Below are 57,435 nucleotides of genomic sequence, written 5' to 3'. Positions count from 1 at the left end.
CCGGCCGTGGCGGTTGCCGAGGTGGTCGTCGGTGCTGAAGCGGTAGCTCGGGCTGCCGAAAGCATCACCGGCGAATTCGCTGCGTTCGAGGGTGCGCGCGAACGCTTCCGGCGTCAAGTCGCGTCCGGTGGCCTCGGCAGTGCGCACGAACATGTCGGCCAGGGTGTAGCCCATCACGCTCCAGACGTTGGGCATGGCACCGAAGCGCGCACGATAGCGCGCGATCCAACTCTCCAGCCAGAGATTGGCACCTTCGGCATAAGGATGCGGCAGCACACTGACGCCGTACAGGCCTTCGACCGTGTCGCCGCCCAGTTCGTGGGTCTGGGCCGAATAGCCCGAGGCCGTCACCAGCATGTCGACCTGCCAGCCGATGCGGCGCGCCTCGGCCATCGCCGCGACCGTCTCGCGCACCACCGTCGCCAGCACCACCAGGTCGCAGTCGGCCGCGCGCAGGCGCGCGACCTGGCTCGACAAGTCGGTGGCGCCGCGCTTGTAGCCGGTGCGCTCGACCAGCGGCCGCCCCAGCTTGCCCAGCCCGGCCTCGACGCCGCGCATCACTTCCTGGCCGTAGTCGTCGTCCTGGTACAGCAGGCAGCTGCGGCGGTAGTCGCCGCGCTCGACCATGTGCCGCGTCGCCGCTTCCATGTAGTCCTGGTAGGGGGCGAAATTCTGGAACTTGAGCGGATGCAGCGGCTCGTAGGTGGCCTTGTGCGGCGAGAACGGGAACAGGTGCAGGCGGCCGGCGTCGAGCACCACCGGCATCGTCGCCATCACCACCGGCGTGCCCATGGTGGCGATGAAGGCGAAAGCCTTGTCGCGCTGCACCAGCTTGCGCGCCGCCAGCACGCCGCGCTTGGGATCGTAGCCGGCATCCTCCACCACCAGCCGCAGCATGCGGCCATGCACGCCGCCCGCGGCATTGGCCTCGTCGAAGCGCATCAGCATGCCGTCGCGCACCGGCGTGCCGAGCATCGCGATCGGTCCCGACAGGTCGGAAACATGGCCGACGACGATCTCGCGCGCGCTGACGCCGGCCGCTTCGGCGGCATGGGCAGGTGCGCCCGCCATCACGGCGGACAGGGCAAGGGCGAGACTGCGGAGACGTTTCATCACGGCGTGTTTCCTGAGTGGCGCGGCACAGGCGGAGCCTGCCTCGAGGCGCGGATTCTCCGACGATCCATTTCCGCGGACAAGAGGCGCGGCTTCAGCGCCCGCTGCCGCCTGCCAGCCCCTGCGGCCGCAGCAGCACCACGCCGACCACCACGGCGCCGAACAGCATCAGTTCCAGCCCGGCGGAGCGCGCCCAGTCACCGGGCAGGGTATCGCGCAGCACCGCGATCAGTTGCGGGATCGCCACCACCACCAGCGCGCCCCATGCCGCCCCCGCCAGGCGGCGGGTGCCGCCGATGAAAGCCAGCATCAGCAGTTCGAAAGAAAACACCAGGCCGAACTGCTCGGGGCTGATGAAGCCGATCCAGTGCGCATACAAGCCGCCCGCCAGCCCCGACAGCGCGCCGCCGACGGCGAAGGCGCGCAGCTTCGCCGCAGCCGGGGCGATGCCGCAGGCGGCAGCGGCGGCTTCATCCTCGCGCACCGCGCGCCATGCGCGGCCGAGGCGCGAGGCCAGCAGGCGCGCGCACACGGCCAGCACCGCCAGCAGCACGGCAAGGCTGATCGCGGCCTGCGCCGCCGGCGTGCCGGCGGTCCAGCCGGCAAGGCCGAAAGCCGGCACGACCAGGCCGGCCGCGCCATGCGTCAGCGATTCCCAGCGCACCAGCAGCTCTTCGACGATCAGTGCGAAAGCCAGCGTGCTCATGCCGAAGTACAGGCCGCCGAGCCGCCCGGCCGGCAGGCTCGCCAGCGCACCGCCCAGCGCGCCGGCCGCGGCGGCAAGCGGCAAGGCCGCCGGCGGCGCCACGCCCGCCTGCACCAACAGCGCCTGGGCGTAGGCGCCGAGCGCGACGAAGGCGCCCTGGCCGAGCACGATCTGCCCCGCCTGGCCGATGACGACGACGGCACCGAGGCCGGCGATCGCGTAGGTCGCCACCAGCGTCGCCTGGCCGAAGGCGAAATCGGCGCCCAGCCAAGCCACCGCAAGCGCCAGCAGCAGCGCCCAGGCCAGCACGGGGCGCAGCACTGCCGTCCGCCTCATCGCCCGTCTCCGCCGCCACACCCGCCGGCGAGGCCGGTCGGGAACAGCAGCAGTGCCGCCATCAGCAGCACGTAGGGCACGACGTCCTTGGCGCCCTCGGGCAGCACCAGGCCCGCCAGCGCCTCGGCCACGCCGAGGAACACGCCGCCGGCCAGCGCGCCCGGCAGGCTGGTGAGGCCGCCCAGCACCGCGGCAGGGAAAGCCTTCAGCGCGATGAAGCCCATGTTCAGATGCACGAAGGTAATCGGCGCCAGCAGCAGCCCGGCCACCGCCGCCAGGCCGGCGCCCAGCGCCCAGGCCAGCGTGTGCATGCGCGCCACCGGCACACCCATCAGCGCCGCGCTGCGCGCATCCTCGGCGCAGGCGCGCAGCGCGGTCCCGGCACGGGTGTGGCGGAAGAAGGCGGCGAGCAGCAGCGCCAGCACCACGGTGGCGCCGATCACCCAGAGATGGCTGGCAGCCAGCACCAGCGGGCCGAGGACGAGCGTGTCGGCGGCGAACGGCAGGCGGTACATGTCCTGCGCAGCCGCCGGCACCGAGGCCATGCCGCCGCGCATCATCATGCCGAGACCGAAGGTCAGCAGCACCGCGACGAGGTGCGGCTGGCCGATGGTCCGGCGCAGCACGGCACGCTCGAGCCCGGCACCGAGCAGCGCGACCGCGAGCACCGCCGCGAGTGCCGCCAGCGCCAATGGCCAGCCGGCCGCCAGATGCAGCGCCAGTCCGGCGAAACCGCCCAGCATCAGCAGGTCGCCCTGCATGAAGCTGACCGTCTGCGTCGCCTTGAAGATCAGCACGAAGGACAGCGCCACCAGGCCATATACGCAGCCGATGGCGATTCCGCTGGACAGGACCTGGAGAAAGGCGAGCATGGGGGCAGAGCATAGCCGATCCGCCCCGTGCGCCGGTGCCGGCACCAGCACCGACACCCGGTAGTCACCATGCCTGGCGGCGCACGGCGCCGACGGCAACCGTGTGTCCGCCGCAGGAGCGGAACTCAGGCCAACGCCAGTGTGGCGCTCGGCGGCAGGGCGCAGGCGGCGCGATATTCGGCGGCGAGCCGCGCCACCAGTTCGGCGGTCGCCGGCACGTCGTCGATGGTGGCGACGCCGTGGCCTGCGCTCCAGACGTCGCGCCAGGCCTTGGCCTCTTCGGACAGGTCGTGCAGCTTGCCCTTGCCGAAACCTGCGGCCAGTTCCTCGCGGCGGTAGCCGGCGCGCTCCAGGCTGGGCCACATGAAGTTGGCGTTGGCGCCGGAGATGGCGTCGGTGTAGACGATGTCGGCCGGCGTGGATTCGACCACCATCTGCTTGTATTCCGGCTGCGCCATGGATTCGCGCGTGGCGATGAAGCGCGTGCCCATGTAGGCCAGGTCGGCGCCCAGCACCTCGACCGCACGGATCGCCGCGCCGTCAGAGATCGACCCGGCGGCCACCAGCAGGCCGTCCCAGAATTCGCGGATCTCGCGCACCAGGCTGATCGTGCTCTGGACACCGGCATGGCCGCCGGCGCCGCCCGCCACCGCGATGATGCCGTCCACGCCGGCCGCGATCGCCTTGCGCGCATGATAGGCATGCACCACGTCCGACAACACCAGGCCGCCGTAGCCGTGCACCACCTCGGCCACTTCGGCGGGGTTGCCCAGGCTGGTGATGACGATCGGCACGCGATGGCGCACCAGGGTGGCGAGGTCTTCCTTCAGGCGCGCGTTCGACGCATGCAGGATCAGATTGACGCCGTGCGGCGCGCAGGGCGCGGCGGGATTGGCGGCGCGGAAGGCGGCCAGTTCGGTATCGATGCGGGTGAGCCATTCGTCGAGCTGCGCCGCAGGGCGTGCGTTCAGCGCCGGGAAGGTGCCGGCGACGCCGGCCTTGCAGGTCTCGATGACCAGTTCGGGGCCGGACACCAGGAACATCGGCGCGGCGATCGCCGGCACGCTGAAACGGCCATGAAGGCTGGCGGGAAGGCTCATCTGCGGTTCTCCTGTGCGTGTTCTCGCAAGTCGTGCGAGGATGGAAAAACCGACTGTAGCATCACGGAGACCGAATTCAAACGGTCGTTTTAATTCGGTCGGCGAGCCTTCATGCCGCGGCGGACGCGCACCACTGCTCCGCGCTGCGGCCGATGCTATGCTCTCGCCGCATGCAAGGCATCGAATCCATCCTCTACGGCATCGGCATCGCCGGCGTCGCCGCCCAGGCGGCTGCCGGCGTGCTCGACGCCGGGCGCAAGCCTTTCGACATGTTCGGCATCGTCGTCGTGGCGCTGGCGGCCTCGCTCGGCGGCGGCTCGCTGCGCGACGTGCTGCTCGACCGCACGGTGTTCTGGATCGCCGACCAGAGCTACCTGATCGCGGCGATGATCGCCGGACTGGCGACTTTCGTGCTGGTGCGCCGCGTGCGGCTGCCGGCACGGCTGTTCCTGCTGCCCGACGCGATCGGACTGGCGCTATTCACCGTGTCCGGCACCCAGGCCGCGCTGGCGATGGGCGCGCCATGGCTGGTGGCGAGCCTGATGGGCGTGATCACCGGCGTGTTCGGCGGCATCGTGCGCGACGTGTTGTGCAACGAAGTGCCGCTGGTGTTTTCCGGCGAACTGTATGCGACCGCTTCCTGGGTGGGTGCCTTGCTGCTGCTGGGACTGGCTGCCCAGGGCGTCGGCCCCGGCTGGGCGGCACTGGCCGGCGGGTTGACCACGCTGCTGCTGCGACTTTGCGCGATACGCTTCCGCTGGCGTCTGCCGATGTTCCGCGCGCGGGTCTGAGAAATCCGCTCCATGACGCTGCTGTGAAAGCGGCGTCGCAACCTCGTTCGCAGTTCGGCGCCTCCGACGAGCGTCGCAACAGTCGTTCTGATCGCGCAGGTAGAACCAGAGACGAAACCCATCGACACCGATGGAACTGATGAATCGACGGGCTTCGCCTTCGCCCCGGTGCGATGGGTTTCGCTTGCGCTCTACCTGCGCGGCCCGACCCATCCTAGCCGGGCTTGGCCTCCCCTCTTTATTCTCCTTCGGCCGGCGGTGCGGCAGGTGCTTCCGGAGCCGGCTCGGCAGCGCTTTCCTCCGCCACCGGCGCCTCGGCTTCGGGCTGGGAGAAGAAGCTGTCGTACACGCCCTGGCGCCACAGCACCAGCGCCGTGATCACCACGGCGAGCAGGAACAGCCAGGTGCCCCACGGCGTTTCCTTTTCCGCGTAGGGGTCGGCCATCGTGCGCGAGGCGCCGGCCGGCAGCTTCGCCACGCCGGTCAGCGCGCCGCCGAACGGGATGTTGATGCGCGCGCGGGTGTTGACCGCCCAGCCGTTGGCATCGAGCAGCGGACCGAGGTTGCGCTGGCGCAGCTTGAGCCAGGCCAGCAGCATCGACGGCCCGGAAATCAGCAGCATGATGCCGACGACGACGAGCGGCATCTGCCAGGCCGGCAGCGACAGGAAACCGGTGACCACCGCCGCCAGCGCGGTGCCCAGCGCGCCCAGCGCGAGGCCGATGGCGGCGAAGATGCCGGCGAACTTGGCGATGTCGAAGGCCGGCGCGGCAGCGGGTGCCGGCGCCTCGGCCTTCGCGCCGGCATCGGCGACGCGCGCGGCGGCCTTGTCCTCGACCGCCTTGTCGCGCGATGCGGCGAACTTCTGGATCTGGTCGCCGATCATGCGGGCGATGCGCTTGTAGGGCGACCAGAAGGCCTGGCGCACGCTGATCGGCGCCTCGACCACCTGCACCACACTGGCATGCCAGTCGCGCCCCTGGCGGTCGTAGAACACGCCGTTGCGGCCGGGCACCATCATTTCGTCGGCATCGCCGCCGGTCATCGCCGCGACGATGTTCATCGGCGCCTCGCCCTGGCGCACGCATTCGCAATAGACGAGGTAGGTGCCGGAAAGAGGGGCGAGCGCGGCATGGCGCGCCAGGTCCGGCACGCGCAGGCAAAGCTCGCAACTGCGCTGGTCCAGATACAGCGTGCCGGCCTGGAAGATGGCCTTGTCGCCAGCGCCGTAGAAATCGCTGAGGGTGACGAAGTTGCGCAGCAGGGTAACGAAGTCGCGCTTGTAGCGCACCAAGCGTTCGAGCGCATCGACCTGGGCGGCGGCGGTTTCGGCAGCCAGGTCGCGCTCGATCAGCGCCGTCAGCTCGGCTTGCGCCGTGCCGGCGAGCAGTTCACGCAGCTGCCCGGCGTCCAGCGCCGCGACCGGCGTCGCCGGCCGCGCGGCGAGCCAGGCACGGTAGGCATCGAAGCGGGCGGCGATGTCCTGCCATTCGGCATGGGACAGTTCGCTGCGCTCGCCCAGGATGGGCTTCACGACCGTATCGCGCAGCGCCACGATGCGCGCCTGCCAGGCGGGGTTGAGCCCGTCTGCCAGCGGCAGCGCACGGTCGGCGCGGACCTGGGCCAGCGGCAGCGCGGCCACGCCTTCGGCGTCGGTGGCCAGCGCCTGCGGGCTCAGTTCGGCATAGGCCTCGTCGGCGGGGTTCAGCGCATCGGCGGCACGGCCGTCGAAAGCAGCGAGGCGGCAACGGGTGAAGAAGTCCTCGATCTTCGCGCGCACCGCATCGAACACCGCGGCGGCATCGGCCGTTCCCTCGCCCAGCGGCAGTACCGTATCCGGGCTGGCTGCGGCCTGGTCGTGCCAGGCGACGGCGTCCTGCACCGCGGCGAAGAAGACCGACACCTTGTCCAGATCGACGCCGGGCTGGCCGCTGCGGTCCTCGGCGGCGCCGAAATGCTCGATGATCAGGCCGATCAGGGCGGCCTGGGCTTCGTTCGCGGCGAACTCGGCGGGCACGATGCCGTCGCCGTTGGCGTGCCCGGGCGCAAAGAGGCGCGAGGGTTCGGCGAAATCGGCCACCTCGATCGAATCGGCCTCCGGCTTGTCCATGTAGGCGAGCACTTTCCGGGCAGTCGCCAGCAGCCTGGCGCCCTCGGGATGTTCGTCGGCGATCGCTTCCAGCGGCAGGCCGTCGCCGGCGCGGAACAGCACCTCCGGTGTCTTGAGCACGGCGCAGAGCCAGTCCGCCGCCGCGATCACCTCCGGCGCGCGGATGCTGCCGTCGCCGTCGCTGTCGAGCAGTTGCAGCGTACGGGTGTCGAATTCCAGGCCGGACGTCGGGCAGGCCAGAACCGACCACAGCTTTTGGTCGAGTTCGCCGAGGTGGCGCAGATCATCCACGTTCTCGATCAGGACCTGGTCGAATCCGCCCGAGCGGAAGAAACGCCACTGGTGATTCTTGTTGTTTTCCTGCTTGCTCATCTGACATACCTCTGCTGTGGTTATCTGCGCCCTGCCCGGGGCGCCGGGCCGCGAAATACTGCGCTGGATCAGCGGGGCGGGCAAGCGTCCGGTTGCCCGCAGCGGTCAGCCGCACCCGGCCGGTCGCCCTGGCCGGTCACCCGCGTCGGCCGCAGCTCGTCGGCCTCAGCCATAAGCGCCGACGAAAGGATTGCTCTCGCGCTCCTCGCCGAAAGTCGAGGTGGGACCGTGGCCCGGGATGAAGGTGATGTCGTCGCCCAGCGGGAACAGCTTGTCGCGGATCGAGCGGATCAGGGTCTGGTGGTCGCCGCGCGGGAAGTCGGTGCGGCCGATGGAGCCGGCGAACAGCACGTCGCCGACGACGGCCAGACGCGCCCCCGGGTGTACGAACACGACGTGGCCGGGCGTATGGCCGGGCGCGTGGATGACGTCGAAGCGCTCGTCGCCGATGCTGACGGTGTCGCCGTCGTGCAGCCAGCGGTCGGGCTCGAAGGTCTCGACGTCCGGAAAGCCGAACATCCTGCTCTGCTGCGCCATGCCTTCGATCCAGAAGCGGTCTTCCTTCTGCGGGCCTTCGATCGGCACCCCGAGTTCGCGCGCCAGCTTTGCCGCGCCGCCGGCGTGGTCGATATGGCCATGGGTGATCAGGATCTTGTCGACCGTCACACCCAGCTCCTGCACCGCGGCGAGGATGCGCTCGATGTCGCCGCCGGGGTCCACGACGGCCGCCTTTTTCGTGCGCTCGCACCACAGGATGCTGCAATTCTGCTGGAAGGGGGTGACCGGGACGATGCTGGCCTGAATCATGGATGGCACTCCTGAAAGCCTGGAATCGGCGGCAGTTTAACCGATCGGCCCGAACGGGCCGGTGAACGGAAAAACCCGCTGGCCGGCACCGGGCGCGGCGAGCGGGTTTGCAGGTGCATGGGGCGGGCTGGCCCCCTGCGGCTCAGGCGATCAGATCACGCCCTGGGCCTGCATCGCCTCGGCCACCTTGACGAAGCCGGCGACGTTGGCGCCGTCGGCATAGCTGACGCTGCCGTCCTCGCGCTTGCCGTACTTGAGGCAGGCGGCGTGGATGCCGAGCATGATCTCCTTCAGGCGGGCGTCGACTTCCTCGCGGGTCCACGAGATGCGCATCGCGTTCTGGCTCATTTCCAGGCCGGACGTCGCCACGCCGCCGGCATTCGAGGCCTTGCCCGGCGCGTACAGCACGCCGTTGCTCTCGAAGATCTTCACCGCTTCGGCGGTGCTCGGCATGTTGGCGCCTTCGGCGACTGCGACCACGCCGTTCTTGACCAGCGTGGCGGCGTCGTTGGCATCGAGTTCGTTCTGGGTGGCGCAGGGCAGCGCGACCTCGACCGGCACGTGCCACGGGCGCACCTTGGGCTCGAAGCGGGCGCCGACGCGCTCGGCGTAGTCGGACACGCGGCCGTAGAGGTGATTCTTGACTTCCATCAGCACCGCGAGCTTCTCGGCAGTGAAGCCTTCCTCGTCGATCACGGTGCCGCTCGAATCCGAGCAGGTGATCGGCTTGGCGCCGAGTTCGAGCAGCTTCTCGATCGCGTACTGGGCGACGTTGCCCGAACCGGACACCGCCACGCGCATGCCCCTGATGTCGCGGCCGGCGTGCTCGAGCATCGCGTTGGCGAAATAGACGGTGCCGTAGCCGGTCGATTCCGGACGGATCAGCGAGCCGCCGAAAGTCAGGCCCTTGCCGGTGAACACGCAGGCGGCGTTGTTCGACAGCTTCTTCATCATGCCGGCCATGAAGCCGACTTCGCGGCCGCCGACGCCGATGTCGCCGGCCGGCACGTCGGTGTCGGGCCCGACGTGGCGATACAGCTCGCTCATGAAGGCCTGGCAGAAGCGCATGACTTCGCCCGGGCTGCGGCCCTTCGGATCGAAGTCGGAGCCGCCCTTGCCGCCGCCCATCGGCAGCGTGGTCAGCGCATTCTTGAAGGTCTGCTCGAAGGCGAGGAACTTCAGGATCGACAGGTTCACCGAAGGATGGAAGCGCAGGCCGCCCTTGTAGGGGCCGATCGCCGAGCTGTGCTGGATGCGGTAGCCACGATTGACCTGGACGTCGCCCTTGTCATCCACCCAGGACACACGGAACATGATCACGCGCTCGGGTTCGATCAGACGGTCGAGGAGGGAATGCTCGGCATAGCGTTTGTTGGCGGAAATGAAGGGCCAGAGGCTCTCCATGACTTCGCTGACCGCCTGCAGGTATTCAGGTTGGCCGGGGTTACGCTGCTCAACGTATGCCAGGAACTCCTCGAGAGACTGATATTTCATGATGACGCTTCGCCTGTTAATGGATGGACACGCGCACGCGACTGCCTCGGTTTTACCCGAGGCAGTCGCGTGGATTCCCTAATATTGTGCATCAAGATTCGCCAAAATGGTGCATTTTTCGCGCCAAGGCGAGAGATTTCGGGCAGAAAACAGCTCGATCGCACACCATCGGTGCGTGCGCACCAGATCGGGGCCAAGCAGGCCCCTGCACGATGGCAGGCATCCGCAGCCCGGGATGACCCTGCAGCGGAAAACAAAAAGCCGGGCAAGTGCCCGGCCTCCTGTTGCAGCCTCTCGACTTTGTCTCGCGCCGCTTGCCGCGCCTCGCTTACTGCACGCGTGCCTCGACCCGGCGCGCTTCGGTAGCATCGCTGCCGCCCAGGGTCACCGCCGGACGGCGCATCAGCACACGGGCTTCGGGGACGCCTGCGGCGACCAGCGCATCACGCACCGACAGCGCACGCTGCCTGGCCACTTCGGCATTGACCGCCGCACCGCCGGTCTCGTCATGGAAGCCCGACAGCAGCACGTTCGCTTCAGGTGCGGCTTCCAGCGCGGCAAGCACGGTGGCGATCTGCTCCGGCCCAGTCGCCGGCAGCGCGGTCTGGCCCAGATCGAAATAGATCTTCACCAGCGGCTCGCCGACTTCGGCCACGTCGACGAAAATATCCTCGGCCACCGCGACCGGCGCAGCCGCCTGCACCGAACGCTGCTGGTACACGCCGAGGCCGATGACGAAGGCGATGACCAGCGCGATGATGCCGAACACCACGCCCATGACGACGCCCAGGTCGCTGTCTTCCTGATCGAACATGTGCTGCACTCTCCTGACAAGAAAATGAAAAGACGGAATGAACCGCGCGATTCTACCTGAACGCCATCGCACACTCTGCAACAGACTGCATTGACGCGCCGAACAGCTTCGGCATGGACCGGCGGCAAGGGAATCGTCTATGCTGGACGCCTCGCGTTACAGCCAACCAGGAGGGAGTCACATGGGACTGTTCGATTTCGTCAAGGAAGCCGGCGAAAAGCTCTTCGGCAGCGGTGAAGCCAAGGCCGCCGCAGCGGCGCCGGATGCGGCTGCCGCCAATGCCAAGGCCGCATCCGCGATCCACAACTACATCAGCTCCCTGCAACTGGCACCGGCCGATCTGGCGGTCGAGTTCGACGGCGCGGCCTCGGTCGTCACCGTGTCGGGTACCGCACCCGACCAGGCGACGCGCGAGAAGATCCTGCTCGCCGCGGGCAACGTCGCCGGCGTGTCCAAGGTCGAAGACCGCATGAGCGTCGCCCGCAGCGAGGCGGAAGCCCAGTTCCACACCGTGGTGCGCGGCGACACGCTGTCGGCGATCGCCAAGAAGTTCTACGGCGACGCCAACAAGTATCCGGTGATCTTCGAGGCCAACAAGCCGATGCTGTCGCACCCGGACAAGATCTATCCGGGCCAGGTGCTGCGCATTCCGCCGCAGGCCTGAGATGCCGGCGGCCGCCCGAGGCCGCACTCAAGCGCACGGCCCGGACGGCAACGTCCGGGCCGTATCCCGTTCACATGCCGACATCCGGAACCGCCCAGCATGGCCCGCATCCTCATCGCACTGCCCGACGCCTTTCCCTTCCGCACCCAGATCCCGCTGCTGATCACGCACATCAACCACGGCCGTCACCTCGACAACGCCCAGTTGCTCGGCCTGGTGTCGGAGGCCAGGGTACGTTTCCTGAAGTCGATGGGTTATACCGAGCTGGACGTCGAAGGGCTGGGCATCATCGTCGCCGACGTCGCCGCACGCTACCGCTCGGAAGCCTTCTACGGCGAGACGATGGTGGTCGAGATGGCCGCCCACGACTTCCACGATTTCGGCTGCGACCTCGCATGGCGCATGACGGACGAGGCCAGCGGGCGCGAGATCGCGCACGGCAAGACCGGCATCGTCTTCTTCGACTACGGCCAGCGCAGCAGGCCCCCGTGCCGGACGGCTTCCGCCGCCACTTTCCGACGTGAAGCAGCCACGGCATCGTCCCACGCGGCCGTCCCGCCCATGACGACGGCTTCCGGGACTGCCGTCCCTCCGCCCTTGCCCCGCCAGGTCGCCGTCATCGGCGGCGGGCCGGCCGGGCTGATCGCGGCAGAAACGCTTGCGGCCGCCGGCATGGCGGTCACGGTCTTCGACGCAATGCCCTCGGTCGGCCGCAAGTTCCTGCTCGCCGGACGCGGCGGCCTCAATCTGACCCACGGCGAGGCGCTCGACAGCTTCCTGTCGCGCTACGGCGCCAGGCGCGGCGTGCTCGAACCGATGATCCGCGCCTTCGGGCCGCAGGCCTTGCGCGACTGGGCGCACGGCCTGGGCGTGGAGACCTTCGTCGGCAGCTCGGGCCGCGTGTTTCCACAGGAAATGAAAGCCGCGCCGCTGCTGCGCGCCTGGCTGGCGCGGCTGCGCAACGTCGGCGTGCGCTTCGAAGTCCGGCACCGCTGGCTGGGCTGGGCCGACGAGCCCGCCGGCACTCGCCAGTTGCTGCGCTTTTCCACGCCGGACGGCGAGCGACGTGTCGAAGCCTACGCCGTGCTGCTCGCGCTGGGCGGCGGCAGCTGGGCGAAGTTCGGCTCGGACGGGGCCTGGGTCCCCTGCCTGCGCGCACTCGGCGTCGAGGTCGCGGAGCTGCAGCCGGCGAACTGCGGCTTCGACGTCGCGGCCGGCTGGAGCGCGCATTTCCTCGCCCGCTTCAAGGGCCAGCCGCTCAAGAACGTGGTCGGCCGCCTTGCCGCCGCCGACGGCCAGTGCCATGAACGCGCCGGCGAGTGCCTGATCTCGGCGACCGGCATCGAAGGCGGGCTGATCTACGCGCTGTCCGCCGCCTTGCGCGACACGATCTCGGCACGCGGCCGGGCCGCGCTGGAACTCGATCTGGCGCCCGGGCGCAGCCGGGAACGCCTGGCCGCCGAGCTCGCCCGCCCCCGCGGCAGCCGCTCGATGGCCAGCCACCTGCAGGGCCAGACCGGCATCAAGGGCATCAAGGCCGCGCTGTTGCGCGAATGCCTGCCGCCAGACGCATTCGCCGACCCTGCCCGGCTCGCGGCCGGTATCAAGGCGCTGCCCGTGACGCTGGCGGCAGCGCGGCCGCTCAACGAAGCCATCAGCAGCGCCGGCGGCATCCGCTTCGAGGCGCTGGACGGCAGGCTGATGCTGCGCGCGCGGCCGGGCGTGTTCGTCGCCGGCGAAATGCTGGACTGGGAAGCGCCCACCGGCGGCTACCTGCTGACCGCCTGCTTCGCCACCGGCCTGGCAGCTGCACGAGGACTGGCCGACTGGATCGTGCAGGCGCCGGCCGACACCGCCTGAGCTCGTTTGCCCGGGGCCTTCCACCGGCCCCGGCGCTGCCGGGCATTAGGGCTTACAATCCCGCCCTCATCGAACCTTCATAAAATTCAAATACATGCTTCACACTCCCCGCCGCCCGGAACTGCTCGCCCCTGCCGGCACGCTCGACATGATGCGCACCGCCTTCGCCTACGGCGCCGATGCCGTCTATGCCGGCCAGCCGCGCTATTCGCTGCGCGTGCGCAACAACAACTTCGGCCAGCTCGACACCCTGGCCGCAGGCATGGCCGAGGCGCGCGCGGCAGGCAAGCTGTTTTATCTCGTCGCCAACATCTACCCGCACAACGCCAAGATCCGCAGCTTCGAGGAAGACATGGCGCCGGTGATGGAGCTGAAGCCCGACGCGCTGATCATGGCCGATCCCGGGCTGATGATGATGGTGCGCGAGCGCTGGCCCGAGACGGACATCCACCTGTCGGTGCAGGCCAACACCACCAACTACGCTTCGGTGCGCTTCTGGCAGTCGGTCGGCATCAAACGCATCATCCTGTCGCGCGAGCTGTCGCTCGACGAAGTCGCCGATATCCGCGACGCCTGTCCGGACATGGAGCTGGAAGTCTTCGTCCATGGCGCGCTGTGCATCGCCTACTCGGGCCGCTGCCTGCTGTCGGGCTACTTCAACCACCGCGACCCCAACCAGGGCAGCTGCACCAACTCCTGCCGCTGGGATTACAAGCTGCACGCCGCCGACGAGAATGCCGCCGGCGACGTGCAGGCCAGCGGCGACATGCCGATCGGCAACCCGAAGGATTCGGGCGCCGTCGGCACCGCCACCCGCAGCCGGCTCGACACCGCGCAAGGCCTCGCGCTCGGCGGCGGGCCGCGCCATATCGGCGGCAGCAAGGTCTGGCTGCTGGAGGAAGGCACCCGCCCCGGCGAGCTGATGCCGATCGAGGAAGACGAGCACGGCACCTACATCCTGAACTCCAGGGATCTGCGCGCGATCGAGCATGTGCAGCGGCTGGTGGAGATCGGCGTCGATTCGCTGAAGATCGAAGGCCGCACCAAGAGCCCCTACTACGTCGCCCGCGCCAGCCAGGGCTATCGCCGCGCGATCGACGATGCGGTCGCCGGCCGCCCCTTCGACCCCCGCCTGCTCGGCGAACTCGAAGGCCTCGCCAGCCGGGGCTACACCGACGGCTTCTACCAGCGCCACCATACGCCCGAGCACCAGAACTACCTGCGCGGCCATTCCGAATCGGGCCGCAGCCTGCTGGTCGGCGAAATGGTCGGCTACGATGCCGGACGCGGCCTGGCGGAAGTCGAAGTCAAGAACGGCTTCGGCGTCGGCGACCGGCTGGAGTTCGTGCAGCCGAGCGGCAACCATGAGTTGAAGCTCGATCGCATCCTGACAGGAGATGGCAGCACCGTGGAACGCATCCCCGGCAGCGGCCGGCGCGTGCGGCTGCCGCTGCCCGCCGGCGCCGATCCGGCCCAGCCCTGTTTCATCGCGCGCTTCCTCTGATCCGGCGCCGCCGGCCCATCTTCATCATCCTCGCCCCATTCCCGGCTTTCCCGCCCCCACTGCCATGATCCTGAATATCGACCTCGTTTCCGATTTCGTCTGCCCCTGGTGCTTTCTCGGCAAGGTACGGCTCGACCGCGCGATCGAAGAGGTGAAAGCCAGCCGGCCCGACCTCGACATCCGCATCAACTGGCTGCCCTTCTTCCTGAATCCCGATACGCCGGCTGCCGGCGAGCCTTATCGCGAATTCCTCGAAGCGAAGTTCGGCGGCCCGCTGAAGGCCGACGCCGTGCTCGCCAAGGTGAGTGAGGCGGCCACCGAGGATGGCCTGAGCTACACCTTCGAACGCATCCGCACCCGTCCCAACACGCTGCAGGCGCACCGCCTGATGTACCGTGCCCAAGCCGTCGGCCAGACGCCGGCGCGTATCCAGGCGCTGGCCGGCGCGCTGTTCGCCGCCCATTTCCAGGAAGGCCGCGACATCGGCGACAAGGACACGCTGGCCGACATCGCTGCCGCCAACGGCGAGCGGCGCGACACGGTGTGCGAATGGCTCGACGGCCGCGAGGACATCGACAAGGTCAGGCGCATGGCCGAAGGCGTGCGCAAGCAGGGCGTCGAGGGCGTGCCCTTCTTCATCTTCAACCGCAAGCTGGCAGCGTCGGGAGCGCAATCGGCGGCAGTGCTGGGTGCGGCGATCCTGCAGTCGCTGGAAGCCGGCAGGCCGTCGTAAGCCATCCCGCCGCGGAACGCCCGCTGCCGCGCGGCGTCTGACGCAGCAGGAACACATCCATAGCCTTGCGCCGCATGAGCACACTTCTGCTTTCTCCTGCCGACCTCGACGAACTGGCCCGCGCCCGCGTGCTGCTCGACCGGCCCAGCCTCGCCGCCCGACTGAGCAACCTGGTCGGCAGTCCGCTGGAAAAGGGCATTGCGCGCCTGCCGGCAAGCTGGCGCGGCCGCGTCGGCGCGCTTGCGCACGATGCCTTGCTGAAAGCGCTGGAAACCGCCGCCAAAACGCTGAAACCCGAAGCACGCGATGCCTCGCCCCGGCTGCACAAGCTGCTCGGCTCGGTCAGCGGCGGGGCGGGCGGAGCTTTCGGCCTGGCGGGGCTGGCGGTGGAGATTCCGCTGTCGACGGTGCTGATCATGCGCGCCATCCTCGACATCGCCCGTGCCGAAGGCGAGGACATCGGCAGCGCCCAGGCAAGGCTGGCGGCGCTGGAAGTCTTTGCCTTGGGCGGCACCAGCCGCAGCGACGATGCGACGGAATCCGGCTACTACGCCGTGCGCGCGGCGCTGGCGACCACGGTGGGCGAAGCGGCTCGCCACCTGGCGGAAAAAGGCCTGACCAGCGAGGGCGCACCGGCACTGGTGCGGCTGATCACGATGGTCGCCGCGCGCTACAAGGTGCAGCTGACGCAGAAGGCCGCCGGCATGCTGGTGCCCGGCATCGGTGCGGCGGCCGGCGCCGGCATCAACCTGATGTTCATGAACCACTTCCAGGACGTCAGCCGCGGCCATTTCACCGTGCGCCGGCTGGAACGGGCCTACGGCGCGGAAGCAGTGCAGGCAGCCTGGCGGGCACTCGACGCGCGCTCGGGCTGATCCCCGGCCTTCATCCGTACGCCGCGACGAAGGATTGCCACGGCAAGGGCTTGCTGAAATGGAAGCCCTGGGCCAGATCGCAGCCATGCCGCTGCAGCACGTCGAGATGGGCGCGGGTTTCGACGCCCTCGGCCACCACCCTCAAGCCCAGGCTGTGGCCGAGAGAAATGATCGCCGACGCCAGCGCGGCGTCGCGCACATTGCGGTCGATGCCGCGGACGAAAAGGCGGTCGATCTTCAGTTCGTCGATCGGGAAATCCTTCAGGTAGGCCAGCGACGAGTAGCCGGTGCCGAAATCGTCCAGCGCCAGGCTGACCCCGAGTTCACGCAGCTTCTGCATCCGCAGCACCGACGCTTCGGTGTCGTCCATCAGCATGCTTTCGGTCAGTTCGAGCGTCAGCAGCGAGGGCTCCATTGCCGTCTCGTGCAGCACGCGCCGGACCATGTCGACGAAGCCTTCCTGGCGGAACTGCCGTGCCGAGATATTCACCATCATGCGCAACGGCGCCCGCTCGTCCTCGCGCCACCTGCGGTGGCAGAGACAGGCATGGCGCAGCACCCATTCGCCGATCGGCACGATCAGGCCCGTTTCCTCGGCCAGGGAGATGAAGTCCGCCGGCGACACCAGGCCCAGTTCGGGGTGCTGCCAGCGCAGCAAGGCCTCGACCGCAACCGGTTCGCCAGTATCCGCCCGGACCAGCGGCTGAAAGTGCAGCAGCAGCTGGTCGCGCTGCAAGGCGCCGTGCAGCGCGGTCTCGAGCGCCAGATGCTCCAGGCTGCGGGCGTTCATCGCCGGCTGGTAGAGCTGGAAACTGTTGCGCCCCTCTTCCTTCGCCCGGTACATGGCGATGTCGGCATTCTTGATCAGCGTCGCGGAATCGGCCGAATCGTCCGGGTAGATGCTGATGCCGATGCTGGTCGTCACCACCAGCTCGCGGCCATCGATGGCGACCGGCCGGCGCAAGGCCGCAACGATGCGGCGCGCGGTCGCCGCGGCGGCATCCGGCTGGGCGAGATTGCCGAGGAGAACGATGAACTCGTCCCCGCCCATGCGCGCGACAGTGTCGTCATCCCTGAGGCAGAGACGGATGCGACTGGCAACTTCCACCAGCACACGATCGCCGATTTCATGCCCCAGGCTATCGTTGATGCGCTTGAAACGATCGAGATCGACGAACATCACCGCCAGCCGGCTGCACATCCGTGCCGCATGCGACAGTTCGACCTGCAGGCGGTCTTCCAGCAGACGCCGGTTCGGCAAGCCGGTCAATGGGTCGTAGTAGGCAAGATCGCGGATGCGGGCCTCGGTTTCCTTCAGCAAGGTGATGTCGGTGAACACGGCCGCATAGTGGCTCACATGCCCCTGTTCGTCCCTGATCGCCGTGATGTGGAGAAGCTCCGGATAGATCTCGCCCGACTTGCGCCTGTTCCAGATTTCTCCCTGCCACTTGCCCTCGGTCTGCAGGGATGCCCACATGCGGGCATAAAAAGCCGGACTCTGCCTGCCGGACGACAGCAGCGAAGGGTTGCGGCCGACGACTTCTTCGGCCTTATAGCCGGTGAGCCGGCTGAACGCGGGGTTGACCGAGATGATCAGTCCCTGGGTATCGGTGACCATGATGCCTTCGAGCGAGCTCTCGATGACCTGCTCCGCCAGATACAGGTTGCGCCGCGAATGGCTCAGGGCGCGGTCCGATTCATGCAATGCCTGCTGCAGTTCGTCGACATAGGCCAGTTCCATGCTGCCCAGAATGTCGCGGAAGCTGATCACGTCGGCCAGCGAGCCATCGCCGTGCAGCACACCGATGTGGCGGATGCGGCGCTCGGTCATCATTGCCCGGGCGCGGTACAGGCTGTAGTGCTCATCGACCGTCACCAGCGGACGGCTTGCCAGTTCGCCGATCGCAAGGCCCACCTGCTTCCTTGCCACCAGCCGCATGACATCACGCTCGGTCATGATCCCGTAGCGCCCTTGCGCCTTGGCAGCGAGGTCGGCGCCGAAATCCACCACCACCGCATCGAGTGCAGCTTCGCGCATCAGACGGGTGGCCTCGGCCATCGGCGTGTCTGCAGGCAGCACGCGCAGGCCGCCTTTGATCAGCGAGTCGACCTTGCGCAGCTTGAGATAATGCTCGACGCCCTGGTTGAGCACGATGTCGGACAAGGACACGATGCCGCAGCGCCGCCCGCTTTCTTCATCCACCACCAGATAGTGGCGCATCTGCTCTTCGCGGAAGCGCTGGGTCAGTTCATGCAGACTCATGGCCGCGGCTACGGCACGTACCGGGGTGCTCATGACCTCGGAAATCGGCCGGAAGAAGATCGCCGGGTCGGTGAAGTCGATCGCCAAGCCGTCCCGCTCGGTCCAGATACCGAGGACCTGCCCTTCCTCGACGACGAGAATCGAGCTGACGCGGCGTTCACTCATCAGGCGCGCCGCTTCGCACAGCGACAGGCCAGGCGCACACTCGAGCAGATCGACGTGCGCAATCGCGCCTGCCGTCAAGGTACCGGCGGGGAGCAGGCGAAACTCCTTTTCGAGCATGTCGCCAAAAGAATCGTCAGGAAAGTTCATCGCTAGTTCGCGGGATCAGGGGAAAGGCTGTTCGAATCGGCTTTGCGTACGGTTCCGATTTTCGCACCGACATCCACGCTTGCTGAATGAGCGCGCTTCGTCCGAGCCGGTGTTTCCCGGCTTTCCGCAGCATGGACAGCTTTCTCCGCTACCAATATCGCCTCCAGTATCATCGGTCCCTGGGGTCGGCAAACATCGCACGACCGCTCACCGGACACTCAAGCGGAGCATTTTCCATGCAAACGACCACTCTGATCATCAGCGGCATGCAGGACGAGCAATGCCTGCGCCTGGTCACCAACGCCATCCAGGACCTGCCGGGCATCGGTTATCTGGAGATCCTGTTCGAAACCGGCGAAGCGACGATCGAGCATGGCGATTTCGTTTCATCGGCAGACATCTGCCAGGCGATCGAGGACGCCGGTTTCGGCGTTCGCTGAGGCGCTTGTCGAAACCCGGGCGGAAGCTGCGAATCCATCTGCCCATGTACATGAGGCCCGCGTGATCCGCGGGTCCCTGCACGAACGCCCGAGACCTGTTTTTTGGGTGCTCGGGCGTGGTGCGGAGTTGGGTTAGTCTGACGATGACCTACTTTCACGAGGGCGGACCTCACTATCATCGGCGCGTTTGTGTTTCACGGTCCTGTTCGGGATGGGAAGGGGTGGTTCCACAAAGCTGTGGTCGTCAGACTGTGACTTGTTCCCTGCGCGGGGTGCAGGGCAAAGTAGGAAGAAGTGTGGGTGTTGTGTGATTGGTGCGCGTGTTGCGCACGTTACGAGTTCTAGTGTGTTTCAAGGTTATAGGATCAAGCCACACGGGCAATTAGTATCGGTTAGCTCAACGTGTTGCCACGCTTCCACACCCGACCTATCAACGTTGTGGTCTTCAACGACCCTTCAGGGGGCTCGAGGCCCCGGGGAAGTCTCATCTTGAGGCGAGTTTCCCGCTTAGATGCTTTCAGCGGTTATCTCTTCCGCACATAGCTACCCGGCGATGCGACTGGCGTCACAACCGGTACACCAGGGGTGCGTCCACTCCGGTCCTCTCGTACTAGGAGCAGGCCCTCTCAAACTTCCAGCGCCCACGGCAGATAGGGACCAAACTGTCTCACGACGTTTTAAACCCAGCTCACGTACCACTTTAAATGGCGAACAGCCATACCCTTGGGACCGACTACAGCCCCAGGATGTGATGAGCCGACATCGAGGTGCCAAACTCCGCCGTCGATGTGAACTCTTGGGCGGAATCAGCCTGTTATCCCCAGAGTACCTTTTATCCGTTGAGCGATGGCCCTTCCATACAGAACCACCGGATCACTATGACCTGCTTTCGCACCTGCTCGACGTGTGGGTCTCGCAGTCAAGCCACCTTTTGCCATTGCACTATCAGTACGATGTCCGACCGTACCTAGGTGACCTTCGTACTCCTCCGTTACCTTTTGGGAGGAGACCGCCCCAGTCAAACTGCCCACCATGCACGGTCCCCGACCTGGATTCACAGGCCTGGGTTAGAACCTCGACGACACCAGGGTGGTATTTCAAGGATGGCTCCACCGGAACTGGCGTCCCGGTTTCATAGCCTCCCACCTATCCTACACAAGTCCCGTCAAAGTCCAATGCAAAGCTACAGTAAAGGTTCATGGGGTCTTTCCGTCTAGCCGCGGGGAGATTGCATCTTCACAAACATTTCAACTTCGCTGAGTCTCAGGAGGAGACAGTGTGGCCATCGTTACGCCATTCGTGCAGGTCGGAACTTACCCGACAAGGAATTTCGCTACCTTAGGACCGTTATAGTTACGGCCGCCGTTTACCGGGGCTTCGATCAAGAGCTTGCACCCCATCACTTAACCTTCCGGCACCGGGCAGGCGTCACACCGTATACGTCCACTTTCGTGTTTGCACAGTGCTGTGTTTTTAATAAACAGTCGCAGCCACCGATTCTCTGCGGCCCCTTCGCCCTTCGGATGTTCTCCTACAAGCTAACGGGGCATACCTTCTCCCGAAGTTACGGTATCAATTTGCCGAGTTCCTTCTCCTGAGTTCTCTCAAGCGCCTGGGTATTCTCTACCAGCCCACCTGTGTCGGTTTGCGGTACGGTCAGTTCTAGACTGAAGCTTAGAGGCTTTTCCTGGAAGCAGGGTATCAGTTGCTTCGGACCCGAAGGTCCTCGTTATCACGCCTCAGCTCAGCCCGGCGGATTTGCCTACCGGGCACGCCTACACGCTTGAACCACCTATTCCAACAGATGGCCAACCTAACCTTCTCCGTCCCCCCATCGCATCTAGAACCGGTACAGGAATATTGACCTGTTTCCCATCGACTACGCATTTCTGCCTCGCCTTAGGGGCCGACTCACCCTGCGCCGATGAACGTTGCGCAGGAAACCTTGGGCTTACGGCGAGGGTGCTTTTCACACCCTTTATCGCTACTCATGTCAGCATTCGCACTTCCGATACCTCCAGCATCCCTTACGAGACACCTTCGCAGGCCTACGGAACGCTCCCCTACCACGTGTCAAAGACACATCCGCAGCTTCGGTTCATGGCTTGAGCCCCGTTACATCTTCCGCGCAGGACGACTCGACTAGTGAGCTATTACGCTTTCTTTAAAGGATGGCTGCTTCTAAGCCAACCTCCTAGCTGTCTGTGCCTTCCCACCTCGTTTGCCACTTAGCCATGCATTTGGGACCTTAGCTGGCGGTCTGGGTTGTTTCCCTCTTGACACCGGACGTTAGCACCCGATGTCTGTCTGCCGTATATCACTTTGCGGTATTCGGAGTTTGCTATCGCGGGGTAGATCGCAGTGACCCCCCCAACGATTACAGTGCTCTACCCCCGCAAGTGTCCGTACGACGCACTACCTAAATAGTTTTCGGGGAGAACCAGCTATTTCCGGATTTGTTTAGCCTTTCACCCCTATCCACAGCTCATCCCCTAACTTTTCAACGTTAGTGGGTTCGGACCTCCAGTGCGTGTTACCGCACCTTCATCCTGGCCATGGATAGATCATCCGGTTTCGGGTCACGCCCAGCAACTACGACGCCCTTATCAGACTCGCTTTCGCTACGCCTCCCCTATTCGGTTAAGCTCGCTACTGAACGTAAGTCGCTGACCCATTATACAAAAGGTACGCAGTCACCCCTTTCGAGGCTCCCACTGTTTGTATGCATGCGGTTTCAGGATCTATTTCACTCCCCTCCCGGGGTTCTTTTCGCCTTTCCCTCACGGTACTGGTTCACTATCGGTCGATCACGAGTATTTAGCCTTGGAGGATGGTCCCCCCATCTTCAGACAGGATTACACGTGTCCCGCCCTACTTGTCGCACGCCCAGACCCGCCACCGGCTTTTCGCATACGGGACTATCACCCTGTATCGTCGGACTTTCCAGACCGTTTTGCTAAGCTGATGGTTTAGTCGTGCAGGCTCTTCCGTGTTCGCTCGCCACTACTTACGGAATCTCGGTTGATTTCTGTTCCTGCGGCTACTTAGATGTTTCAGTTCGCCGCGTTCGCCTCCTCTGGCCTATGTATTGAGCCAGGGATGACCCTTGCGGGCCGGGTTTCCCCATTCGGACATCGTGGGATCAAAGCTCTATTGCCAGCTCCCCCACGCTTTTCGCAGGCTTACACGTCCTTCATCGCCTGTGATCGCCAAGGCATCCACCACATGCACTTAGTCGCTTGATCCTATAACCTTGGTGCCTCCACAGAAGCACCCCTGTCACAGGTCGAACTCGTTTGTGCGGCCCAAACTGTGCTGACAACGCAGTTTGAGCCAATGCAATCACACAACTGCAGTACGCACCGGCTCGATGCGTACTACACTTCTTCCACTTTGTTAAAGAGCAAACCTCAAACCGGTATCGCTACCGATCAAGAAGTCAGAGATGGTGTCTATCTAAAACACCATCTCTGACTTCCGAAACGCGCATGACCTGGTGGAGCTGGTCGGGATCGAACCGACGACCTACGGCTTGCAAAGCCGCCGCTCTCCCAGCTGAGCTACAGCCCCCTTGTCTTCAGCAACCAAGGCTTCAAGCAACCCTAAATCCTGGTGGGTCTGGTTGGGTTCGAACCAACGACCCCCGCCTTATCAAGACGGTGCTCTAACCAGCTGAGCTACAGACCCTCTTCTCATGCACCTTCGAGGCTCTTCGCCTGAACAACCGATAAGTTGTGGATACTTGGCAACCATGACCTCTTTTCTCTTGAAAGGAGGTGATCCAGCCGCACCTTCCGATACGGCTACCTTGTTACGACTTCACCCCAGTCATGAATCTCACCGTGGTAAGCGCCCTCCCGAAGGTTAAGCTACCTACTTCTGGTGAAACCCACTCCCATGGTGTGACGGGCGGTGTGTACAAGACCCGGGAACGTATTCACCGCAGCATGCTGATCTGCGATTACTAGCGATTCCGACTTCACGTAGTCGAGTTGCAGACTACGATCCGGACTACGATCGGCTTTAAGGGATTGGCTCCACCTCGCGGCTTGGCAACCCTCTGTACCGACCATTGTATGACGTGTGAAGCCCTACCCATAAGGGCCATGAGGACTTGACGTCATCCCCACCTTCCTCCGGTTTGTCACCGGCAGTCTCACTAGAGTGCCCAACCTAATGATGGCAACTAGTGACAAGGGTTGCGCTCGTTGCGGGACTTAACCCAACATCTCACGACACGAGCTGACGACAGCCATGCAGCACCTGTGTTCTGGCTCCCGAAGGCACTCTCGGCTCTCACCAAGATTCCAGACATGTCAAGGGTAGGTAAGGTTTTTCGCGTTGCATCGAATTAATCCACATCATCCACCGCTTGTGCGGGTCCCCGTCAATTCCTTTGAGTTTTAACCTTGCGGCCGTACTCCCCAGGCGGTCGACTTCACGCGTTAGCTGCGTCACTCAGTGCATTGCTGCTCCGAACGACTAGTCGACATCGTTTAGGGCGTGGACTACCAGGGTATCTAATCCTGTTTGCTCCCCACGCTTTCGTGCATGAGCGTCAGTACAGGCCCAGGGGGCTGCCTTCGCCATCGGTGTTCCTCCACATCTCTACGCATTTCACTGCTACACGTGGAATTCCACCCCCCTCTGCCGTACTCTAGCCTGCCAGTCACAAGCGCAGTTCCCAGGTTAAGCCCGGGGATTTCACGCCTGTCTTGGCAAACCGCCTGCGCACGCTTTACGCCCAGTAATTCCGATTAACGCTCGCACCCTACGTATTACCGCGGCTGCTGGCACGTAGTTAGCCGGTGCTTCTTAGTCCGGTACCGTCATCCACACCCTCTATTAAAGAGCGCGATTTCTTCCCGGCCGAAAGAGCTTTACAACCCGAAGGCCTTCTTCACTCACGCGGCATGGCTGGATCAGGGTTGCCCCCATTGTCCAAAATTCCCCACTGCTGCCTCCCGTAGGAGTCTGGGCCGTGTCTCAGTCCCAGTGTGGCGGATCATCCTCTCAGACCCGCTACAGATCGTCGCCTAGGTGGGCCTTTACCCCACCTACTAGCTAATCTGACATCGGCCGCTCCAATCGCGCGAGGCCCGAAGGTCCCCCGCTTTCTCCCTCAGGACGTATGCGGTATTAGCACATCTTTCGATGTGTTATCCCCCACGACTGGGTACGTTCCGATGCATTACTCACCCGTTCGCCACTCGCCGCCAGGCCGAAGCCCGCGCTGCCGTTCGACTTGCATGTGTAAAGCATGCCGCCAGCGTTCAATCTGAGCCAGGATCAAACTCTTAAGTTCAATCCTACAAAGTACTCAAAATACTGACTTGCAGTATGAGCACCTAATCATTGTGAAACCGCAGCAAAAAGCTGCCGAGACCACAACCACCAAGCACCCACACTTATCGGTTGTTCAAGTTTTTAAAGAAACGTGCCGGTCAGCACAGAAGCGAGATTATGATCAACAAACAACACCCTGTCAACCACCCCGAACTGCCTTCCTGAAAAACCAAAACCAGAAAAACAACCCGGAAACCCCGCCTCCAAACCCACCCGGAAGCCCCGCATCACCCACCCAAACCACCCGGGCGCCGCGAGAAAGATCGGCATTATAGACACCAACACAAAACCGTCAAGGCAAAAATTCAACAGAAAAATTGATCAGATCATCAGTCAGAAGACGCACCGATGCATGAGCAAGCGATGCGGTCGCTTGCCTCCCATGCAAGCATGCCTGTCACGCCGCCACTACGCCGTAGGCGGCACTACCAGCCTGAACCACAGCGCGTAAAGCGCCGGTACGAACAACAGCGTGATCGCCGTTCCCACTGCCACGCCGCCGATCAGCACATAGGCCAGCGGTCCCCAGAAGGTGTCCAGCGTCAGCGGGATGAAGGCGAAGGCCGCCGCCAGCGCGGTGAGGATCACCGGCCGGGCCCGCTGCACCGCGGCTTCGACGACGCTGTCGAACGCTTCCATGCCTGCCTCCAAGTTATCAGCGACCTGCTGGGTGAGGATCAGGGTATTGCGCATCAGGATGCCGGCCAGTCCGGTCAGGCCGAGCAGGGCGACGAAGCCGAAGGGCTGGTTGAACAGCAGCAGCGCCAGCACCGCGCCGATCAAGCCCAGCGGCGCAGTGGCGACAACGATGAAAGTGCCGGAAAAGGACCTCATCTGCAGCATGATGAAGACCAGCATGAAGGCCACCATCACCGGCTGCAGCTTCTGGATGGACGCATTCGCCTTGCCCGACTGTTCGACCGCACCGGAGATGTCCAGGCGGTAGCCCTGCGGCAGCTCGGCGCGCAGCGGCGCCAGCGATTTCCACAATGCCTCGGTGACGTCGTTCGGCTGTGCGCCCTCGATTTCGGCCTGCACCGTCAGCTCGAACTCGCGGTTGTAGCGCTTGATCACCGGTTCCTCGAACCTGACTTCGATGCTGCCCAGCTGCCCGGCAGGCAGCTTGCGCCCATCGGGCGTGAGGACCTCGAGTGCCGACAGGCTATTGGCATCGAGCCGCTGCCCGCCGCTGGCGCCGCGTGCGACGACATCCACCGTGCGCACGTCCTGGCGGACCTGGGTCACGCGCAGGCCATCGAGCTGGAACTGCAGCTGCTGCGAGACATCCTGCGGCGTCAGGCCGAGCAGTCTCAACCTCGCTTGATCCATGGCGAGGTGCAGCACCGGGACTCTTTCATCCCATTCCAGATGCGGATCGACCACGTGCGGGTTGGACGCCATGACTTCGCGCACCTGATGGGCGATGCGGCGCAACTCCTGCGCCTCCGGCCCGACCACGCGGAACGCCACCGGCCAGACCACCGGCGGGCCGAACAGCAGGCGGGACACCCGTACGCGCGCCTCGGGGAACTCGCCTTCTTCGATACGCCGCTGCAGTTCGGCCATCACCCGGGTCCGCGCCTCGACGCCTTGCGTCACCGCGATGATCTTGGCAAAGGCCGGATCCTGCGGCTCGGGGTTGGCAGACAAAAAGAAGCGCGGCGCCCCGCCGCCGATGTAGCTCGACAGCGTTCGCACTTCGGGCATCGGTGCCAGGATCGCTTCCAGCTTGCGCACCGCCGCATCGGTGTTGCCGATGCTGCTGCCTTGCGGCAGATACACGCTCACCAGCACCTCGGGCCGATCCGAACTGGGAAAGAACTGCTTCTGCACGAGCGTGATCATGCCGGCGACCGCCGCCGCAAGCAGCAGCACGGTCGTGAACACCACCGTCCTGCGCCAGTTGACGCACCAGGCGATGAGGCGGCGCAAGCGCCGGAACATCGGCGTCTGGTATACGTTCGCATCGCCATGCGGGTGCTCGTGCGCCACCTCGGGCAGCATCTTCACGCCCAGATAAGGCGCGAACACCACCGCCACCAGCCACGACACCAGCAAGGACACTGCCAGCACCCAGAAGATGTTGCCGGCGTATTCGCCCACCGACGAACGTGCGAAGCCGATCGGCAGAAAGCCCGCCACCGTGACCAGGGTGCCGAACAACATCGGCGCCGCGGTCACGTTCCAGGCATGCGCAGCCGCATGCATGCGGCTCCAGCCCTGTTCCATCTTCACCAGCATCATTTCGACGGCGATGATCGCATCGTCCACGAGCAGGCCCAGGCCGATGATCAGGGCACCGAGCGACACCCGATCCAGGTTGATGCCCATCAGCTTCATGATCAGGAAGGTGATGCCCAGCGTCACCGGCACCGCGATCCCGACCACCAGTCCGGCGCGCCAGCCGATGGCCAGCATGCTGACGGCCACCACCACGGCCACCGCCACCAGGAACTTGAGCTGGAACAGATTGACCGCGCTGGCGATGGCTTCCGACTGGTTGGTCAGCACCTCCAGCGACAGCCCCAAAGGCAGGCGTGCACGTTCGGCTTCGATGAATTCGGCGAGATGCCTGCCCAGTACCAGGCCGTTCTCACCCTTGTTCATGACCGTGCCGAGCAGCAGCGCATCCTCGCCTCGTGAACGCACCAGGTAGCTCGGCGGATCCTCGTAGCCGCGATGCACGCTGGCGATGTCGCCGAGCCGGAACACCCGATCGCCCACCCGCAGCGGCACGGCGGCAAGCTGCGCCGGATCGGACAGATCCGCATCGAGCCGAAGATTCAGGCGCGGCCCCTCGGTCTCCATGCTGCCCGCCGGCAGCAACCGGTTGTGAGCCGAGATGGCATCGAACACCGCTTGTGGCGACAGGCCCAGATTGACCAGCGTCGCATTGTCGAACTCGAGGAACACACGCTCGGCACGCTCACCCAGCACCAGCGCCTTGTGCACCCCGGGCACGTGCTGCAGGCGGTCGCGGATTGCCTCGGCCTCCCGCGTCAGTTCGCGCATCGGCATCCCCGGCGCAGTCAATGCGATCAGGCTGAAGTAGGTGTCGGCAAAATCCTCATTGACGATCGGCCCGATCGCCCCTGCAGGCAAGCGGCCGGCCTCCTCCTGCATGCGCTTGCGCACCTCGTACTTGAGATCGGGCACCTGCGCGGCCGGCGTGTAGTCGTGGAACTCGACCTGCAGGTTGGCCATGCCCGCGCGCACCGTGGTGATGATGCGATAGATGTTCTCGACCTCCTGGATGCGCTTTTCCAGCCGGTCGACCACCTGCTCCTGCATCTCCTGCGGCGTGGCGCCGGGCCAGACCGCATTGACCACCAGCACCCGCATGGTGAACGCCGGGTCCTCGGCGCGCCCCAGCGACAGGAAGGCATAGACGCCCGCCAGCACTGCGAGGACGAGAAAGAACAGCGTGACCGAGCGCTCGCGCACGGCGAGTGCGGACAGGTTGGGGAAGCTCATCGAGCCAGCTCCCGCACCTTCATGCCTTCGGTCAACAGATGGGTGCCCAGCGCCACCACGGAGTCGCCCGTCGCCAGCGCACCGCGCACCTGCGCCAGCTCGCCGTCGATGCGCTGCACATCGACCGGCACGGCTTCGACGATGCCGTCGCGCACGCGCCAGACGCGCGCGCCCTCGCCACGCTCGTTGAGCGCCGCGAGCGGCACGACGAAGCCGCCTTCGGCCTGCTGTTCGACATGGAAGCGCGCACGCAGCACGGCGCCCAGCACCAACTCATTTCGCGCCCCCTGCACCGTGTAACGCGCCCGCAGCGTGCGGCCCTGGGGTTCGACCGCGCCGGCCGTTTCGCGCAGGACCAGCGGCAAGCTCATGTCCCCGTCCAGCAGGGCAAGGCCTTCAGCCGGCGGCGCCACGCCTGCCGGAAAATGCACTTCGAGCTCCCGTTCGCCTGCCTGCGCCAGCAGCGCCACGCGCTGGCCGACGCCGACGACCTGGCCGGGCTCGCCAGCCACATCGACCAGCACACCCGCCGCCGGCGCCTGCAAGCGGGCATAACCCAGGGCGTTGCGCGCCTGCACCAGGCGTGCCGCAGCCGCCTCCCGCCGTGTCTGCGCTTCGCGCCGGGCCAGTTCGAAACGCTCGGTGGCCTGCTCGCTGGTGTAGTTGCGCTCCCTCAGTTGCCTGGCGCGCGCCAGATCGGCAACCGCCGTGGTCAGCGCCGTCTCGGCGGCCGCCAGATCGGCTTCGGCCGCACGAACGCCTTGTTCGAGATCATGGGTATCGAGCTGAAACAGCAACTGTCCGGCTGCAACCTGCTCGCCCGCATCGACCGCACGACGGACGATGCGCCCGCCGACCTGGAAGGCCAGCGGCGACTCCACCCGTGCCCGTACCGTGCCGGACAGACCGAGATCGGCCTTGGCAGCCGCCCCCACTTGTGCCGTCCTGACGAAGGGCGGCGCCTTCTCTGCCTCTGGCAAGGGCGCCTTGTCACAGGCAGACAGCGCCATTACACCAAGGGAGAACAAAAGCGTCGAGCAGCGCATGGCAGTTCCGTATCCGGGGCAAATCGTCCGATCACATCGATCCAGGGCCTTCCTGTCCCTGGAAAGGGAAACATTATCCTTCTCTGATACAGCTTGCCACCCTGCTCACGGCTCGGGCGGCAGATAAAGGCTTTCCTTCACCTCTTCCATCACCACGTAGCTGCGCGACTCGGCCGCCGACGGCAGCTTGAGCAGGATGTTGCCGAGCAGGCGGCGATAGTCGCTCATTTCGGCGATGCGCGCCTTGATCAGGTAGTCGAAATCACCCGACACCAGATGGCATTCCATCACCTCCGGTACATAGGCCAGTTCCTTCTTCACCCGGTCGAAAGTGTCGTTCGACTTCGCCGACAGCTTCAGTTCGACGAACACCAGCAAGGGCCTGCCGAGGGCGCGCGGATCGACACGGGCGTGATAGCCGGTGATGACGCCTTCACGCTCGAGACGACGCACACGCTCGGTGCACGGTGTCGCCGACAGGCCGACGCGCTGGGCCAGCTCGGTCATCGACAGCCGCCCTTCCTTCTGCAACAGATCGATGATCTTCCGGTCCACACGATCGAGTTCGCGCATTTCGCTGCCCTCGCCGAAAAACAGCTGGATGAACGATTGATTCCACCATTCATCACATGTTTATAAGTGAAAAACACTGCTTGAACTTGCCTAGACTGCATACATCCAACGGCAATCGGGCAGGAGCCAGCCATGCATGTGATCGTACTCGGAAGCGGCGTCATCGGCACCACCACGGCGTGGTATCTCGCCCAGCGCGGGGCACGCGTGACCGTGCTGGAACGCCAGCCCGGCGCCGCGCTCGAAACCAGCTTCGCCAACGCCGGCCAGGTATCGCCCGGCTACTCGACGCCCTGGGCGGCGCCCGGCATCCCGCTGAAGGCACTCAAATGGCTGTTCCAGCGCCACGCCCCGCTCGCCATCCGTGCCGACGGCAGCCTGTTCCAGTTGCGCTGGGCGCTGCAGATGCTGGCCAATTGCAGCGCGGACCGCTATGCGCTCAACAAGGAGCGCATGATGAGGCTGTCCGAGTACGCTCGCGACTGCCTGCGCACCCTGCGCAGCGAAACCGGCCTCCACTACGAGGAACGCAGCCTCGGCACCCTGCAGCTGTTCCGCAGCCAGGCCCAACTGGACGCCGCCCAGCGCGACATTGCCGTGCTGCAGGAATGCGGCGTGCCTTTCGAACTGCTGAGCGCCGCGGAACTCATCGGCGCCGAACCGGCGCTCGCCCGCAGCCGCAGTCCGCTTGCAGGCGGTTTGCGGCTGCCGAACGACGAAACCGGCGATTGCCATCTATTCACCGCCCGGCTTGCCGACATGGCACAGAAGGCCGGCGTGGAATTCCGCTTCGGCGTCGATATCCGCGAAATCCTGACCGGTGGCGGTGGCGTGATCGGCGTGCGCATCGGCACCGGCGAGCACAGCCAGGTTCTGGCGGCAGACCGCTACGTGCTCGCACTGGGCAGCTATTCGCGCCAGATGGCGGCCGGCCTGGGTCTGGATCTGTCGGTCTATCCGGTCAAGGGCTACTCCCTGACCGTACCCTTGACCGATCCCGACGCGGCCCCACGCTCGACCGTGCTCGATGAAACCTACAAGGTCGCGGTGACGCGCTTCGACCAGCGCATCCGCGTCGGCGGCATGGCCGAACTCGGCGGCTTCGACCTGCGCCTGAATCCGCGCCGCCGCGAAACGCTCGAAAAAGTGGTGACCGACCTGTTCCCGCACGGCGGCGACATCGCCGGCGCGCAGTTCTGGACCGGCCTGCGGCCGATGACGCCGGACTCGACCCCGATCATCGGCGCCACGCCCTACCCCGAGCTGTTCATCAACACCGGCCACGGCACCCTGGGGTGGACGATGTCCTGCGGTGCCGGCGCGCTCCTCGCCGATCTGGTCACCGGCCGGCAGCCGGCAATCCGCCATGACGACCTCGGCCTGCGCCGCTATGGCCGCGAAGCCGTGCGACGCGCACAAGGCCTGAGCCTGTCGCCGGCCTGACACAAGCCTGCGGCAGGCACCGCAGACCATCCGCATTGCGGCGCGCTGCAGTTGGGCGCACCATGTGCGCCCCGCCTCCACTGGATTGAAACGATGCGCCCCGCCCGCGCCCTGATCGATCTCGCCGCTCTGCGCCACAACTACCGTCTCGCCCGCACGCGCCATGGCACATCGGCGCTCGCCGTGGTCAAGGCCAATGCCTACGGCCACGGCGCGGTGCGCTGCGCCCGCGCACTGGCAGAAGAAGCCGACGGCTTCGCGGTGGCCTTCCTCGACGAGGCGCTGGAGCTGCGCGCAGCCGGCATCACCGCCCCGATCCTGTTGCTGGAAGGCGTGTTCGATGCGCTCGAGCTGGCGGATGCCGTTCGCCACGAACTGTGGGTGGTGGTCCACCACGAAGCCCAGTTGCGCATGATCGAGACCACCCCGCTGGCGATGCCGCTGCATATCTGGCTGAAGGTCAACAGCGGCATGAACCGCGCCGGCTTCGTCGGCGCCGACGTCGCCGATGCCTGGCAACGGCTGCAGGCGAGCGGCAAGGTGCGGGAGATCACGCTGATGACGCACTTCGCCCGCGCCGACGAGCCGCAGGTCGTCTCCACCGCCGAGCAGCTCGAATGCTTCGACGCCGCCACCCAGGGCCTGGCCGGCACCCGCAGCCTGGCCAACTCCGCCGCCATCCTGGGCTGGCCCCGGGCGCACCGCGACTGGGCGCGCCCGGGCATCCTGCTCTACGGCGCCGACCCGATGCCCGGCGAGGCCAACAGCCTGCAGCCGGTGATGACGCTGGAAAGCGCGGTGATGGCGGTACGCGAGATCGAAGCCGGCGACGCGCTCGGCTATGGCGGCCGTTTCGTCGCCGAACGGCGCACGCGCGTGGGACTGGTGGCGATGGGCTATGCCGACGGCTATCCGCGCAGCGTGCCCGATGGCACGCCGGTCGCCATCGACGGCCAGCCGGGCCGCCTGATCGGCCGCGTGTCGATGGACATGCTGACGGTGGATCTCACCGATCTGCCCGCGGCAGGCGTCGGCAGCCGGGTGGAACTGTGGGGCAGGCAGGTGCCGGTCAACCGCATCGCCGCGGCGGCGGGCACCATCGCCTACGAACTGCTGTGCAACGTCAAGCGGGTACGCTTCAGCTACCAGGACTGACGCTATCCGGCGGGCAGGGAAATACTGCCCGCCGGGCAATGATCACGGCCGCACGCGGTCGATCTTGACGATGATTCCGCTGGCGTCGGCAGCGGCAGGCAGGGCCGGGCTTTCGAGGTCGCCGCTGTTCGCGGTGGCGTTGCCGCTCCTGGAAACGCGGGCACCGACGACGACGCGCTCGGGCAGCGGTCCATCGCCGCCCATCATCATCGCCGCGCCGTCGAACGAGAAATCCCGCGGCAGTTCGCCGGCCTTGAAGCGCAGCGCCGCCAGCGGCGGACCGCCGCCTTCGCTGCGGGCGAACACGAACACCACGTCGTCCGGCTTCAGTTGATCGAGCAGCGCCGCGTCCACTTCGAGGCGGCCAGACAGCGTCAACCGGCCGCCACTCGGCGCCGGCGCGGCCGCAGCTTCGGCCAGCGGCGGCATGCCCGCCTTGGCCCGCGCCTCGTTCACGCTGGCGCGGACGCCGCGGGCGACGTCCTCGCCCGGCGGAATCTGCTCCAGGATTTTCTCCCAGTGCGCGGCGGCAGCCGTGTAATCGCCTTTCTGGTAAGCGGCCGTACCGACCAGCGCCAGCGCCTTGGGGTGCGCAGGCGCAATCGCCAATGCCTTCGCCGCCAGTTCCTCGGGCTCGCCCACCACGGTGCCCTGCGTCGCGGCGACGACGTCAGCCCAGTCGGCATACACGTCCGGCTCGTTCGGCTCCAGTTTCGACAGCTTCTCGTAGGCCACGACCGCCTTCGGGAAGTCCTGCAGCACCGTATAAGTACGGGCCAGCATCATCCAGCCTTCGGCATTGTCCGGCTCCTGCTGCAGGCGGGTTTCCAGCTTGCCCACCATGTCGGCGATCTGCTCCTTGGAGAAGCCCTGCTGCGCAGCCACCACGTTGGCAGGGTCCAGCCCCTCCGGCTCGCCGAACGCCAGGTAGCCGGCCACTGCCAGCACCGGTACGCTCAGCGCCAGGCCCACGGCCCAGCTGCGCTCGGCGCGGGTGTCGGCGGAATGGGCTCGCTCGGCCGCGGCCTCGCCTTCTTCCAGCGCGCGCCGCTCGACTTCCTCGCGGCTCCTAGCGTGGGTGGCGGCATCGATGCGGCCGGCGGCGAGATCGGCATCCAGTTCGGCCAGTTGTTCGCGCAGTACCGCCAGCACCAGCTGGCTCTGCTCGGCCTGTTCGCGCTGCGCGCGGCCGCCGGCACGGAACAGCGGCGGCAGGATCCAGAGCAAGGCGCCGGCCACCAGCAGGCCGGCAAGAAGAATGAAGACGGTCACGAACGGGACTCCGGAGATTCAGATGAGGACTGCTTCGCATCACCGGCAAGCAGTTCGCGGGCACGGCGGCGCTCGGCCTCGCTCAGGCCATGCATGGCGGCAAGTTCGCCCTGGCGCCGGCGCAGCCGCCAGGCCAGCCAGCCTGCGCCGCCCACCAGCAGCAGCACCGGACCGCCCCACAGCAGCAGCGTCGTGGCCTTGAACGGCGGGTCGTAGAGGACGAAATCGCCATAGCGGGCCACCAGATAATCGATCACGTCGTTCTTGCTGCGGCCGGCGGCGAGCTGCTCGCGCACCTGGTCGCGCAGATCGAGCGCAAGCGGCGCGTTCGACTCGGCGATCGACTGGTTCTGGCACACCAGGCAGCGCAGCTTGTGCGACAGCTCCATCACGTCGGCTTCGAGCTGCGGATCGGCCGCCACGGTGGGCGCGGCACCCGGCCCGGCGCTTTGCTGCGGCATCGCAGCCTGCTGCGCGACGGCGGGCAATGCCGCTGCCAGCAGCACGGCAACGGCCAGCCGGCGGACAGGCTTCACGAACATCTCAGCCCGCACGGCGCACCTCCTCGATCTTCGGCATGATCACCTGCTGCAGGCTCTCCGGCGTGATCGGGCCGATGTGCTTGTAGCGGATGCGGCCTTCGCCGTCGATCAGGAAAGTCTCGGGCACGCCGTAGACACCGAAGTCGATGCCGACGCGGCCGTCGATGTCGAGCACCGACAGCACATAGGGGTCGCCATGGTCGTCGAGCCAGCGCTGCGCCCGCTCGATCGCCAGCGCCGTCTCGGCTTCCAGCGCCATGCCGCGCGCGTTGATCGCGCCGTCGCCGCGCACTTCCTTGTAGTTGAGGCCGACGACCGGCACCAGCTTCTGCTGCGCCATGCGCACCAGCACCGGATGCTCCTGCCGGCAGGCGACGCACCACGACGCCCACACGTTCAGCAGCCACACCTGGCCCTTCATTTCCTCCAGCGCGAAGGGCCGGGCGGGATCGTCGAGCCGGGCCAGGCTGAACGCCGGTGCAGGCTTGTCGATCAGCGGCGAAGGCACTTCACGCGGGTTCAGCGTGAGGCCGAAGGCGAGGAAACCCGCGAGGGCGAAGAACAGGATCAGGGGAACGAGGAATTTTGCTTTCATCGGAAGACTTCCGTGCCGCTCAGGCGACGCGCTGGTTGGCCGCCACCGTCGCCTCGCGTGCGGCGAGGCGGCGATAACGGCGGTCGGCGGCGGCGAACACGCCACCCAGGCCCATCATGATGCAGCCCAGCCAGATCCAGCTGATGAAGGGCTTGTAGTAGATGCTGACGATCCAGCTGCCGTCCTCGATCTGCTCGCCGAGCGACACATACACGTCGCGGAAGGGGCCGATGTCGATCGAGGCTTCGGTCATCGGCATGCCCTGCGCCAGATACAGCCGCTTCTCCGGCGTCAGCGTGGCGATCGCGCGCTCGCCGCGGGTGACCTCGACGGTCGCGCGCGCCGCATCGTAGTTGGGGCCGTCGGCATCCCGCACGCCGCGGAAGGTGAAGGTGTAGCCGGCGAGCTCGGCATGCTGGCCGTTCTGCATCTTGACGTCGACGTGCGATTCCAGGCTGCCGACCAGGGTCACGCCGATGATGAACACGCCGACGCCGAGGTGCGCCAGCCACATGCCCCACCAGGCGGCGGTGATCGAACGCAGCCGCGCGCCCATCGCCGCACCGGCGCGCTCGGTGATGCGCCCCGCCAGCAACAGGATGCTGGCCAGCACCACCCAGGCCGCCAGCGACAGGCCGAGCACGGTGCGCCAGCTGACGTGGTCGACGGCGTAGGCCGTGCCCAGGCCGATCAGCACGCTGGCGACGAAGGCCGGCGCCACCTTGCGCACCGCCTTGGCCAGGTCGTCGTCCTTCCAGCGCAGGAAGGGGCCGAACATCATCAGCACCACCACCGGCGTCATCAGCGGAATGAACACCGACTCGAAGTACGGCGGCCCGACCGAGATCTTGCCCATGCCCAGCGCGTCGAGGAACAGCGGATACATCGTGCCCAGCAGCACCGAGGCCGAGGCCACCGACAGCAGCACGTTGTTGCCCAGCAGCGAAGTCTCGCGCGACACCAGGCTGAAGCTGCCGCCGCCGCCGAGCTTCGGCGCCCGCCAGGCGTACAGCAGCAGCGACACGCCGATGACGATGACCAGCAGCGCGAGGATGAACAGGCCGCGCTTCGGATCGGTGGCGAAGGCATGCACGCTGGTGATGACGCCCGAACGCACGATGAAGGTGCCGAGCAGCGACAGCGAGAACGCACTGATCGCCAGCAGCACCGTCCAGCTGCGGAAGGCGCCGCGCTTTTCGGTGACCGCCAGCGAGTGCATCAGCGCGGTGCCGAGCAGCCAGGGCATGAAGGAGGCGTTCTCGACCGGATCCCAGAACCACCAGCCGCCCCAGCCCAGCTCGTAATAGGCCCAGCCCGAGCCGATCGCGATGCCGGCGGTCAGGAACACCCAGGCCACCGTCGTCCATGGCCGCGACCAGCGCGCCCAGGCGGCATCGAGCCGGCCGCTCAGCAGCGCGGCGATGGCGAAGGCGAAGGCCACCGAGAAGCCCACATAGCCCATGTAGAGCAGCGGCGGGTGGATGATCATGCCCGGGTCCTGCAGCAGCGGGTTCAGGTCGCGGCCGTCGGGCACCGCCGGCAGCAGGCGCTCGAAGGGGTTCGAGGTCACCAGCAGGAAGGACAGGAAACCGGTGCTGACCCAGCCGAGCACGCCCAGCACGCGGGCGACGAAGGCATCGGGCAGGTTGCGCGAGAACACCGTGACCGCGACCGTCCATAAGGACAAGGACATCGCCCACAGCAGCAGCGAGCCTTCATGGTTGCCCCACACCCCGGTGATCTTGTACATCAGCGGCGTGGCGCTGTGCGAGTTCGCCGCCGCCAGTTGCACGGAGAAATCGCTCTGGATGAAGGCCCAGGTCAGACAGGCGTAGCTGAACAGGATGAAGAAGAACTGCCCCTGCGCCGCCGGCCGACCGACGGCCATCAGCGCCAGGCGGTTGCGGCTGGCACCGATCATCGGCACGATGGCCTGCACCAGGGCGAGAACGAGCGCGAGAACGAGCGCGAAGTGTCCGAGTTCGGGGATCATGTCACTGGCTCACCGTTTCCGCGGCCTTGGCCGCCTGCTCCACTGCATGCGCCGCTTCCGGCGGCATGTAGTTCTCGTCGTGCTTGGCCAGCACTTCGGTGGCACGGAAAGTGCCGTCGGCTTCCAGCTTGCCCTGCACCACCGCGCCCTTGCCTTCCTTGAACAGGTCGGGCAGCGTGCCGCGGTAGCTCACCGGAATCACCCTGGCGGTGTCGGTGATGGCGAAGCTGACGGTCAGGCCGTCGGCCTCGCGCCGGATCGAGCCTTCCTCGACCATGCCGCCGACGCGGAAGGTCTTGCCGGTCGGCGCCTTGCCCTCGGCCACTTCGCTGGGCGTATGGAAGAACACCAGGTTCTGCTGGAAGGCGCTCAGCACCAGGGCAACGGCGGCGACCAGCAGGGCCACCCCGCCGCCGACCAGCATCAGACGTTTGCTACGGGCTTTCATGTTTCCGACTCCATGGCGGGCACGGACGCGCCGCCCTCTTTTGCTGAACCTCTAGCTGAAGCTCTTGCTGAATCCTTGCCGACGGCGCGCCGCCAGCGCAGCAGCCGTGTGATGGTGTCCTTCCGACGCCGCAGCACCAGCACGAGTTCCAGCGCCATCAGCGCGAACGTGACACCGTAGCTGCCCCAGACGAAATACGCCGCGCCGCCCATGTTCCAGAACGCGGACCAGCTCTCCCACTGCATCAGGCACGCCCCCCTTGCGCTTCGCGCTCGAGCACCGCGCCGACCCACTCGGTGTGGCGTTCGCGTTCGAGAATCATCGACCGTGCCCGCCACAGCACCACCGCGAGGGTGTACATCCAGGCGGCGATCGCCATCACCAGCATGCCGAGCAGCATGGTCGTCGCCATCGACGGCGCCTTGTTCAGGCTGACCGAGGCGCCCTGGTGCAGGGTGTTCCACCACTGCACCGAGAAATAGATGATCGGCACGTTCACCGCCCCGACCAGGGCGATGATGGCGCCGGCGCGGTCGGCGCGGCGCGGATCCTCGATCGCCCGCGTCAGCGCGATGAAGCCGAAGTACAGGAACAGCAGCAGCAGCTGCGAAGTCAGGCGCGCATCCCACACCCAGTAGGCGCCCCAGGTCGGCTTGCCCCACAGCGCGCCGGTCCACAGCGCGACGAAACAGAACATCGCCCCGGTCGGCGCCAGCGCCTGGCTCATGATGAAGGACAGGCGGGTGTTCATGACCAGGCCGACGGCGGACCAGAAGGCCATCACCAGATAGACGAACATCGACATCCAGGCCGCCGGCACGTGGATGAAGATCACGCGGTAGACCTCGCCCTGGGTGGCGTCGGTGGGCGCGACGAAGAAGCCGAGCCACAGCCCGACCACGCCCAGCACCAGCGCGGCCGCGGCGAAACAGGGCGCGAGGCGGCCGGCCAGCGGATAGAAGTTGTGCGGCGCCGCGAAGCGGAAGATGCTGCGGCTGCGCTCTGGTGAATTCATGCGTCGACTACTCGTTGTTGGTACGTTCCACCGGCCGCTCTGCCGCCGGTGCGGGGTTCATCGTCAATCCGTCGAAATCCTCAGTGCCGCCGCGCAGGCCCACGGCGCCAGCGCCAGCGCACCCGCCAGGCCGCCGCCCAGCAGCAGCAGATGGGCCGCGGCACCGGTGCCCGAGGCCTCCGCCTCGACCGCGCCGGCGCCGAAGATCAGCACCGGCACGAACAGCGGCAGCACCAGCAGCGCCAGCAGCATGCCGCCGCCACGCAGGCCCAGCGTCAGTGCGGCGCCGACGGCGCCGAGCAGACCCAGGATCGGTGTCCCCAGGGCCAAACTTAAGACCAGCACCGGCAAGGCGCCTTGCTCAAGGTCAAGCAGCAGCGCCAAACCGGGCGCCACCGCCACCACCGGCAGGCCGGTGCTGAGCCAGAAGGCCAGCACTTTCGCCGCCACCCACAGTGCAGCAGGCTCGCTAGACAGGAGAAGCTGCTCCAGGGTTCCGTCGGCGTGGTCCTGCGCGAACAGCCGGTGCAGCGACAGCAGGCAGGCAAGCAGCGCGGCAACCCACAGCACGCCGGGCGCGATTGCCCTCAACTGGTTCGGTTCGGCGCCGACGCCGAAGGGGAACAGGCAGACGACGATGACGAAGAAAGCGAGCGTAACCAGCACGTCGGCGCGGCCGCGCCAGGCCAGCAGCAGGTCGCGCCGCAGCACGGCGAGGAAGGTGCTCAGCATGCGTAGGCTCCGACGTCGAGCACGCGCGGCGCCACCGCGAAGGGCGCGTCCTGGTGCGTGGTCAGCATCACCATGCCGCCGCCGGCGCAGTGATCGGACAAGGCTTGCGCCAGGTCGGCCACCGCCTTGACGTCGAGCGCGGTGAAAGGCTCGTCGAGCACCCACAGCTTGCGCCGCGCCGACAGGAACAAGCGCGCCAGGCCGACGCGGCGGCGCTGGCCCTGCGACAGCACGCGGGCCGGCAGGTCGAGCTGGTTCGCCAGGCCGATGCGCACCAGCGCCTGGGTACAGGCCTCCTCGTCGCTGCCGTCGCCCGCGGCGGCACAGGCGAAGCGCAGGTTCTCGAGCGGGCTCAGCAAGTCGTTGATCGCGGGTGCGTGGCCGAGATAGAGCAGTTCGCGGTGGAAAGCTTCGCGATCGCGGCGGATCGGCGTGCCCTGCCAGCGCACCTCGCCGGCCTCGGCCAGCGCCAGTCCGGTGACCAGCCGCAGCAGGCTGGTCTTGCCGACGCCGTTGGGGCCGGCGACGCGCAGCAGTTCCCCGCCTGCAGGCGAAAAGCGAGGCCGCGAAACAACAGGCGATCGCCTTTCAGGCAGGCGAGATCATCTACTTCGAGCATGGTGCAGGATTGAACCACAACAAGCGGCGCCGCGGAACGCGCGGCGCCGCCTGAAGCGCAAATCCTTTCGCGATGGTTCCGGAACTAGCGCCCGGCCGCCGCCGGCAGCGCCAGCCTCGACATGTAGTCGCTGACCGCCTTCAGGTCCTCGTTGCTGTAGTCGCGGATCACGGCGACCATCTTCGGGTTGGCGTTGCGCCGCTCGCCGTCGCGGATCATCACCGCCTCCTTGTACAGGTAGGCATAGTGCTGATGCGCCACCAGCGGATAGAACTCGTCCGCCCGGCCTTCGCCGTTGTCGCCATGGCAGTTGGCACAGTCGTTGTCGTAGAGCTCGCGGCCGCGCGCCAGGCGGTTGCCGCTGCCCTTGCCGTTGTCGAGCGAGATCGGCAACTGGCTGAGATAGGCGGCGATATTGGCCACGTCCTCGACCGACACCACCCATTCGCCGACGAAGGGATGCATCTTCGGGTTGTCGCGGCGGCCCGCGCGCACGTCCATCATCTGCTTGATCAGCACCGAGGCGTGCTGGCCCGCCAGGCTGGGATAGATGGCGTCGGCGCGCCCGGCACCGTCGGGCTGGTGGCAGCCCTGGCAGACTTCGTAGGCGATCTTGCCCTGCCCGATGTCGGGACGGTGCGCGAGCGCGGCATCCTTGTCGGGATCGGGCTGGTTCCACACGTAGCCGCTGGATTCGATCCCCGGTGCGCGCGGCGCGCTGCCGGTCTGCGCCACGGTCGAGCCACAGGCCACGAGCAGCAGGCTCATGGCGGACAATGCGTATCTCATTTGCTGCCCTCCAGGCTGGCGATGTACTCGGCGACGGCGCGGGTCTCGGTCTCGCCGAGGCGGCTGGCGATGGTCTGCATCAGGCGCTTGTCGTTGCTGCGGCGGCCGTCGGCGAACTGCGCCATCTGGTCGAGCACGTAGGCCGGATACTGGCCGGCGAGCCGCGGATAGCGCGCGTTGCCGATGCCGTTGGCGCCGTGGCAGCCGGCACAGGCCGGTACGCCCTGGTCGGGGTTGCCCTCGTTGAAGACGCGGCGCCCGGCATCGAGCATCGACGGATCGTCCACCTGGCCCGGCAAGGGCTGCTGCGCGGCGAAGAACACCGCCACGTCGGCCATGTCGCGGGTGCTGAGGCCTTCGACGATCGGCTTCATGATGTCGCTGTGGCGCCGCCCGCTGGCGAACTCCTGCAACTGCTTCAGCGCATAGTCGGCGTGCTGGCCGGCGAGCTTCGGAAACATCGGCACCGGGCTGTTGCCGTCCGCACCGTGGCAGGCGACGCAGATCTCGCCCGCCAGCGCCTTGCCGCGCTCGATGTCGCCGATCACCTCGGCGGACGCGGTGGCGGCGGTGAGCAGCAGGCCTGCACAGGCCGACGCCAGGATCATTCTCGAACGTTTCATTCTCACTTTGCCTCCTGTACCGCGCGGTGGTGGCGATCTCGATCGGCTGGAAGGATGTTCCGGCTCACAGCCTGACCTGCAGCAGCAGGCCGATCAGGCTGGCACGGTAGTTCTGCGGCCCGGCGTCCAGGATGACCGCGGTCGGCGCCCCGGTGCCGGGCGCGTTGACCGCCACCGGATCGGACTGCAGGCCGCTGTAGTGCCAGTCGCGATACTTGCCGTATTCGTGGCGCAGCAGCAGACGGGCGGTCACCGTCTTGTTCACCGGCATCAGCAGGTTGGCCTCGAAGATGTTCTGGCTGGTGGTCAAGTCCGGGAAGCCGCTGCCGGCCGCCGCCGCGGCCGCCGGTGCCAGGTTCGCCGGCAGCGAGTACTTCATCTCGGTCCTGCTCTTGGCGTAGGTGTAGCTGAAGTCGACCTTGAACTTGCCGAAGTCGTGGCGCAGGCCCAGGCCCAGCGTGTCGCTGCGGTCCTTGTGGTCCAGTTCCCAGAAGTTGGCCGCGACGAACACCGCGCCGGAGTTCGGGCTCTGGCAGATGTCCTCCGCGTTCTCCGGCGTGATCACGCCCATGCTGGTGTTGTTGCCGATGATGCAGCCCGAACCGCCGCCGCTCGGCACGCCGGTCTGGCCCAGCGTGCCGCGCTGGAAGGAATAGAAGGCGTAGAAATTGCTGACCGGGCTGTACTGCCAGTCGATATCGACGTTGAACCAGTTCTGCCGGTGCTTGCCGTCGCGGCCGTAATCCGAACTCGGATAGCGGATTTCCTTCAACTGGGCCGACAGGCCGACGTCCAGGTCCTCGCGCGGCATGTAGTTGAGGCGGGCATTGAGCGTGTTCTGGGTACGGTCGGCGAGGTCGTACTTGCGCATGCCGTTGTTCATGTGCAGCACCCAGGACTGCACGTTGCCGGTATCCGGCATCGGCGCCAGCGCGCCGCTCAGGAAGCTCGCATACGGATGGTGGGTGTGGTAGCTGCTGCCGCGGCGGCGGTCATGGGCGAAGGACAGCCGGATCGTGGTGTCCTCGATGCTGCGATTGATATAACCGAGCTTGTACTTGTCTTCCCAGGTCTTGTTGCGTTCGCGGTGGTCGCGCGAGTAGGTTTCGCGCTCGTAGGCGGCGTTGATGCTGCCGCTGTCCAGCCGCCAGTCTGCCGTCAGGCCGGTATTCAGCTTGCGGTAGTCGTAGGGCACGCTGCGGATCACGACGTTGCCGCTCGGCGCGGCCGGGTTGTACAGCGACACCGCGCTGCCGTCGTTGATCATCCGGCCCCACACGCCGGTGCAGCCGAAAGCGCTGATACCGCCCGGCGTGCCATCGCCGCTGTCGTTGTATTCGGCATTGGGGTTGCACGCCAGGTAATCGGTGTGGTTGCGGGTTTCGTAGTAGCGCGCCTTGGCCTTGAGGTTCAGGCGGCTGGTCGGGTTCAGCGACAGCCCGAGGTCGATCAGCCGGGTGTCGATGCGGGCATCCGCCGACTGGCGGCTGAGCGCATCCCGGCTGTTCCAGTTGGCCGAAGACGCAATGTTCGGGCTGAGGCCGGAATAGCTCGTGTAGGGCATCAGCTTGTCGTCCTGGCGCGACGAGCCCATCGACACCACCGCGGTGAAGCGGCCGTTCATCAGCTCCGGCAGCTTGCGCGCGTACTCGCCCTTGATGTTGTAGGCTTCGTTGTCCGGGTAGAGATCGAAGCGCCCGTTGGTGAACATGCCGGGCGTCGCGCCGGCGACGCCGGCGGCATTCACCCGGAACGGCGTCTCGAAGTTCAGCGTGCCGGCGTTGTTGCGGAACAGCGAAGCCGAAGCCTGCAGGTTGAAGCTGTTCAGCGCATCGTTGTAGTACAGGCCGCCGACGAAATCGTGCGTCTCGTAGTCGATCGGCTCGATCAGCTCCATCTGCATCTGGCCGCCGCCGCCCGCCCACACCGAGCCGAAAGGCCGCAATCCTTCACGCTTCTCCAGCGAATAGCCGGCAAACAGCTTCAGGTTGTCGGTGAGGGTCATGTCGAGGCGCAGGCCGCCCTTCTTGCGCACCAGGCCGAGCTCGGTGTTCATGTTGGCCTGGGCAGCCGCGGTGATGGCCTGATTGTCGGCCGCCTGGCTGCCGCTGCCGCCGGGCGTCAGGCCCGAATCGGGCTTCAGCGTCAGGTTCTTGCTGCCGGCACCGTCCCACAGCGAGCGGAACGAAGTCGTGAACACGTGCGGCGTTTCGTTGTAGAAGGCCTTGACGCGCCAATCGTTGTAGCGGCCGAAAGTGGCGCCGTAGAACTGGTCGTCACGATCGACGCCGCCGCCGACCACTTCGAAATAGTGGGCCGAATCCGCCTTTTCGGCGGAGACGCCGAAGGCGCTCAGGTAGCCGCCGTTGCCGACGTCCTTGTAGCGCTTGAAGCCCTGCTCGCGGTGGTCGCCCGAAACGTGGGTGATGCCGAACTCGACGAAGCCGAGGTACTGCCAGCCGCCCGCGGTGTCATGGATACGGTCGGTCGGCACCCTGGGCCGGTCGTACAGTTGCCCGGTCGGCGTGCGCGCCGCATGGGGGTCGCCGCTCATGCCGTCGAAGTCGTAGCCGCCGGTATGCGTCACCGGGTTGATCGGCGCCAGGTTGAGCGCGTTGCCCAGCGTGGTGTCGGCACCGACGGCCGAATCCGCCCACACCCGCTCGGCTGCCATCAGCACCAGCGCGCCGCTCACCAGCACGCTCAGCATCCGGACCCGCGGCGGCATGGAGGAACGGACGGCCGCGCGATTCGCATTGACGTTGTTCATGTCGTATCCCTCCGATCAGCGCTGGAAGCGGGCACCCGCCGGGTGGTTGCTGCCGTGGATCTGCGTGTGGCAGTTCTGGCACGAGCGGCCCATGACGCGGGAATTGAGCCCGGTTTCGTTGCCGGCCAGCTGTCCGGCGTTGTAGAACGCGGACGGATGGTTGGTGTTGGCATGGCACTGCTGGCACAGCGCGGGACGGGCGACCTGCAGCAGCTTGTCGTGGTTGCTGCCGTGCGGCGTGTGGCAGTTGGTGCAGGCCTCGCGCACCGGCGCATGCTCCCAGATGAAGGGGCCGCGCTTCTCGGCATGGCAGCTGTAGCAGAGGTCGTTGACCGAGTCGGCCTTGAGCAGCGGCGCGGTGACCGTGCCGTGCGGGTTGTGGCAGTCGGCGCAGCTCATCTTGCCTTCGGGCACCGGCATGTGCGAACGCTTGCGGAACTCGGCGCGCTGCTGCGAATGGCAGCTTTCGCAGACCTGGGTGATGCTCTGCTTCTTCAGCAGGCTGGTGCCCGAGAAGCGCGCCATCGGGTTGTGGCAGTCGCTGCAGGCGAGCTTGTTCAGATCGTGGGTGGAGCCCGGCCAGTGCATGCGCTGGCCGCCTTCGTGACAGCTCAGGCACTGCCCGTTCATCTTGTCGATCGGCGTGCCCCAGGACTTGGTGAAGCCGACGATCAGCGACTTGTCGACGATCTTGTCCCAGGCCTCCTCGCCCTGCGCCACCGGGTCGGTCGATTCGACGGCCATGTTCTCGGCGTGCAGCGAGCCGGGGCCATGACAGGCTTCGCAGACCTGGCGCTCGACATCGTTCCTGGGGTTCTGGCGGAAGATCTTGGCATGCAGGGTATGGCCGAAGTGGGATTCCTCGACCTGGTGACAGGAGACGCAAACCTGTTCGCCGACATAGGTGGCGTGGCGGGCCGGCTGCCCGTCCGCGGCGTTGGCCACACTCGCCGCAAGCAGCGAAACCGCCGCCAGCATCGCCCGCAGGGCAGGAAATACACCGGGAACTTTCATGTCTTCGTCTCCTCGCCTGCAATGCCGGCGCATCACGGCAGCCGCCGGCGAAACGGCGGCACCCATCGGGTGAAAACAGAGGGAGAACACCACCCCGAGCGGACGTGGCACCGCCTTGGCGGCAAGCACGCGCGGGACACCCTCCTTTGGCTTCTGCCTCGGGTCGGGCGCCTGACTGTCCGCGGCCGACTCCGGGCTGTAACTGGATCGTTACAAATTTGGCACGAGTCTAATTCCCTTACGCGCACGCGCCTTGCCGGAAAGTGAACCGATGTTTGCGCAATCGGTCGCCGTGCCCTGGGTGCAGGGCGCGGCGCCGCTGCAGCAGGGCGCCAGCCCGTTCCTGACGTCGCTCGGGCTGACGCCGAAACGGGCGCGGAAGGCGCGGCTGAAGTGGGCCTGGTTGGCGAAGCCCCATTCCTGCGCGATCAGGTGGACCGGTCGCTTGAGCCTGCCGGGTGCGGACAGCTCGCGATGGCAGGCGTCGAGCCGCTCGGCGGTGATCCACTGCATCAGCGTCATCGTGCAGCGGGCTGACGCGCCCCGGGCGAAGAGGCGGTGGATATAGCTCGCCGACAGGCCGACCTCGGCGGCGATCAGCTTGACGTCCAGTTCGGCATCGGCCAGATGGGCACGCGCGAAAGCCTTGACCCGCTCGAGATGGTAGGCCTCGACCGACGACGTCTCGTCCCCGACCTGGCGGGCGAAGCTGGCCAGCATGCCGCCCAGCAGGCCGAGCAAGGCGTCGGCGCAGGTCTTGAAGTCGGAGGGCGCCAGGGTTTCGCGCTGGCCGAAGATGCTGCGCAGGGTGCCGGCGAACACCGCCGCCGAACCGCAACAGGACGCCATACAGGACACCGTCAGCGGCCGCCAGTCGCGCATCACCCCTTCCAGCGCGGGACGCGGCACGCGCAGCACCAGATGGCAGAACTCTTCGGGTAGCTGGAGCGTGAACGCAGCGGCGGCGTCGAGCAGGTGCAGCGACCCGGGCTGCAGGCGCGCCTCGCGCGGCCCCTGCCTCAACGAGCCGCTGCCGGCCACGTTCAGCAGTACGGCGGCGCCATCATTGACGCCCTGCACCTGCATCACGTGCGCGGAGCCGCACACTTCGAACATTTCCAGCATGCCGAGCCGGAAATGCTTCAGATGCAGGTCGAACGGCGCCGACGCGTCCGCCTCGATGTGATGACCCGACTGCAGCAAGGCATCCATCTCGGTACGGCAATGGGCGATGCGTTCGTGTTCGAACCTCGCTTCGGCAGCGATTATCTCGGTCATCACAAGCCTCCTCCGGACCTGTACGTGCAGGTTTATTGTTTTGTAACGGCCTATGTCGGCCTTTCGTGGCTTGTACTACGAAACCGGGAGCTTTTGGCCGTGGTGGCGCCGTCCGAATATGTTCTTGATGCCGGAAATGTCGTTTATGAACAACATTTTTGCGGAATACAGGGTAAATTATGCAAAATGCAACTTGACGCCATGCCGCCCCGATGGCAGAGGAGTCCATCCCGGCGGTATTCCGGGCCGTAACCCGGCAGCCCTTTCACGCACCTCCATGCAAAGAAAAAACGCAGCGCCATGGCGCTGCGTTCCTTCGAGCCGGAAGCGGCTGTCGGTGCCCTTGCCGGCCGAACCCAGAGCGGCCGGGTACCGGCCGCCCTCGCCGTGCGCTCCTTATTCAGGCGTCCCCTGCCGGACCGGCGGGTGCAGCACTTCAGGCGCCACGCCTTCGTGCGGGAGGCCGATGTGCTGATCGACCGGCGGCAGCGAATGGGCGATGCCCTTGTGGCAGTCGATGCAGGTCTGGCCCGCGGCGAAGCCGGACTGGTGCATCTGGTTGGAGCGGCGGCCCTGCACCGAGTAGTCGAAATACTCGTAGTTGTGGCAGTTGCGGCATTCCTGCGAGTTGTTCGCCTTCATCCGCCCCCACTCGTTCTGCGCCAGGCGCAGGCGCTCGGCGGCGAACTTCTCAGGCGTGCTGATGGTGCCCATGATCTTGCCGTACACCTCGCGCGAAGCCTTGATCTTGCGGATCATCTTCGGCCCCCACTCCTTCGGCACGTGGCAGTCCGGGCAGGTCGCGCGCACGCCGGTGCGGTTCTGGTAGTGGATGGTGTTGCGGTACTCCTTGAAGACGTTTTCCTCCATCTCGTGGCAGGAAATGCAGAACTTCTCCGTGTTGGTCATTTCCAGGGCCCAGTTGAAGCCGCCCCAGAAGATCACGCCGGCGGCGAAGAGCAGCGCGATGGCAGCCCAGCCGGCGCCGCGAATGCGCTGCATCAGGCTCTTGTTGTTGTCGGTCATGGCGATCCCCGTTGGTCGATGCGTCAGCGCAGCCCTTCCGCGCGCTGGAAACTGTTGCCGACCAGCGGCTTGGCGTCGGTCTGCGGCACGTGGCACTGCATGCAGAAGTAGCGGCGCGGCGAGATGTTCGACAATTCGCCGCCGTCACGGTCCTTGAAATGGGTCAGGCTGACCTTGGTCGCGCCGGTTTCCTTGTAACGGCTCCAGGCATGGCAATCCATGCACTTGTTGAAGTTCATCGTGACTTCATAGCCTTCGACCTTGTGCGGGATCAGCGGCGGCTGCTGCACGTACTCGCGGTCGATCGGCGCCTGGTCGGGCAACTGGCGGAAGTGGCCGACCTGCGGCTCGGGGTCGGCGACATCGGCGCCGCGGATGCTCTTGACCGTCTGGGCCGTGGCCACGGACGGCATCACCGCGCCGAAGCCGACGGCGGCGACGAGCGCGAGTACCAGATTGCGTGTGATTTTTTTCATGACTCGCTCCTGTTGAATCGGGTCGTAATACGGAAAACGTCCTTGCCGCAGACATCCACGCAGCGTCCGCAGGTGGTGCATTCGGCATCCAGAATCAAGGGGTGGTCCTGGCCGACGCCCTTCAGCGCCGGACGGATGACCTGGGGTTCGGGGCAGACCGCGAAGCAGTCCATGCAGTCGTTGCAGTCGCGGCGCTTGTCCGCCGACACCTTGAGCAGCGAAGCCCGCCCCAGCAGGGCGTAGAACGCGCCTTGCGGGCACAGGTGGCCGCACCAGCCGCGCGGCGCGATCAGCAGGTCGTACAGGAAGATGCCGCCGACGATGCCCCAGGCCAGGCCGAAGCCGAAGATCAGGCCGCGATGCAGCATCGATACCGGATTCACCCACTCCCAGGCCAGCGAACCGGTCACCGCGGCGATCACCAGCACGAAACCGAGCAGCCAGTGGCGGGTATTGGCCGCCGGCGCCTTGCCGCCTTTCAGGCCGAGGCGGCGACGCAGCCAGGCGGCGGCGTCGGTGACGAGATTCACCGGGCACACCCAGGAGCAGAACAGCCGGCCGCCGAGCAGCAGGTAGAAGGCGAGCACGATGCCGCCGCCCAACAAGACCTCGCGGTAGGGCCACTGGCCCGCGGCGAGCTGCTGCGCGATCAGGAAGGGGTCGGTCAGCGGCAGCAGACCGAGCGTCAGGCTCGACGACAGGTTGCCCTTGACGATCCACCAGCCGAACCAGGGTCCGACCAGGAACAGCGCCAGGATGCCGAGCTGCGAGGTTCGCCGCAGCAGCAGCCACTTGTGCGCACGCAGCCAACCCTTGGCTTCGATCGCCTCGTGCCCGGGCCGCGCCACCACGCCGCGCATCGCCGCGCCGCGCACGCTGGTGGGCGGAACCTTGCGCTCCGGCCGAGTGCCGGTCGCCTGGCCGCTCGTCGTCTGCGCGTTCATGGCTTCCACCCCGAATCGAGGCCGCCGCCCGGCGGACGGGCAGGCGCGTAGTCGGGCACCGCCGGCGGCGCCTGCGGGCCTTCGCCCGGCCGCACGCGGGTGTCGCCGTAGGCCTTGTCCTCCAGGCCGCGCACCGGCAGTTCGAGCTGCTCGCCGATCAGCGATTCGCCGGCGGCGTCCTTCTCTTCCCAGCCGCGCATGTAGTGCTCGGCCTTCGAGCCCTGCGCGAGCTTGATCGGCAGCACCTTGATCGCCGACTCGCCGGGCAGCACACAGGATTTCTCGCACTTGCCGCAGCCGGTGCAGTGCTCGGAATGCACCGTCGGCAGCAGCATCGCGTGGCGGTCCGAGCGCGGGTTGTGCATGCGCTCGAGCGTGATCGCCTTGTCGATGACCGGGCACACGCGGTAGCAGACGTCGCAGCGCAGGCCGAGGAAGTTGAGGCAGTTCTCCTGGTCGATCAGCACCGCCAGCCCCATCCTCGCCTCGCCGATGTCGGTGAGTGCGCGGTCGAGCGCGCCGCTCGGACAGGCGACGACACAGGGGATGTCCTCGCACATTTCGCACGGGATGTCGCGCGCCAGGAAATACGGCGTGCCGGTCGCCACGCCGTCGCCGAGCTCGGCCAGCTTCAGCGTGTCGTAGGGACAATCGCGCACGCACAGACCGCAGCGCACACAGGCGGCGAGGAAAGCGGCTTCGGCGAGCGCGCCGGGGGGCGGATGGCAGTCGCCGGCAGCGCCGAAGCCTGCCTGGCGTACATGCCGGCGCCGAGCGCGAGCAGGCCCGCACCGCCGGCGACGCCCGCCGCATCCTTGAGGAAGCGGCGGCGCGGCGACGGCGTGCTGGCGGCAGCACGGCTGGTCGGTTTCATGGTGTCGTTCATGGTCGTTGCGAGCCCGCGCCCGGCCCTACCCCCCGGTCGGCAAAGCTACGGTGCTCGCACCTCCGGTGGATCAGGCCTTCATCACCTTGACTGCGCACTTCTTGAAGTCGGTTTCCTTCGACAGCGGGCAAGTGGCGTCGAGCGTGAGCTTGTTGACCAGCCTGGCCTCGTCGAAGAAGGGCACGAAGATCAGCCCGACCGGCGGCTTGTTGCGGCCGCGGGTTTCGAGGCGGGCCGTCATCTCGCCGCGGCGCGACGCGACCTTCACCACCATGCCGCGCTGCAGGCCGCGCTTGTGGGCGTCGTCCGGGTGCATGAAGACCTGGGCTTCGGGCACCGAGCGGTGCAGCTCGGGCACGCGGCGGGTCATCGAGCCGGTGTGCCAGTGTTCCAGCACACGGCCGGTGCACAGCCACATGTCGTACTCGGCATCGGGCATCTCGGGCGGATCCTGGTAGGGCAGCGCGAAGACGACGGCCTTGTTGTCCTTGTGGCCGTAGAACTTCACGCCTTCGCCGGCCTTGACGTAGGGGTCGTAGCCTTCACGGAAGCGCCACAGGGTTTCCTTGTTGTCCACCACCGGCCAGCGCAGGCCGCGCGCCTTGTGATAGACGTCGAAGTCGGCGAGGTCGTGGGCATGGCCGCGGCCGAAGGCAGCGTATTCCTCGAACAGGCCTTTCTGCAGGTAGAAGCCCAGTTCCTTCGATTCGTCGTTCATGTAGCCCGGGATCGCGTGGGCGTTGGCCTTCTCGACGTCGGACAGCGGGAACTTGTTGACCTGGCCGTTGGCGTAGAGCACGTCGTACAGGGTCTTGCCCTTGTACTCCGGCTTCTTGTCGATCAGTTCGGCCGGCCACACTTCCTCGATCTTGAAGCGCTTGGCGAACTGGATGTACTGCCACAGGTCGGACTTGGCCTCGCCCGGCGCCGACACCTGCTGGCGCCAGAACTGGGTGCGGCGCTCGGCGTTGCCGAAGGCGCCTTCCTTCTCGGCCCACATCGCGCACGGCAGGATCAGGTCGGCCGACAGCGCGGACACGGTCGGATAGACGTCCGACACCACGACGAAGGCTTCCGGATTGCGCCAGCCCGGGTAGATCTCGTCATTGATGTTCGGACCGGCCTGCATGTTGTTGGTGGTCGTGGTCCAGTAGCACTTGATCTTGCCGTCCTTCAGCGCCCGGCTCTGGGCCACGGCGTGATAGCCGATCTTGGCCGGAATCGTGCCTTCCGGCAGTTGCCACAGCTCTTCGGTGTGCGCGCGATGCGCCGGGTTGGTGACGACCATGTCGGCCGGCAGGCGGTGGGCGAAAGTGCCGACTTCGCGCGCGGTGCCGCAAGCCGAGGGCTGGCCGGTCAGCGAGAACGGGCTGTTGCCGGGTTCGGAGATCTTGCCCACCAGCAGGTGGACGTTGTAGATCATGTTGTTCACCCAGGTGCCGCGGGTGTGCTGGTTGAAGCCCATGGTCCAGAACGAGACCACCTTGCGGTTCGGGTCGGCGTACTGCTCGGCGAGCTTGAGCAGGCGGTCTTCCGGCACGCCGGACAGCTTCGACACCTTCTCCAGCGTGTATTCGGCGACGAAGGCAGCGAAGTCCTCGAAGCTGCAGTCGCGCGCCGCGCCGGTGTCGCCCTTGGGCTTGCCGTCCTGACCCGGATAGCCGTTGCTGGTGGCCTTGGCTTCGAGCGGATGGTTGGGGCGCAGGCCGAAACCGATGTCGCCCTCGCCGATCTTGAACTTGACGTTGCGATTGACGAATTCGGTGTTGACCCGGTTGGTCTGGATGATGTGGTTGCAGATGTAGTTCAGGATCGCCAAATCGGTCTGCGGCACGAAGATCATCGGGTTGTCGGCCAGCTCGTAGGAGCGGTGCTCGAAGGTCGACAGCACATGGACTTCGCAGCCATCCCTGGACAGGCGGCGGTCGGTGATGCGGCTCCACAGGATGGGGTGCATCTCGGCCATGTTCGAGCCCCACAGCACGAAGCTGTCGGTGTTCTCGATGTCGTCGTAGCAGCCCATCGGCTCGTCGATGCCGAAGGTGCGCATGAAGCCGACCACCGCCGAGGCCATGCAGTGGCGCGCGTTGGGATCGAGGTTGTTGCTGCGGAAGCCCGCCTTCATCAGCTTGGAAGCGGCGTAGCCTTCCCAGATCGTCCATTGGCCGGAGCCGAACATCGCGATCGATTCCGGGCCGTGCTCCTTCAGCGCGGCCTTCCACTTCTGTTCCATGATGTCGAAGGCCTGGTCCCACGACACCGGCGTGAACTCGCCGTTCTTGTCGTACTTGCCGTTCTTCATGCGCAGCAGCGGCTGGGTCAGGCGGTCCTCGCCGTACATGATCTTGGACAGGAAGTAGCCCTTGATGCAGTTCAGGCCGCGGTTGACCGGCGAATCCGGGTCGCCCTGGGTGGCGACGATACGGCCGTTCTGCACGCCGACCAGCACCGAACAGCCGGTGCCGCAGAAGCGGCAGGCGGCCTTGTCCCAACGCACCTTGGTGCCGGCGCTGGCCACGCCCTGCGCCTGGGTGACCACCGGAATGCCGATGCCGGCGGTCGCGGCGGCCGCGGCGACCGCATTGCTCTTGATGAAATCACGCCGATTCATGCTCATTTCATTCCTCCGTCAATTCCAGACCGTCATCGGTATATTCGTAAGCCAGCGTCACCGCCTGCACCTTGGGCGCGAGGTTCACCGCGAGGATCGAATCGGTGACCGACCAGCCCTCGCCATCCTCGACCGTGACCACGATGCGGCCGACCTCCTCGGAAGAGCCGTGGATCTCGACCCCCGGGATTTGTGCCAGCGCCGCCTTGATTTCCGGGAAATCCGCGGGCAGCGCCCGCAGCACCAGACTTGCAATCTTCATCGTTCGCTCTCTGTCGGAAATTCGTTCGCCACCCTGTCCGCCGTCACCGCGATCGCCCGCGTCGGACAGGGCGCGAAGCAGGCACCGCAGCCGGTACAGGCTTCGGCGTCCAGTTGCGGCAAGGCCACGCCGCCGAGACGCGGACGGAAGCGGATCGCTCCCACCGGGCAGTTTTCGCCGCAGACACGGCATTCGACGCCCGATTCGGCGAGGCAGCCGCGGCCGATGCTCGCCTTCAGCGCCCACGGCGCGCCGTCTTCCGCGCTGCGCACCAAGGCCTGCGGTTCGCAGTGCGCCACGCATTCGCCGCAGAACGTGCATTCACCCGCGCCGGCAGAAAAGTCGACACCGGGAAAGCCGCCGTCCGCCCTCAGCAGGATGTCGGTCGGACAGGCGTCGATACAGGCATCGCAACGGCTACAGGCGGCGAGGAAGGCCGCCTCGACCCGCGCCCACGGAGGACGGACGGCCGGAGCCACCACGCGCATGCCACCACGCAGAAAACCCCGACGGGAAAGTGAAGCCGTTTGCACGAATCCTCCGGGCAGCCTATGTACGGCGTGCCATATGTACGCCGCCGATTCAAACCCATAGTCGGAGTGCGGTCATTGACCGCCGTCAAGAACGGCGCGAATGCGGGAGGCTGCCCGGCCGTCAGCTACGCAGGTGCGCCACCGCCCACACCGCGGCTTCGACGCGCGAGCGCAGGTCGAGCTTGCGCAGGATGTGCTTGACGTGGACCTTGACCGTGCCTTCGGCGATGTCGAGCTCGCGCCCGATCATCTTGTTCGACAGCCCGGCGGCGATCTTCTCGAGGATGCGCGTTTCCTGCTCGGTCAGGCCGGCGGCATCGGGCGTCTGCGGCCGGGCTTCGCTGCGCAGCGCCGCGGCCAGCAGGTGGTTGAGCTGCGGCGGAATGACGACGCGGCCGGCGGCGACGTCGGCAAGCGCTTCCAGCATCGCCTCGGGCTCCATGTCCTTCAGCAGGTAGCCGTCGGCGCCGCCGCGCAGCGCGGCGACGACGTCCTCGCCCTGGTCGGACACGGTGATCATGACCACCCGCGGCTCGGGCTTCAACTGGCGCAACTGGCGCAGTACTTCCAGGCCGTTGAGGTCGCGCATGTTGAGGTCGAGCAGCACCAGGTCCGGCTGCCGCGCGCGCGCCATCTCGATGCCCTCCTCGCCGCCGGCCGCCTCGCCCACCAGGCGGAAGCCCGGCACCGTCTGCAGCAGCTGGGCGAGCCCCTTGCGGAACAGGGGGTGATCATCGACGATCAGGACGGATTCGACGGACGGTTCGCTCATCGGCGGTTTCCTTGCTGGAACAGTGCAGTGCCCGTAGAACGCGGGCGGAATGGCAGGCAGGGAGGATTGCGCGGAAGCAGGCGCGGCGGTGACGGCCCGGAAGCGGACACCGACGCGGGTACCGCCTTCGCTGCGGCGGCCGATCTCGATCGTGCCGCCGAGGCTGCGCGCGCGTTCGCGCATGATCGACAGGCCGTGGTGGTCGCGGCCGCCGATCGGCCCTTCGTCGATGCCGACGCCGTCGTCCTCGATCGCGACCGTGACGTAGCCCGCTTCGTCGCACTCCAGGCCCACGCGCGCATGGCGCGCCAGTGCGTGGCGCAGCATGTTCGACAGCGCCTCGCGCACGATCTGCAGCACGTGGACTTCCTGGTTGGGCGTCAGGCTGCAGCCGGCCAGGCGGATGTCGAGCGTGATGTCGACATCCGCGCGCTCGCCGTATTCCGCCACCGCCGCGCGCAGCAGACTGCGCAGGTCGCCGGACAGCTCGAGGCGGAAGGACACCAGCAGTTCGCGCAACTGGCGGTAGGCATCATTCACCCCGTTGCGCAGGTCGCCCAGGATCGTGTCCGCATCGCTCAGGCGCGCCGGATCGGCCAGCGCGCGCTGCAGCAGGCTCATCTGGATCTTCATGTAGGACAGCGACTGCGCGAGCGAATCGTGCAGCTCGCGCGCGATCACCGAGCGCTCTTCCTGCAGCGCCAGCAGGCGCTCCTGCTCGCCGCGGCGGGCGGCCCCAAGCGCCATGCCGATGTGGCGCGACAGTGCTTCGACCAGTTGGCACTGCCAGTCCTCCAGCCCATGGTCGGCCGGCAGCGCCAGCCGCAGCATGCCGTAATGGTGCTCGCGGTCGCGCAGCGGAAAGCGCAGCAGCTTGCGCTCGCCTTCGACCGTTTCGCCGGCTGCCGATTGCGCGCGGCAGGCGTTGCAGGCCTCGTCGCCGCGCGCGCTGCGGTCGACGCAGGGGCCGATGGTCGAGGCGATCACCGTTGCCGCCCCGCCCTGGCGGGGCTCGATACAGGCGAAGCTGCCGTCCAGGCCGGCGACGTGGTCGATGTCGCGCAGCGTGGCCTCGTACACCCGCCGGCTCGGTCGGCGCCTGGTAGAGGCGGGCAATGGCGTGGTAGAGCAGTTCCAGCGCGCGGTTGCTGCGCTGCAGCTCCAGCGTCTTCTCCGCCACGCGCTGTTCCAGGGTCTGGTACTGGCGCGAGATCTCGCCCGCCATCAGGTTGAAGGTCGCGCCCACGCGGCCGAGTTCGTCGTGGCCGACGTGCTCCACGCGCGCCGAGTAGTCGCCGCGCGCCACCGCCCGCGTCGCCGCCAGCAGGCCGCCCAGCGGCTTCAGCAGCGAAGCGCGCAGCACCACCAGCGCCGCGGCGATGACCACCAGCGTGACGATGATGGCGCCGGCCAGGATCTCGCTCAGGTCGCCGATGCGGGCCTCGGTATCCTGCTCCAGCACGAACACCAGGGTATTGAGCTGATCGACGAAACGGTCGACGTCGCCGAGCAAGGCCTCGATCTGTCCGGCCGATGCCGCCGGCCCCAGTTGCGCCACGCCCTTCAGGCTGGATCTGACGCTGAGCCGCCAAGCCGATTCGACCCCGCGATAGGTGGCGGCGAACAGCCCGCCGGGCTCGCGCTGCACGATGCGCTGCAGTTCGGGGTGTTCCAGCACGCGCTCGAAGTCGGCGATGGCGGCCTCCACCCGCGGCAGCGACAAGGTTCCGCTCGGCGCCCCCGCGATCACCAGGCTCGCCGCCCGATGGGTCAGCCGCCGCAGCGCACCGGCGTGGTTGATCGCGCTGGCACTGCCCTGCACGCTCTCGGCGACCATCACCGACGCGCTCATGCCGGCCAGGCTGATCAGCGCGAGCGCGAGCATCGCCACCGCCACCAGCAGCAGGATCGAATGCCTGACGATCAGGCGCGGCATCGCGAGCTTCATGCAGTCCCTCCGGCGTCCCGTTTGCCGACGCCCCCTGTGTTTTCCCTGCGGATCCAGCCTCGGGCACGGTCCCGGGTCCGGATTTCCGGCCTACCCCTTTATACCTGCAAGTGCCGGGCATCGGCTGGGTACGAACATCTCATCCAATGTTTACAGGCACTTGCATGCCATGCAGATACCTCTTTGGAGGTATGCCGTGCGCCTGCACCGCCGCTGCCCTGCCTTGGATGCATCAGCCCCCCTGACTAGACTTGGCTGCAGCCAGCAGGAGCCGATGATGACACGAGTAAAAACCCCCGCCAGCATCCCCAGCCTGAGCGAGATCGCGCCCTTCGATCTGCTCGGCGACGCGCGCCTGCACCAACTGGTCTCCGCCTCGCGCCTGATACGCGCGGAACGGGGCGAGATCGTCCTCCAGGCGCAGGACGTTCCCTCCTGTATGCACGTGGTCCTCGACGGCGAAGTGAAATGCCTGCTGCTCGCGCCTTCGGGCAGCGAGAAGCTCATCCGCATCGTTGGCGCCGGCGACATCTTCGCCGAGGAAGCCGCCCTGCTGGGGCGCCCGGCGATGGCAATGGCAATGGCCGGACGCAATACCCGGCTGCTGCAGGTTCCCGTGGCGCTGGTGCGCGAAGCGATGGCCGCCGAACCCACGTTCGCCGAGGCCATGAGCACCCGCCTCGCCGCCGCCAGCTACGAGATGATGATGCACATGCAGCTCTGTATCCAGCTCAGCAGCACCCAGCGCGTGGCGCAGTATCTGGCTCAGCTGGCACCGCAGGGCGCCGAGCATGCGGAGATCCATCTCGCCTCCGACAAGCAGACCATCGCCGCCCAGCTCAACCTCACCCCCGAGACCTTCTCGCGCGTGCTGTCGCGCTTCGTCCGCGACGGCCTGGTGCGCCCGCAGGGGCGCCGTGGCCTGGTGCTGGACAAGGTCAGCCAGCTCAGGCGCGCCGCATCGCATTAAGGCAACGGCTCGACAGCGTCCAGATGGGCGGGCACGGCGAACCAGCGCCCGAGCAGGCGCCAGGTGTCGATGTCGAAGCGGCGCTCGCGCACCACCGTCGGCAATTCCTCGCGCCGCGCCACGCTGCCGAGGTGGCACCACTGATCGAAGACATGCCAGGCTTCGCGCCCCGAATGGGCATCGCGCTCGCCGACCACCACCGCGCCCGGCCATGGCCAGGGTTTGACGCCGAGCGAGGCCAGACCGCCCAGCAGCCTGGCGTCGTGTTCCGCCGCCGTTTCCCGGCGGGCACAGACGCCGGCGCAGCGGCGCGCCTGAAACGCCGAGCATGCTCCGGCCGTACCCGGCTCCAGGCCGAGCCGGCGCGGACACAGGCGGTAGAGCATGGCCAGCTCGCGCAGCCGGTTGTCCGCCTCGCGCTTGTTGCGGAACAGGCCGTGCAGGCCCGCCCAGGTGGCGGGATCGGTGCCGGCGACCGGCACTCGCTCGTAGATCGGCGGGCGGCGGCGATTTTCGATCAGGCGTAGCGCAAACGCTTCGCCACCGTCTTCGGGCAGGCGATTCGACGGCGGCCGCAGGCGCTTGACGAGTTCGGCTTCGAGCAGCAGCGAACCGAGTTCGCCGGCCGTTGCTATCCATTCGATGCGGCGGGTCCGTTCGCGCAGCTCGGCGTCCTTGCCCTTGCGCGTGCTGCCGGCGAAATGCTCCTTGACCCTTGCCCGCAGGCTGGCGGCGCGGCCGATGAACAGCGGGCGGTCGATGCGCCCGGGCGGCGGCGCTTCTGCTTCGGCATGCAGGAAATAGATGCCGGGCTCGTCCGGCAAGGCTTCGAGCAAGCCCTCCGGCAGTCCGGGCGGCGACGCCGGCGCCTTCATCGCGCGCTCGACCGCGCGCTGCAGCACTTCGGGCTCGAAGCGCGCCTGCGCCAGCTGCACGAACTGCCACAGCGCCTCGGTGTCGCCCATCGCCCGGTGGCGGGCGCCGCAGTGCAGGTCGTGGCGCTCGATCAGCGCATCCAGCCCATGGCGGTGATGCTCGGGAAACAGCGCCCGCGACAGCTTGACGGTACACAGCACCGGCGCATCGAAATCCCGCCCGATGCGGGCGAAGGCGT

At 66.6% G+C, this 57,435-nt stretch carries 44 protein-coding genes, 2 tRNA genes, 3 rRNA genes and 4 pseudogenes (2 of these 53 only partly in view); 11 read left to right on the top strand and 42 right to left on the bottom strand.

Features of this window, described 5'->3' with window-relative positions; all coding sequences use genetic code 11:
- The 4 genes from AAFL97_RS22270 to AAFL97_RS22255 all read right to left on the bottom strand — a co-directional run.
- Positions 1 to 1,113, bottom strand: the 5' portion of a protein-coding gene (locus AAFL97_RS22270) for an ABC transporter substrate-binding protein (protein ID WP_341647220.1). The gene continues 54 nt to the left of window position 1, outside the view; 1,113 of the gene's 1,167 nt are visible here — the first part of the coding sequence; the start codon lies at positions 1,111 to 1,113; its stop codon lies beyond the left edge, outside the window.
- 94 nt (positions 1,114 to 1,207) lie between these two features.
- Positions 1,208 to 2,155, bottom strand: coding sequence for a branched-chain amino acid ABC transporter permease (locus tag AAFL97_RS22265; RefSeq protein WP_341646783.1), 948 nt, complete (start codon positions 2,153 to 2,155; stop codon positions 1,208 to 1,210).
- Positions 2,152 to 3,027, bottom strand: a complete 876-nt coding sequence (locus tag AAFL97_RS22260; RefSeq protein WP_341646782.1) for a branched-chain amino acid ABC transporter permease — start codon at positions 3,025 to 3,027, stop codon at positions 2,152 to 2,154. Before AAFL97_RS22260 ends, AAFL97_RS22265 begins: the two co-directional genes overlap by 4 nt.
- Positions 3,028 to 3,152: 125 nt before the next feature.
- On the bottom strand, positions 3,153 to 4,127 hold the full coding sequence (locus tag AAFL97_RS22255; RefSeq protein ID WP_341646781.1) for an NAD(P)H-dependent flavin oxidoreductase: 975 nt from the start codon (positions 4,125 to 4,127) through the stop codon (positions 3,153 to 3,155).
- Between the two features lie 170 nt (positions 4,128 to 4,297).
- Here AAFL97_RS22255 and AAFL97_RS22250 point away from each other — a divergent pair, with 170 nt between their 5' ends.
- Positions 4,298 to 4,918 carry a trimeric intracellular cation channel family protein gene (locus tag AAFL97_RS22250; protein ID WP_341646780.1) on the top strand — a complete coding sequence of 207 codons (621 nt, stop codon included), beginning with the start codon at positions 4,298 to 4,300 and terminating at the stop codon, positions 4,916 to 4,918.
- A 238-nt stretch (positions 4,919 to 5,156) separates the two neighbouring features.
- On the opposite strand, the gene AAFL97_RS22245 is transcribed toward AAFL97_RS22250, so the two are convergent.
- The 4 genes from AAFL97_RS22245 to AAFL97_RS22230 form a co-directional block, all read right to left on the bottom strand.
- Complete coding sequence (locus tag AAFL97_RS22245; protein ID WP_341646779.1) at positions 5,157 to 7,400, bottom strand: hypothetical protein; 2,244 nt, start codon at positions 7,398 to 7,400, stop codon at positions 5,157 to 5,159.
- 165 nt (positions 7,401 to 7,565) lie between these two features.
- A complete protein-coding gene (locus tag AAFL97_RS22240; RefSeq protein WP_341646778.1) occupies positions 7,566 to 8,207 on the bottom strand; it encodes an MBL fold metallo-hydrolase in 642 nt (213 codons plus the stop codon).
- A gap of 150 nt (positions 8,208 to 8,357) precedes the next feature.
- Positions 8,358 to 9,701, bottom strand: a complete 1,344-nt coding sequence (gene gdhA, locus AAFL97_RS22235) for an NADP-specific glutamate dehydrogenase (protein ID WP_341646777.1) — start codon at positions 9,699 to 9,701, stop codon at positions 8,358 to 8,360.
- A 328-nt stretch (positions 9,702 to 10,029) separates the two neighbouring features.
- Positions 10,030 to 10,515 (bottom strand): OmpA family protein, encoded by a 486-nt coding sequence (locus AAFL97_RS22230; RefSeq protein ID WP_341646776.1) that lies wholly within the window; start codon positions 10,513 to 10,515, stop codon positions 10,030 to 10,032.
- Between the two features lie 181 nt (positions 10,516 to 10,696).
- On the opposite strand from AAFL97_RS22230, the gene lysM reads away from it, so the two are divergent.
- From lysM to AAFL97_RS22200, 6 genes and pseudogenes are all read left to right on the top strand, one after another.
- On the top strand, positions 10,697 to 11,179 hold the full coding sequence (gene lysM / locus AAFL97_RS22225) for a peptidoglycan-binding protein LysM (protein ID WP_341646775.1): 483 nt from the start codon (positions 10,697 to 10,699) through the stop codon (positions 11,177 to 11,179).
- Between the two features lie 99 nt (positions 11,180 to 11,278).
- Positions 11,279 to 11,703 (top strand): annotated as a pseudogene (locus AAFL97_RS22220) (acyl-CoA thioesterase).
- A gap of 37 nt (positions 11,704 to 11,740) precedes the next feature.
- On the top strand, positions 11,741 to 13,039 hold the full coding sequence (locus tag AAFL97_RS22215) for a TIGR03862 family flavoprotein (protein WP_341646774.1): 1,299 nt from the start codon (positions 11,741 to 11,743) through the stop codon (positions 13,037 to 13,039).
- A gap of 94 nt (positions 13,040 to 13,133) precedes the next feature.
- Complete coding sequence (gene trhP, locus AAFL97_RS22210) at positions 13,134 to 14,543, top strand: prephenate-dependent tRNA uridine(34) hydroxylase TrhP (RefSeq protein WP_341646773.1); 1,410 nt, start codon at positions 13,134 to 13,136, stop codon at positions 14,541 to 14,543.
- A gap of 64 nt (positions 14,544 to 14,607) precedes the next feature.
- Complete coding sequence (locus AAFL97_RS22205) at positions 14,608 to 15,276, top strand: DsbA family oxidoreductase (protein WP_341646772.1); 669 nt, start codon at positions 14,608 to 14,610, stop codon at positions 15,274 to 15,276.
- A 74-nt stretch (positions 15,277 to 15,350) separates the two neighbouring features.
- Positions 15,351 to 16,151 carry an EcsC family protein gene (locus AAFL97_RS22200; protein ID WP_341646771.1) on the top strand — a complete coding sequence of 267 codons (801 nt, stop codon included), beginning with the start codon at positions 15,351 to 15,353 and terminating at the stop codon, positions 16,149 to 16,151.
- Between the two features lie 10 nt (positions 16,152 to 16,161).
- On the opposite strand, the gene AAFL97_RS22195 is transcribed toward AAFL97_RS22200, so the two are convergent.
- On the bottom strand, positions 16,162 to 18,726 hold the full coding sequence (locus AAFL97_RS22195) for an EAL domain-containing protein (protein ID WP_341646770.1): 2,565 nt from the start codon (positions 18,724 to 18,726) through the stop codon (positions 16,162 to 16,164).
- Between the two features lie 236 nt (positions 18,727 to 18,962).
- Here AAFL97_RS22195 and AAFL97_RS22190 point away from each other — a divergent pair, with 236 nt between their 5' ends.
- On the top strand, positions 18,963 to 19,166 hold the full coding sequence (locus AAFL97_RS22190; protein WP_341646769.1) for a heavy-metal-associated domain-containing protein: 204 nt from the start codon (positions 18,963 to 18,965) through the stop codon (positions 19,164 to 19,166).
- Positions 19,167 to 19,301: 135 nt separating this feature from the next.
- On the opposite strand, the gene rrf is transcribed toward AAFL97_RS22190, so the two are convergent.
- The 8 genes from rrf to AAFL97_RS22150 form a co-directional block, all read right to left on the bottom strand.
- Positions 19,302 to 19,415: ribosomal RNA gene (rrf, locus tag AAFL97_RS22185) — 5S ribosomal RNA — on the bottom strand.
- 112 nt (positions 19,416 to 19,527) lie between these two features.
- A 23S ribosomal RNA gene (locus AAFL97_RS22180) occupies positions 19,528 to 22,411 on the bottom strand.
- A 249-nt stretch (positions 22,412 to 22,660) separates the two neighbouring features.
- Positions 22,661 to 22,736 (bottom strand) — tRNA-Ala (locus tag AAFL97_RS22175).
- Between the two features lie 40 nt (positions 22,737 to 22,776).
- A tRNA-Ile gene (locus AAFL97_RS22170) sits at positions 22,777 to 22,853 on the bottom strand.
- 82 nt (positions 22,854 to 22,935) lie between these two features.
- Positions 22,936 to 24,471: ribosomal RNA gene (locus AAFL97_RS22165) — 16S ribosomal RNA — on the bottom strand.
- Together the 16S, 23S and 5S rRNA genes with 2 tRNA genes alongside form the textbook arrangement of a ribosomal RNA operon.
- 449 nt (positions 24,472 to 24,920) lie before the next feature.
- The gene (locus AAFL97_RS22160; RefSeq protein WP_341646768.1) at positions 24,921 to 27,986 is read right to left on the bottom strand and encodes an efflux RND transporter permease subunit; all 3,066 of its coding nucleotides are present in this window, start codon (positions 27,984 to 27,986) and stop codon (positions 24,921 to 24,923) included.
- The gene (locus tag AAFL97_RS22155) at positions 27,983 to 28,966 is read right to left on the bottom strand and encodes an efflux RND transporter periplasmic adaptor subunit (RefSeq protein ID WP_263461118.1); all 984 of its coding nucleotides are present in this window, start codon (positions 28,964 to 28,966) and stop codon (positions 27,983 to 27,985) included. Before AAFL97_RS22155 ends, AAFL97_RS22160 begins: the two co-directional genes overlap by 4 nt.
- A 171-nt stretch (positions 28,967 to 29,137) precedes the next feature.
- Positions 29,138 to 29,605 (bottom strand): winged helix-turn-helix transcriptional regulator, encoded by a 468-nt coding sequence (locus AAFL97_RS22150; protein ID WP_068638563.1) that lies wholly within the window; start codon positions 29,603 to 29,605, stop codon positions 29,138 to 29,140.
- 132 nt (positions 29,606 to 29,737) lie between these two features.
- Here AAFL97_RS22150 and AAFL97_RS22145 point away from each other — a divergent pair, with 132 nt between their 5' ends.
- Both AAFL97_RS22145 and alr read left to right on the top strand, forming a co-directional pair.
- On the top strand, positions 29,738 to 31,048 hold the full coding sequence (locus AAFL97_RS22145) for a D-amino acid dehydrogenase (RefSeq protein WP_341646767.1): 1,311 nt from the start codon (positions 29,738 to 29,740) through the stop codon (positions 31,046 to 31,048).
- A 93-nt stretch (positions 31,049 to 31,141) separates the two neighbouring features.
- On the top strand, positions 31,142 to 32,203 hold the full coding sequence (gene alr / locus AAFL97_RS22140) for an alanine racemase (RefSeq protein WP_341646766.1): 1,062 nt from the start codon (positions 31,142 to 31,144) through the stop codon (positions 32,201 to 32,203).
- Positions 32,204 to 32,245: 42 nt separating this feature from the next.
- On the opposite strand, the gene ccmI is transcribed toward alr, so the two are convergent.
- From ccmI to AAFL97_RS22020, 24 genes and pseudogenes are all read right to left on the bottom strand, one after another.
- Positions 32,246 to 33,475, bottom strand: coding sequence for a c-type cytochrome biogenesis protein CcmI (gene ccmI / locus AAFL97_RS22135; RefSeq protein ID WP_341646765.1), 1,230 nt, complete (start codon positions 33,473 to 33,475; stop codon positions 32,246 to 32,248).
- Positions 33,472 to 34,017 (bottom strand): cytochrome c-type biogenesis protein, encoded by a 546-nt coding sequence (locus AAFL97_RS22130; protein ID WP_341647219.1) that lies wholly within the window; start codon positions 34,015 to 34,017, stop codon positions 33,472 to 33,474. Before AAFL97_RS22130 ends, ccmI begins: the two co-directional genes overlap by 4 nt.
- 1 nt (position 34,018) lies before the next feature.
- The gene (locus AAFL97_RS22125) at positions 34,019 to 34,612 is read right to left on the bottom strand and encodes a DsbE family thiol:disulfide interchange protein (RefSeq protein ID WP_068638573.1); all 594 of its coding nucleotides are present in this window, start codon (positions 34,610 to 34,612) and stop codon (positions 34,019 to 34,021) included.
- Positions 34,613 to 34,631: 19 nt separating this feature from the next.
- Entirely contained in the window at positions 34,632 to 36,605 is a 1,974-nt protein-coding gene (locus tag AAFL97_RS22120) for a heme lyase CcmF/NrfE family subunit (RefSeq protein ID WP_341646764.1), read from the bottom strand.
- A gap of 1 nt (position 36,606) precedes the next feature.
- Positions 36,607 to 37,053 (bottom strand): cytochrome c maturation protein CcmE, encoded by a 447-nt coding sequence (gene ccmE / locus AAFL97_RS22115; RefSeq protein ID WP_068638577.1) that lies wholly within the window; start codon positions 37,051 to 37,053, stop codon positions 36,607 to 36,609.
- Positions 37,050 to 37,298 carry a heme exporter protein CcmD gene (gene ccmD, locus AAFL97_RS22110; RefSeq protein ID WP_263461111.1) on the bottom strand — a complete coding sequence of 83 codons (249 nt, stop codon included), beginning with the start codon at positions 37,296 to 37,298 and terminating at the stop codon, positions 37,050 to 37,052. Before ccmD ends, ccmE begins: the two co-directional genes overlap by 4 nt.
- Positions 37,298 to 38,068, bottom strand: coding sequence for a heme ABC transporter permease CcmC (gene ccmC, locus AAFL97_RS22105; RefSeq protein ID WP_341646763.1), 771 nt, complete (start codon positions 38,066 to 38,068; stop codon positions 37,298 to 37,300). The genes ccmD and ccmC overlap by 1 nt, the downstream gene beginning before the upstream one ends.
- A gap of 63 nt (positions 38,069 to 38,131) precedes the next feature.
- Complete coding sequence (gene ccmB, locus AAFL97_RS22100; RefSeq protein WP_068638583.1) at positions 38,132 to 38,800, bottom strand: heme exporter protein CcmB; 669 nt, start codon at positions 38,798 to 38,800, stop codon at positions 38,132 to 38,134.
- A pseudogene (gene ccmA, locus AAFL97_RS22095) lies at positions 38,794 to 39,419 on the bottom strand (cytochrome c biogenesis heme-transporting ATPase CcmA). The gene ccmB and the pseudogene ccmA overlap by 7 nt, the downstream one beginning before the upstream one ends.
- Before the next feature lie 84 nt (positions 39,420 to 39,503).
- The gene (locus AAFL97_RS22090) at positions 39,504 to 40,187 is read right to left on the bottom strand and encodes a c-type cytochrome (protein ID WP_341646762.1); all 684 of its coding nucleotides are present in this window, start codon (positions 40,185 to 40,187) and stop codon (positions 39,504 to 39,506) included.
- 17 nt (positions 40,188 to 40,204) lie between these two features.
- Complete coding sequence (locus AAFL97_RS22085) at positions 40,205 to 40,831, bottom strand: c-type cytochrome (protein WP_341646761.1); 627 nt, start codon at positions 40,829 to 40,831, stop codon at positions 40,205 to 40,207.
- A 64-nt stretch (positions 40,832 to 40,895) separates the two neighbouring features.
- Entirely contained in the window at positions 40,896 to 43,601 is a 2,706-nt protein-coding gene (locus AAFL97_RS22080; RefSeq protein ID WP_341646760.1) for an MtrB/PioB family outer membrane beta-barrel protein, read from the bottom strand.
- 15 nt (positions 43,602 to 43,616) lie between these two features.
- On the bottom strand, positions 43,617 to 44,615 hold the full coding sequence (locus AAFL97_RS22075) for a DmsE family decaheme c-type cytochrome (RefSeq protein WP_341646759.1): 999 nt from the start codon (positions 44,613 to 44,615) through the stop codon (positions 43,617 to 43,619).
- Between the two features lie 210 nt (positions 44,616 to 44,825).
- The gene (locus AAFL97_RS22070) at positions 44,826 to 45,893 is read right to left on the bottom strand and encodes an AraC family transcriptional regulator (protein WP_341646758.1); all 1,068 of its coding nucleotides are present in this window, start codon (positions 45,891 to 45,893) and stop codon (positions 44,826 to 44,828) included.
- A gap of 396 nt (positions 45,894 to 46,289) precedes the next feature.
- A complete protein-coding gene (locus AAFL97_RS22065; protein ID WP_327084816.1) occupies positions 46,290 to 46,919 on the bottom strand; it encodes a NapC/NirT family cytochrome c in 630 nt (209 codons plus the stop codon).
- Positions 46,920 to 46,942: 23 nt separating this feature from the next.
- Positions 46,943 to 47,395, bottom strand: coding sequence for a nitrate reductase cytochrome c-type subunit (locus tag AAFL97_RS22060; protein ID WP_341646757.1), 453 nt, complete (start codon positions 47,393 to 47,395; stop codon positions 46,943 to 46,945).
- The gene (gene napH, locus AAFL97_RS22055; RefSeq protein ID WP_341646756.1) at positions 47,392 to 48,339 is read right to left on the bottom strand and encodes a quinol dehydrogenase ferredoxin subunit NapH; all 948 of its coding nucleotides are present in this window, start codon (positions 48,337 to 48,339) and stop codon (positions 47,392 to 47,394) included. The genes AAFL97_RS22060 and napH overlap by 4 nt, the downstream gene beginning before the upstream one ends.
- Positions 48,336 to 49,225: pseudogene (napG, locus tag AAFL97_RS22050) on the bottom strand (ferredoxin-type protein NapG). The gene napH and the pseudogene napG overlap by 4 nt, the downstream one beginning before the upstream one ends.
- A gap of 70 nt (positions 49,226 to 49,295) precedes the next feature.
- A complete protein-coding gene (napA, locus tag AAFL97_RS22045) occupies positions 49,296 to 51,842 on the bottom strand; it encodes a nitrate reductase catalytic subunit NapA (RefSeq protein WP_341646755.1) in 2,547 nt (848 codons plus the stop codon).
- Position 51,843: 1 nt separating this feature from the next.
- Positions 51,844 to 52,098: a chaperone NapD gene (locus tag AAFL97_RS22040; protein WP_263461099.1), complete on the bottom strand. Its 255-nt coding sequence runs from the start codon at positions 52,096 to 52,098 to the stop codon at positions 51,844 to 51,846.
- Positions 52,095 to 52,631, bottom strand: coding sequence for a ferredoxin-type protein NapF (napF, locus tag AAFL97_RS22035; protein WP_341646754.1), 537 nt, complete (start codon positions 52,629 to 52,631; stop codon positions 52,095 to 52,097). The genes AAFL97_RS22040 and napF overlap by 4 nt, the downstream gene beginning before the upstream one ends.
- A gap of 121 nt (positions 52,632 to 52,752) precedes the next feature.
- The gene (gene narL / locus AAFL97_RS22030; RefSeq protein ID WP_341647218.1) at positions 52,753 to 53,403 is read right to left on the bottom strand and encodes a two-component system response regulator NarL; all 651 of its coding nucleotides are present in this window, start codon (positions 53,401 to 53,403) and stop codon (positions 52,753 to 52,755) included.
- Positions 53,404 to 53,559: 156 nt separating this feature from the next.
- Positions 53,560 to 54,036 (bottom strand): annotated as a pseudogene (locus tag AAFL97_RS22025) (ATP-binding protein); the annotation flags it as partial.
- Complete coding sequence (locus AAFL97_RS22020) at positions 53,936 to 55,351, bottom strand: HAMP domain-containing protein (protein ID WP_341646753.1); 1,416 nt, start codon at positions 55,349 to 55,351, stop codon at positions 53,936 to 53,938. The gene AAFL97_RS22020 and the pseudogene AAFL97_RS22025, both read right to left, overlap by 101 nt.
- Positions 55,352 to 55,625: 274 nt before the next feature.
- On the opposite strand from AAFL97_RS22020, the gene AAFL97_RS22015 reads away from it, so the two are divergent.
- Entirely contained in the window at positions 55,626 to 56,321 is a 696-nt protein-coding gene (locus AAFL97_RS22015) for a Crp/Fnr family transcriptional regulator (RefSeq protein WP_263461095.1), read from the top strand.
- Here AAFL97_RS22015 and AAFL97_RS22010 read toward each other — a convergent pair.
- On the bottom strand, positions 56,318 to 57,435 hold the 3' portion of the coding sequence (locus tag AAFL97_RS22010) for a 3'-5' exonuclease family protein (protein WP_341646752.1). The gene runs 304 nt beyond the window's last position; 1,118 of the gene's 1,422 nt are visible here — the last part of the coding sequence; its start codon lies beyond the right edge, outside the window — the gene reads right to left on this strand; it ends in the stop codon at positions 56,318 to 56,320. The two genes, AAFL97_RS22015 and AAFL97_RS22010, sit on opposite strands and share 4 nt — an antisense overlap.

This window comes from Thauera sp. SDU_THAU2 (assembly GCF_038260575.1).
GTDB lineage: Bacteria > Pseudomonadota > Gammaproteobacteria > Burkholderiales > Rhodocyclaceae > Thauera.
This window is presented reverse-complemented; position numbering and strand designations above follow the sequence as displayed.

Coding starts and splice junctions, on each gene's coding strand:
- AAFL97_RS22015 (WP_263461095.1), top strand. CDS start 55,626: ATGATGACACGAGTAAAAACCCCCGCCAGCATCCCCAGCCTGAGCGAG.
- AAFL97_RS22250 (WP_341646780.1), top strand. CDS start 4,298: ATGCAAGGCATCGAATCCATCCTCTACGGCATCGGCATCGCCGGCGTC.
- AAFL97_RS22205 (WP_341646772.1), top strand. CDS start 14,608: ATGATCCTGAATATCGACCTCGTTTCCGATTTCGTCTGCCCCTGGTGC.
- ccmC (WP_341646763.1), bottom strand. CDS start 38,068: ATGAATTCACCAGAGCGCAGCCGCAGCATCTTCCGCTTCGCGGCGCCG.
- lysM (WP_341646775.1), top strand. CDS start 10,697: ATGGGACTGTTCGATTTCGTCAAGGAAGCCGGCGAAAAGCTCTTCGGC.
- AAFL97_RS22080 (WP_341646760.1), bottom strand. CDS start 43,601: ATGAACAACGTCAATGCGAATCGCGCGGCCGTCCGTTCCTCCATGCCG.
- AAFL97_RS22245 (WP_341646779.1), bottom strand. CDS start 7,400: ATGAGCAAGCAGGAAAACAACAAGAATCACCAGTGGCGTTTCTTCCGC.
- AAFL97_RS22120 (WP_341646764.1), bottom strand. CDS start 36,605: ATGATCCCCGAACTCGGACACTTCGCGCTCGTTCTCGCGCTCGTTCTC.
- AAFL97_RS22075 (WP_341646759.1), bottom strand. CDS start 44,615: ATGAAAGTTCCCGGTGTATTTCCTGCCCTGCGGGCGATGCTGGCGGCG.
- AAFL97_RS22020 (WP_341646753.1), bottom strand. CDS start 55,351: ATGAAGCTCGCGATGCCGCGCCTGATCGTCAGGCATTCGATCCTGCTG.
- AAFL97_RS22040 (WP_263461099.1), bottom strand. CDS start 52,098: ATGAAGATTGCAAGTCTGGTGCTGCGGGCGCTGCCCGCGGATTTCCCG.
- AAFL97_RS22230 (WP_341646776.1), bottom strand. CDS start 10,515: ATGTTCGATCAGGAAGACAGCGACCTGGGCGTCGTCATGGGCGTGGTG.
- alr (WP_341646766.1), top strand. CDS start 31,142: ATGCGCCCCGCCCGCGCCCTGATCGATCTCGCCGCTCTGCGCCACAAC.
- AAFL97_RS22240 (WP_341646778.1), bottom strand. CDS start 8,207: ATGATTCAGGCCAGCATCGTCCCGGTCACCCCCTTCCAGCAGAATTGC.
- AAFL97_RS22195 (WP_341646770.1), bottom strand. CDS start 18,726: ATGAACTTTCCTGACGATTCTTTTGGCGACATGCTCGAAAAGGAGTTT.
- AAFL97_RS22215 (WP_341646774.1), top strand. CDS start 11,741: ATGACGACGGCTTCCGGGACTGCCGTCCCTCCGCCCTTGCCCCGCCAG.
- AAFL97_RS22255 (WP_341646781.1), bottom strand. CDS start 4,127: ATGAGCCTTCCCGCCAGCCTTCATGGCCGTTTCAGCGTGCCGGCGATC.
- AAFL97_RS22160 (WP_341646768.1), bottom strand. CDS start 27,986: ATGAGCTTCCCCAACCTGTCCGCACTCGCCGTGCGCGAGCGCTCGGTC.
- napA (WP_341646755.1), bottom strand. CDS start 51,842: ATGAGCATGAATCGGCGTGATTTCATCAAGAGCAATGCGGTCGCCGCG.
- AAFL97_RS22085 (WP_341646761.1), bottom strand. CDS start 40,831: ATGAAACGTTCGAGAATGATCCTGGCGTCGGCCTGTGCAGGCCTGCTG.
- AAFL97_RS22145 (WP_341646767.1), top strand. CDS start 29,738: ATGCATGTGATCGTACTCGGAAGCGGCGTCATCGGCACCACCACGGCG.
- AAFL97_RS22265 (WP_341646783.1), bottom strand. CDS start 2,155: ATGAGGCGGACGGCAGTGCTGCGCCCCGTGCTGGCCTGGGCGCTGCTG.
- AAFL97_RS22130 (WP_341647219.1), bottom strand. CDS start 34,017: ATGTTCGTGAAGCCTGTCCGCCGGCTGGCCGTTGCCGTGCTGCTGGCA.
- AAFL97_RS22060 (WP_341646757.1), bottom strand. CDS start 47,395: ATGAAAAAAATCACACGCAATCTGGTACTCGCGCTCGTCGCCGCCGTC.
- AAFL97_RS22260 (WP_341646782.1), bottom strand. CDS start 3,027: ATGCTCGCCTTTCTCCAGGTCCTGTCCAGCGGAATCGCCATCGGCTGC.
- ccmE (WP_068638577.1), bottom strand. CDS start 37,053: ATGAAAGCCCGTAGCAAACGTCTGATGCTGGTCGGCGGCGGGGTGGCC.
- napH (WP_341646756.1), bottom strand. CDS start 48,339: ATGAACGCGCAGACGACGAGCGGCCAGGCGACCGGCACTCGGCCGGAG.
- AAFL97_RS22065 (WP_327084816.1), bottom strand. CDS start 46,919: ATGACCGACAACAACAAGAGCCTGATGCAGCGCATTCGCGGCGCCGGC.
- AAFL97_RS22070 (WP_341646758.1), bottom strand. CDS start 45,893: ATGACCGAGATAATCGCTGCCGAAGCGAGGTTCGAACACGAACGCATC.
- AAFL97_RS22200 (WP_341646771.1), top strand. CDS start 15,351: ATGAGCACACTTCTGCTTTCTCCTGCCGACCTCGACGAACTGGCCCGC.
- ccmB (WP_068638583.1), bottom strand. CDS start 38,800: ATGCTGAGCACCTTCCTCGCCGTGCTGCGGCGCGACCTGCTGCTGGCC.
- narL (WP_341647218.1), bottom strand. CDS start 53,403: ATGAGCGAACCGTCCGTCGAATCCGTCCTGATCGTCGATGATCACCCC.
- AAFL97_RS22150 (WP_068638563.1), bottom strand. CDS start 29,605: ATGCGCGAACTCGATCGTGTGGACCGGAAGATCATCGATCTGTTGCAG.
- AAFL97_RS22190 (WP_341646769.1), top strand. CDS start 18,963: ATGCAAACGACCACTCTGATCATCAGCGGCATGCAGGACGAGCAATGC.
- ccmD (WP_263461111.1), bottom strand. CDS start 37,298: ATGCAGTGGGAGAGCTGGTCCGCGTTCTGGAACATGGGCGGCGCGGCG.
- AAFL97_RS22125 (WP_068638573.1), bottom strand. CDS start 34,612: ATGAAAGCAAAATTCCTCGTTCCCCTGATCCTGTTCTTCGCCCTCGCG.
- gdhA (WP_341646777.1), bottom strand. CDS start 9,701: ATGAAATATCAGTCTCTCGAGGAGTTCCTGGCATACGTTGAGCAGCGT.
- AAFL97_RS22090 (WP_341646762.1), bottom strand. CDS start 40,187: ATGAGCCTGCTGCTCGTGGCCTGTGGCTCGACCGTGGCGCAGACCGGC.
- trhP (WP_341646773.1), top strand. CDS start 13,134: ATGCTTCACACTCCCCGCCGCCCGGAACTGCTCGCCCCTGCCGGCACG.